This window comes from Kribbella sp. NPDC050459 (assembly GCF_040655315.1).
Taxonomy (GTDB): Bacteria; Actinomycetota; Actinomycetes; order Propionibacteriales; family Kribbellaceae; genus Kribbella.
On sequence record NZ_JBFAJQ010000003.1, the window covers coordinates 168,969 to 223,131 of the forward strand.

The following is a 54,163-nucleotide window of genomic DNA, read 5'->3' on the forward strand; positions in this document are numbered from 1 at the left end:
TCGGAGCCGCATGGCGTGGTCGGTGGCGGCTTGCACCAGCGCCGACCCGATCCCGCGGCCGCGCTGCTCGGGCAGCACGAAGACGCTCTGGATATCCGCCGACATCCGGCTCAACATCCCAGGACGCGGTACGCGAGGGACCAACGCGACCCATGCCATACCGACGATCCCGGCCGCGTCCTCGCGGGCGACGTACGCGACATGCGAGCCGTCGCGCGCGTCCCACCACTGCCCGAGCTCCGCCGCGAACGCATCGACCGCCTGCTGCTCCGGCTCCTCGTCACAGCCGTTCAGCCACAACAACCGCGCGAGCCCCGGTACGTCGTCCGCCTTTGCCTCACTGATCCGCACGACGCCGAGCTTTTCACGAGCTAGCGATCGCGCCCATCGGTTTCCAGCAGGCGCAGCCAGATCTCGCTGATCGTCGGGTACGCCGGCACCGCGTGCCAGAGCCGGTCCAGCGGCACCTCGCCGACGATCGCGATGGTGGCGGCGTGCAGAAGCTCGGCGACATCGGGCCCGACCGCGGTGAAGCCGATCAGGACGTTGCGGTCGTCGTCGACGACCATCCGCGCCTGTCCGCGATAGTCGTCGGCGTGCAGTGCGGCCCCGGAGACCGCGCCGAGGTCGTAGTCGACGACCCGGGTCTTCCGGCCGGCGGCCGCCGCGGCCTCCGCGGAGAGCCCGACAGCGGCGACCTCGGGATCGGTGAAGATCACCTGGGTCGCGGCGTCCACGTCGGCGGTCACCGCATGGCGTCCCCACCTGCCCAGGCCCAGCTGATCGCCGCGGGCACGTGCGGCGATCGCGTCGCCGAGCGCCCGAGCCTGGTATTTGCCGTGATGGGTCAGCAGGACCCGCTGGTTGACGTCGCCCGCGGCGTACAGCCAGCCGTCGCCGACAGGCTCGCCGGTGTCATCCAGGACGGCGAGCGCGTCGTCGACCTGCAACCAGTCGCCTGGCGTGAGCCCGATGCTGTCCAGGCCGACATCGTTCGTGTTGGGCGTCCGCCCGGTGGCGACGAGAACCTCGTCGGCTTCGACGGACGTGCCGTCGGAGAGCGTGAGGTGCGCCGCTCCCGCGGCGTCCCGGCGCACCTCGGTGGCGTCGACCTCCAGGTGCAGTGTCGCTCCGGCCGAGCGCAGAGCGGCGGCCACCTGTTCACCGGCGAACCGCTCGACACCCGGCAGGAGCCGGCTCTGCGATACGAGCGTCACCTGGGCGCCGAGCGCGATGAACGCGGTCGCCATCTCGGAGGCCACGACGCCCCCGCCAACGATCGCCAACCGCTCCGGGACCGACCGTACGGCGGCCGCGTCGCGGCTCGTCCACGGCTTGACGTCCGCCAATCCCTGAATCGGCGGCAGGAACGCGCTGCTGCCAGTGGCGATCACAACCGCCTGGTTCGCGTGCAGCGTTGTCGTCGTACCGTCTGAGTGGGTAACGGCGACGGTACGTGGCCCGGTGACACGTCCGTGGCCGCGGGCCAGCGTGATGCCTGCCTGGTTCAGCCACTCGACCTGGCCGGCGTCGCTCCAGTTCGACGTGAACCGGTCGCGCCTGGCCAGCACGAGGGCCGGGTCCAGGTCACCGTTGACCGTCTGGCCCGCGGCCGGGAGCGCGCGAGCGGCACGCAGCGCGGCGGCGTCGCGGAGCAGGGCTTTGGTGGGCATGCAGGCCCAGTACGAGCATTCGCCGCCGACGAGTTCGTGCTCCACGATCGCGGCGGTGAGGCCTCCCTGGACGACGCGGTCGGCCACGTTCTCGCCGACGGGTCCGGCGCCGATGACGACCACGTCCACCGTGCTGTCCGTCATGTCAGTTCGCCTTCGAGGTGAGGCGGTGCAGGCGGACCGCGGAGATCAGGAAGAACACGCCGCCCAGGATCGCATAGCCCGCGACGGAGGCGAGGGAGGCTTTCGGCCCGCCGGCCATCACGACGAAACTGCCGCCGGCGAGCACCGAGATGCCGCCGCTCAGGATCATCGCCCACTGACCGCCGAGCCGGTACCGCAGGATCGCGACGATCAGCTGCACGACACCCGCGGTGATCGCCCACGCGCCCCACACCCGCAGTACGGCGGGGATGCCGGACGCGGACGCGACGCCCAGCCCGACAGCGGTGAGCAGGCTCAGGGCCATGTTGGCGTAGAGCGGCGCTTTCGGGCGGGTGGCACCCGACGTACGGAAGTCGACCACGGCCGCGGCGACGTCGAACAAGGGATAGATCAGCAGGAGAACGACAGTTCCCGGGTTGATCGTCTTGCCGATCCCCATCATCAGGACCGCCCAGACGACGGCGAAGCCGAAGCGGACGAAGTACAGCGTGCGGAGCGCCTTGAGGCCGGCGTCGGGCTTGGTGGCATAGGAGGTGGACACGGAATCCTCGCAGTACGGGTAGATAGAACGATCGGTCTACTAGAGGTTGTCCGATGACGCACGGTATTGTCAAGACCGATCGTTCTGTCTGCTAATCTCGGCAGCACTGCGAGAGATCGAAGGGGAGCGGATGTCAGAAGCGCGGGCGCGGCTGCTCGGCACGGCCGGCGAGCTGTTCTATGCCGACGGCATCCACGCCGTGGGGATCGACCGGGTCGTCGCCGAGGCGAAGGTGACACGGGCGACGTTGTACCGGCATTTCCCGAGCAAGGACGACCTGATCGTCGCGTACCTGACCCAGGCCGACGCGGCGATCCGTGAACGGGTCGAGACCGCACGGGCCGAGAGCGCCGGCCCCGAGGACGTCATCCGGGCCGTCAGCCGGTTCATCGCCGAGGACATCCAGCGCGACGGGTTCCGCGGGTGCGCGTTCCTGAACGCCGCCGCGGAGTATCCCGACCCCGAGTTCCCGGTCCACCAGGCCGTGCTGAGTCACCGGCAGTGGTTCCTGGACACGATGACCGAGCTGTTCACCGACCTCGGAAAGATCGACGCGGAGCCCGCGGCTCGCCACTTCGTCATGCTCCGCGACGGCGCCATGGCCGCCGGCTGCCTGACCGACCCCAAACCCGTCTGCGACACTTTCCTCCGCGGCGTGGAAGGCCTCCTGACCTACCGCAGCCGCGAACACCCGTCGCCGGCATGACCCAAGAGGACGGAACCTCCGCGCGCGCTCGGGCAGCCGACACGAATGCGGAGTTTCGGGCGGTGAGGATTGCTGGCGGGATCGTGACTCGTCCCGCGTCCGCGCAGACGGCGACGGTGCACGCGTTCCTCGAGCACCTGCGCGCCCAGGGACTGGAGGACGTGGTTCCCGAGCCGTTGTCGAACGACGGTACGACGGAGACGCTGCGCCTGCTCGAAGGGGACGCGGGCGGTGACGCGTGGAAACACCAGCACAATATCGAGGGACTCGAATCGGCCGCGCGGCTGCTGCGCCGGATTCACGACGCGTCGCGTACCTGGGTGCCGCCGGCCGACGCGGTCTTCGGACACCCGGTGCTCGCCGCGCCGCCACAGCCCGGCCAAGTCTTCTGTCACGGCGACCCCGGGCCGTGGAACTTCGTGTGGAGGGATGGACAGGCGAGGGGAGTGTTCGACTGGGATTACCTGCATCCTGGCGATCCCGTCGACGACATCGCGTACGCCCTGTTCTGGTTCGCGCCGACGCGAGCGGACGAGCACTGCCTGGGATGGCACCACTTCCCGGCCGTCCCGGATCGTCGCGAACGCATCCGGCGCTTCCTGGCGGCGTACGGCCCGACACTGCGGTTCGACGTGGTCGACGCCATCGTCAGGCGTGGTCAGGCAACGATCGACCTCGTACTGTCCCTGGCCGCACACGGCATCGAGCCCCAACGCAGCTGGGTTGCCGACGGCATGATCGACGAAGAAGCCGCCGAGCTGCGATGGGTGGCGGACAACAGGGCCTTGCTGACGCCTTCCTCGACAGCGCCCGGCGGTTGATGTTGGATCGGGTGTTCGACCAGTTGTGTACGAGGGAGCGCCAGGTGCCGAAGACCGATTTCGACGAGTTTGCTGCGGCGTACTCCGCGGACAACGAACTCAATCTGCTCAACGGCCACTACGAGCGGCCCGCCATGCTGAACCTTGCCGGTGACGTCGCAGGCCGTCGGATCCTCGATGTCGGCTGCGGTTCAGGACCGCTGTCCGCGGCGCTTCGCGATCGGGGCGCGATCATGTCCGGCTTCGACCTGAGCGCCGAAATGCTCGATCTGGCCCGCGAGAGGCTGGGGGAGGACGCTGACCTGACGGTCGGCGACCTGGCGAAGCCGCTCCCGTACGACGATGCGCAATTCGACGACGTCATGGCATCGCTCGTGCTGCACTACCTGGAAGACTGGACCGGGCCCCTGGCCGAGCTCCGCCGGGTGCTGAAGCCTGGTGGGCGCCTCATCCTTTCGGTGAACCACCCGATCGTGTACACGGCGTTGAACCCCGACGCCAACTACTTCGACATCGCCGAGTTCTCGTACGACGCCGAGCACGCCGGCCGCACGGTCACCTACAGAAACTGGCACCGCCCCCTCCAGGCAATGAACGACGCCTTCACCGCGGCCGGCTTCCGCATCTCTGTCATCAGCGAACCGCCGGTCTCCCCGGACACCCCGCCCGAGCTCCGCCCGCCGCACCAGAACCACCCCGCACGCTTCATCTGCTTCATCTTCTTCGTCCTCGAAGCCTGCTGACGTCGCGTGACACCGGACGAGGCACGGAGCATGCTGGCGGCGCTGGCTCGCGGGCGCGCCCGGTGGCTGGCGGAGACCGTGCCGCGCCTACGGGCCGAGGGAGTCTGGCTGACTGGTTCACTCGGGGCCGGAACGGCCGACGAGTGGAGCGACGTCGACATCATCGTCGTCGGCAGAGACCGCACCCTCGACCACCCGCTGCTCAGCTTCGCGATGCCGGGTAACGGACCCGCCGGCGGTGGGTACGTCGGGGCGATGTACGACGTCGGGCCGCTGCCGCTGTGGGTCGACTGGTACTGGTGGCCGACAGGTGCGCCGGTGCCCCGAGATTCTCGGCTGCTGACCGGCGCCGGCACGGCTGGGAATCTCGATCTGTCGGAGACGCTCGAGCTGGTGGGTCGAGGTACACCAGGGCCCGCACCGGATCCCGATGTGTTCGCCGTGGCCATGCTGCCTTTGGCGGCGAAATACCTCGCGCGTGGCGACCTGGACAAGGCCGCGGCGATGGCGTCGATGCTGAACGCGCCCTCCGATGTCGGGGTCGGCGCCCGGCTGGCCGTCGTACTCTCGCGCGTTGAAGGACACGCCACAGCCTCCGCCGCGGTTCACCGCTACCTCGACGTCGTCAGGGCAATCACTGGACCGGACCTTTGGGAGTAACCGAGCGGCGCGTTTGGCAAGGTGCTCACTCACGCCTCCACCAGGCTGGTTCGTCAAGCGTGTGTCCGGTAGACAGGGTTGGTGAGCACTGCGTCGTCGACCTTTCTGATCGTGGACCTGACCGGCACGTTCGCGTTCGCCCTCAACGGCGCCCTGACCGCGCTCCGGGTCGTTCGCGTGGACATCGTCGGTGTGATCACGCTCGGCATGTGCACCGCGCTGGGCGGCGGCATCATCCGCGACATCCTGCTCGACGCGCTGCCCCCTGCCACCTTCAGCGACTGGCGATACCTGACGGTGGCAGCTGTTGGCGGCCTCGTGGCGTTCGTCTTCGGCCGCCACCTCGACCGGGTCGCCAAACCGATCCTGATCCTCGACGCTGCCGGTCTGAGCCTGTTCGCGGTCAGCGGCGCGCTCAAAGGACTCGAGTTCGGCGTCGGCTTCAGCCAGGCGGTCATCCTCGGCACGATCACCGCGGTAGGAGGCGGGACGCTGCGTGACGTCCTCATCCGTGAGATCCCATCGGTCCTGACCAGCGGCCTCTACGCGATCCCGGCGCTTCTGGGCGCGCTCGTCGTCGTCGCCGCGGACCGCTTGGGGGCAGCGGGCCTGCCCGCAGCGCTCGTCTCCGCGGGCGTGTGCTTCGTCATCCGCATGCTCGGCGTCCGCTACGACCTCAACGCACCGGTGCCGCCGGGCACCAAGCGCGGAGCATGATGGACACATGGACAGTGACACCGCGACCGCAGTCCTGACCACCCTCGACTCGGTCCGGCCCTGGCAAGAGGACTTCTACCGCGACCTGCACGCTCATCCCGAGCTGTCGCACCAGGAGCGGCGGACAGCGGCCAACGTGGCCGCGCGCTTGCGGGAGACGGGCTGCGAGGTGCACGAGAGCGTCGGCGGCACCGGGGTCGTCGGCATCCTGCGCCACGGCGACGGACCCACCGTGATGCTCCGCGCCGACATGGACGCCCTTCCGGTCCGCGAGCAAACCGGCTTGCCCTACGCCAGTACACAGACCGCGGAAGACGGCACCGCGGTGATGCACGCGTGCGGGCACGACGTACACGTCACCTGCCTGCTCGGCGCCATGACCCTGATGGCGCAGGCGCCCGAGACCTGGTCGGGCACGCTCGTCGCGGTGTTCCAGCCGGCTGAGGAAACCGCCGACGGAGCCAGAGGCATGGTCGAGGACCGGTTGGCGGCGCTCGTCGGCACGGCCGACGTGGCGATGGCCCAGCATGTGCTGCCGTTCACCGCCGGCGCCGTCATGACCCGCTCCGGGCCGACGCTGTCCGCCGCGGACAGTATGAAGATCACCGTGCACGGCCGCGGCGCCCACGGCTCCATGCCCCAGGCCGCCGTCGACCCGGTCGTCCTCGCGGCGATGATCGTCGTCCGGCTGCAAACCGTCGTCGCCCGCGAAGTCGCGCCAGGTGACACCGCGGTCCTGACCGTAGGCAGCATCCAGGCCGGTACGAAGAGCAATGTCATCCCCGACCATGCGGTCCTCCAACTCAACGTCCGCACGTACGACGAGAACACCCGGACGACCGTGCTCGGCGCGATCGAGCGGATCGTCCGCGCCGAGTGCAAGGCATCCGGTTCGCCGCGGGATCCCGAGTTCGAGCTCTTCGACCGCTACCCCCTGACCGACAACGACGCCGGCGTCACCGACTGCGTCGTCGCCGCGTTCGCGGACTTCTTCGGTGACCGCGCCGGCCATCTTCCCCAGCAGAGCGCGAGCGAGGACTTCAGCGACATCCCGGCCGCATTCGGCACGCCGTACACCTATTGGGGAATCGGCGGCATCGACCCCGCCACCTACCAGGCCGCCGAACAGGCCGGCCGGGTCGCACAGGACATCCCGGTCAACCACGCCGCGAACTTCGCCCCGGTCCTCCAGCCCACCCTCGACACCGGCACCCAAGCCCTCGTCGTCGCCGCCCTGGCATGGCTGAACCACGACCTGGCCCCCTCAGCGCCCGAGCATCGCTGACAACTTGCGCACCAGCACCTCGGGCGCAGGCCGTCCAGGTGCGGACTACTTGCTTCTTCTAGCAGTTCGCGGCGAACACGGAAGCTCTCCCAGCAAGCAGGATGATGAGCGCGCCGACACACATGAAGAGCGCGTTGGACATGGCCGCGTCCGTCGAGGGCGTTGGCAGCCCTTCACCCAATCTGTCCGTGGCGAAGATCGCCCCGAGATAACCGAGGGTTAGAAGCCGGGACTGCAACGACGTCCATCCGCCCGCCTGCTGCACCAGGCCGAGGGCGACGAGCGTGCCGGCCGCGCCGTTGAGCAGGAAGTTCGACGGCTTTGCACCACTGATAGTGCGTTGCGGAAGATCGAAGGCGCTTGATCCAGCAGATCGCCGACGGCGATAGTCCTCCCGATCGCTGGCCCGCCGACCTGACTTCCCCGACCGGCGCGCGGCATCACATCCGGCCCCTTCCTCTTCGGTTAAGCCGCTCCAGCCGTTCGTCGTCGCGCCGTACCGGGTCTGGGTGCGGTGCCGACAGCGTCGACGTCGCCTCACAGATCCCCATTCCTCCCCTGGAGAGGTTGCTGGTCGATTACCTGCGCGAGCTCAAACCGCACTCCAAGAGTCCTTACGCCATCTGCGACAGCGCCGCGCCGAGGCCGAACGACAACTCCATACCGCCAACCCCGCCACCAGCGTCGGCTGACCATCGGCTGGCATCCGTCACTGCTCAGAGACTTTGGACGTCGGCCTGCTTGGCGCGGACAGCCTCGGCCGCCGCTTTGAGGCTCTCCAGTTCGTTGGCGGTGAGCTCTGTTTCGACAACCTTCTTGACGCCATCCTTACCCAGCTCAGCGGTGACGCCGAGGTAGACGCCTGAGATGCCGAACTCGCCGTCCACCCACGCGCATACCGGCATCACTGCGCCCGAGTCCTCGTGCACAGCCTTGGCCATGCGGGCGGCGGCTGCGGACGGTGCGAAATAGGCCGACCCAGTCTTCAGCAACGCGACGACTTCGGCGCCACCGTTGCGGGTGCGGGTGACGAGTTCTTCGACCTTGTTGGCAGGCAGCACATCGGTGAGCGGCTTGCCGTCGACTGAGCAGGCCGAGGGCACCGGCACCATGGTGTCGCCATGTGAGCCGAGGGTCAGCGTCTTCACCGACGAGACCGGAACTGCCAGCTCATCGGCGACGAAGCTAGTAAATCGGGCGGTGTCGAGCATGCCGGCCTGTCCGATGACCCGGTGCCTCGGGAATTCGGTTGCGAGCTGGGTGAGCGCAGTCATCTCGTCGAGCGGGTTGGAGACAACGATCACTACAGCCGCTGGGGCGTTGCTTGGCGACGTTCTCCGAGACCTGGCGGACAATCTTGGCGTTGGTCTCGATCAGATCCATCCGGCTCATGCCTGGCTTGCGTGGCAGGCCTGCGGTGATGACGACGATGTCGGAACCGCCGATAGCTTCGTAGCCACGACCGTCGCGGCCTGTGGTCCGCCCCGCGACCCTGGTCTCGAAGCCCTCGATCGACCGGGACTGGTTGAGATCCAGCGCCAAGCCCTCGGCCTTTCCGTCGATGATGTCGGTCAGAACAACCGTGTCGAAGACGTCGTACTCGGCCAACCGCTGCGCTGTGGTGGAACCATAGAAACCGGCTCCAATCACGGCGACCTTGCCGGAGCGTGCCATTGAATTCCTTCCGATCTACCTGTCCGGCCACCGCTGGCCGCGGGCGCAGGGGCCGGTCCCGCAAACGTAGGCAGCCGTGATAGCCGCCGCGAATCACGGTGCCGTTGCCCGGCCCATCGGAGCCTACCAACCCCACGATTCGCCTCAAGCCGAGATTATGGAGCCAGGCCCGCCGGCAACCGGATGGGCGGCTCAGGTCCGCGAGCCGCGGACATTGTCGTCTCGCTGCGCACCCGGACTGCCGGCCACGCCACCACGATCACCCGAGTGAGCTTGTCGTCGGGGTAGGCCTTCGGCCACAGGCGGTCGTACGGCAGTCCGCGGCGCCGGGCATGACGAACTGGTCGCGGGAGATGACCTTGCCGGTGGAGCAACAAATGCGTTCTTGCACGCGTCTTTGGCGGCAGTCGAGACTTGATCTCCCGAAACCAGGAGGTAGTTCGATGATGTCTGAGCGTCTCAACGTGACCCGGTGGGGTGACGCCGACCGGCCACCTGCCGTCCTGGTGCACGGATCGCTCACCTGGGGCAGTGAGACCTTCGCGTCTCAGAAGCCGCTTGCCGACCGGTATCACCTGCTATTGCCAGACCGCTACGGCTACGGCGACAGCCCAGACGCGACCGGGGACTACCCGAGCGACTACCGGCAGGACGCCGCCGCCGTCGCGGATCTGCTCGGCGCCGGTGCCCACCTCGTCGGCCACTCGTACGGCGGCGTGGTGGCGCTGCTGGCCGCGACCCGGCAGCCCGACCGGGTCCGCTCGCTCACACTAATCGAGCCCGCAGCGCACCAGGGCGCGATCGAGCACCCGATAGTGGCCGACGCGGTCCGCGAGATGCGGGCGGTGATGGACAAAGCACGCCAGCGAAGTGCCAACGACTACCTCAGACTCGCCTTCCCGGCCGACGAGCCGCGTCCCGGTCCGCCGGACTGGCTACACCGCGCCGCAGGCAGCGCCCTGCACGAGCTGCCCGCCTGGCTAGCACAGCTGCCATTGCAGGAAGTGGCCGATGCCAACTATCCCAAGCTAGTGGTCAGCGGCGCATGGGACGTGGCGGCACCGGAGCACCTGCCCACCACAGCAACTGCGCTCCGGTTGGTGGCGCGAACGGTGGCCGACACGATCGGCGCCGAGTGGCGGCAAGTGCCAGGCGCGGCCCACGACGTCCACAGGGAGCAGCCCACGCTGCTCAACGGCATGCTCGACGACCTGTGGTCGCGGAGTGGAGAACCATCCCCGCCGGGGAAGTAGCCATGCGTCTGCGATCTCGGCGTCTCGCGGTGCGAGTCTGACGACACGAGCTCAGTCAAGTCCAACCCCAGGCATGCGGCAACAGCCAACTTGACAGGTTCAGTGAAGGAACCCGTCCCACTTCAACTCGTAGCGCGAACCGCCCGGCATCCCGTGCGCAGCTGGTGGCTGCTCGACGGCCCGGGTCAGTTCGAGTCCTACCGGGCCGCTGAGTCCAGCTGCCAGCACCATGCCGCCAGTCTGCGCCCACCGGCCACCAGCTACAGCCCACGCGAACGGCGGTTCGGGCTCAGTCTCGTCTCAGCTCACAGCGCCGTTCGGACTACAGTTCGGCGCACGCCAACCCGAATGCTGGCCGGTTCGTGTTGGAGATCAGCTCCGTCCGAGCGCACGCTCCAGCAGGTCCTGGAGCGTGGCCTTCTCCTCCTTGGTCAGTCCGGTCAGCAGAGGCTCGTCTCCACGCAGCGAGACCAGCAGCTTCTCGCGGTACTCGACACCTGCCGCGGTGAGCTCGAGGTGTTTGGCGCGGCGGTCAGTGGGGTGCGGGCGGCGTTCGAGCAGCTGCTCCCTTTCGAGCTGGTCGATGATCGGGAGCGCGTTGGACGGCTCGCAGCCCATCTGGACGGCCAGTTCCTTCAGCGTCATCGGGGCGGTGAGCTCGCGCAGCGCGGAGGCCTGCCCGATCGTCAGCCCGACCTTGCTCACCCGTTCGCGGTGTCGCGCAGCGCTCTGCATATCCAGTTCGTGCACCAGCTTGGCCAACTCCCAGTCGGCGGCGGCCTGTGAGTCCGACATCGTCATGCTCCGATTCTAGCAATCTACTTCAGGATATGATAGTTATGACCTGAACGATAGTTATCATAACTAGTTAGGAGTCATCTCATGAAGCTGTTGAACTTCAAGGCCACGAGCCACCGCACGACGCCGGCAAGCATCGGCACACCAGTCCGCTCCGCGGCGATGGAGTCGCTGATCGAGCAACCGGGACCGATCGAGGTCAAGACGGTCGGCGCGGACTGGCGGGCCAACCTCTCGGGGCTGCTGAACCTGAAAGACCCCAAGGCGGTCAAGGCGGGCCTGACGGACCGCAAGGAGCCGATCCAGATCTACACCCACGTTGTCCGGCACCCCGAGCACGGCTTCTTCCTGGTCGACACCGGCGTCTCGCGGCGACTCGTCGAGGATCCGGCCAGCGTCGGGGTCGGGCTGATGCTGCGCAAGTACGGCGGGATCAGCGACATGCGGCCCACGCAGAGCACGGCCGAGGTCATCGCCGCCGAGCCGAGCCCGTTGAAGGGGGTTTTCATGACCCACCTGCACCTCGACCACGTCTCTGGGTTCCCGGACATCGCCAAGGACGTGCCGATCTACACCGGCGCGGACGAAGCCGAAGCGGGCTTGTTCCTGAACATCGTGGCCCAGGGCACGAACAATCACCTGCTGTCCGGCCGCCCGCCGCTCGAGGAGCTCCAGTTCACCGGAGACCCGGACGGGAAGTTCGCAGGCGTGAACGACGTGTTCGGCGACGGCTCGTTCTTCGCGATCCTGACCCCCGGCCACACCATCGGGCACGTCTCCTACCTCGCCCGCACAGCCACCGGAACCGTCCTTATGACCGGCGACGTGTCCCACACCCGCTGGGGCTGGGAGAACGACGTCGAACCCGGCACGTTCCTGGCCGAACGCGAACCCAGCCGCCAAAGCCTGCTCGCCCTAAAGGCCCTCAGCCGACGCCACCCGGACATGACCGTGAAGCTCGGCCACCAGGCCTAACCCCGACACCAATCCACAAGCACACTCACGAACACGAAAGGCCAGACCCATGCCCACAGTCACCGCGTCCGCCGAGCGCACCATCGACGCTCCCGCGGACAAGGTCTACCAGTACCTGGCAGACATGCACGTACACGCCCAACTGCTGCCACGCCCCTTCTACGACTTCCAAGTCGAGCAAGGCGGCGTCGGCGCAGGCAGCATCGTCGGCTACAAGATCGACTTCGCCGGCGGCGTCCGGCAACTGCGCATGCAAGTCACCGAACCGGAACCGGGCCGAACCCTCGTCCAGACCGACACCAACGACTCCGGCCTCATCATCACGTTCACCGTGACCCCACAAGGCGACCAGGCGCTGGTGAACATCGCCTCCAGCTTCGACGGTGAGACCGGCGTCGCCGGCTTCGTCGAGCGGATCATCGCACCGCGCCGACTGCACCGCGTCTACACCGAAGAACTCGCCCGCCTCGACAGCCACGCCCGCCAGACCGTGCAGTAGCCCTCATCGAGCCACCGCCACAAACCCACCCTGAAGAACACCGAGACCGAACCGGACTGCCATGAACCTCAACCTGACCGACAAAACCGCGATCGTCACCGGCGCGAGCCGGGGCATCGGGCTCGCTACCGTCCGCGCCCTGACCGACGAAGGCGTCCACGTCATCGGGGCCGCCCGCACCATCACACCCGAGCTGAAAGAGACCGGCGCGCGAACGGTCTCGGCTGACCTGACCACGGCCGAAGGAGTCTCGACCGTCATCGACACCGCACTGGCCGAACTGGGCGGCATCGACCTGCTCGTCAACAACGTCGGCGGCGGCGACGAAGCCACCGCCAGCTTCCTCGACGCCGACGACACCCAATGGCAACGGATGTTCGACATCAACATGCTCGCCACCGTCCGCGCCACCCGCGCCGCCCTGCCCAGCCTCATCGAACGCCGCGGCGCGATCGTCAATATCTCCTCCACCCTCGCCCGCATGCCCGCGAGCGCCCCCGCCACCTACAGCACGGCCAAGGCAGCACTCACCGCACTCGGCAAGGCCCTGGCCGAGGAATTCGGCCCCCAAGGCGTCCGCGTGAACACCGTCTCCCCGGGCCTGGTCCGCACCACCGTCTACTCAGACCCGAACGGCCCGGTCGCCTCAATGGCCGCGGCCGCCGGCCAGAGCCTCGGCGACTTCGTCCAGCAGATCGCGGCATCCCAGAACATCACCACCGGGCGCATGAGCGAAGCCGCCGAGGTCGCAGCGCTGATCACATTCCTGCTGTCCCCAGTGGCCGGGAACATCACCGGCGCCGACTACGTCATCGACGGCGGCACGATCAAGACGGTCTGATCACAGACCAGAGCACCAGCCGACAGAAGGAGCACGATCCGCGAGTCGCCCAGCGACACACCGCCCCCGCAGCGCGGCTAGACATGTTGACAACGTTCACGGACCGCGCCAGCTCAACGTCGATCGGACCGACCAAGTCGGCCGGCACTCGTGCCGCGCTCCCGGCATTAGCCGGGCGGGGGCTCACGCCGTCAGCTCCTCGGCAACAGGATCAGGATGTGCGCCGGTCTCAGCTCATGTCGCCGTACGGCGGTCGGTTCGGCGGTTGCAGGGAGATGCCCTCGGCCTGCGCTTTCGAGCGAATCGCATCCTCGATGCGCTCCAGGCGGATGCTCATCACCCCGACCGGCGTGTTCGACTCGGCCGGCTCACGCAGCTGCTGGATCTCCGTCCGCTGTTCATGCCTGGCAGCTGTCCTTGTGCAGGCTCTCGACCGAGAGCTTCGCACGGCCCTGGGACAGCGTCATGTCGAGCGAGAGCATGCAGGAGCGGCAGACGCTGAAGGATCGAGCTTGCCTAGAAGCCCGACAGGCAACTTGGCAGACCATCGCGGATGTGCGCCTATCCGCCGCTTGGTTGTCGACGCGCCAGGCGCGGTCAGGGCCCTGTGCTGCCGTAGGGTTCAAACCGTGTATGAAACCGACGTGCTCGTACTGCGGCCGGGTGCGGGTCCGCGACGCCAGGTCCTCACGTTCACTGTTGTGATCGCTGTGGTCCTCGTCATCGCCGGCGTCCTGGCCGGAGGCCTGCCCGCCTTGATCACCGGTATCAGCCTCGCGCTGCTGCTGGCCATCACCCTGGCGATTTACCTGTCGCGCTCCCGCATCGTCGTCACACCAGCCGAGATTTCGGCCCGCGGCCTGACCTTCCACCGCCGTCGCGACCGCACCCTCGCCGCATCGGTGCTGCGGGCAACGGTGGCCCAGCCCGGCGCCGTCTCCCAGACCATCGTCGTACTCGACGCCGGCCAGCAAGCCCTGCTGGCCATCAACGGCGCCCTCTACGCGCCCTCCGATCTCGACCGCCTGGTCAACCACCTCGGTCTGCCCACCGGCGGATCGGACAAGCCGATCACCATGGTGCAACTGGCCCGCCAGCAACCCGGAACGGTGAGCTGGGCCGGCCGTCACCCGATCGCCTTCCCGCTGCTCTGCGCCCTGGGTTTCGCCGTCATCGCAGTAGTTCTCGGAACCCTCGTCGCGGCTCTGACAAACTGACCCGCGTGGAGCGCGTCTTCCCTGACGGCACCGCCGACGAGCGGGCGGTGCTGACCGGATTCCTCGACTGGCAACGAGCAACCGTGCACCGAAAGGTGGATGGCCTGCCGACCGAACTCGCCGACCGCGCCCTGCTGGACACGTCCCCACGCATGACGGTCGCCGGCGTCGTCTCGCATCTCCGGCAGACCGAGCACGACTGGTTCGCCGGCAGCTTTCCGTCACTTGCCGACGAGCCCTCCGAGCGCGACCAGCACGGAGGCTGGCCCACCGGCGGTCGCGCCATCGCCGACCTGTCGAGCGGCTACGCCACCGAGTGCGCCCAGTCGAGACGCATCGTCGCCCAACTGACTCTCGACACGATGCAGCACTTCACACCACCACAATTCACCCCGGTATCGCTGCGCTGGATCCTCACCCACATGATCGAAGAAACAGCCCGCCACCTAGGCCACCTAGACATCCTGCGCGAGCAACTAGACGGCACCCGAGGCTACTGAACCGCTCGGCCGTCCAACTGCCCGGCCCAGCGGTCGCGTGGTTCGGTCGTACGCCGACGACCTCGACGGTCACCTCGGCCAGCGTTTCGGTCTCCCGGGCCCGGGTCGGTTCACATGATGCCCGCGGCGCTGCCTGGCGATGGCCGGGAAAGGTCGGCAACCGCAGCCGATCAGCAGAGCGGGTCGGCGGAGGCGACACCTAGGACACTGTCCGGGCTGTCCCCGGCATAGCCTCGAAGGTCCGACAACCGCAGTCCCGGCGGCTAAAGCCGATCACCGGAAGGAGCAGACTGACGCGACGCCGAGGACGCTGTCCGGGCTGTCTCGGGCATGGCCTCGAAGGTCCGACAGCCGTGGCCCCAGCGGCCCAAGCCGCTCACCAGAGCCAGTCGGCGGAGGCAACACCCAGGACGCTGTCCCAGCAGTAGCCGCGAAGGATCGGCAGTCGTGGGCCCAGCAGGTGAAGCCGATCAGCAGGCCGTGTCGACGGAGGCAACCCCAGGAGGCTGTCCGGATTGTCCAGCTTCGGATTGTGCGCAACAGCCCACCAGCGCTCGCCAATGTTTCGACACCTGGCGGGCGTCATTTGGGCGGCCAGGTGGTCAGCTGGTTGTGAACCAGGGCCTGATGGGATGGCGGGGAGGGCTGGGGCGCGGGTCGTCGAAGATCGCTCTGCGTGGAGCCTCCGGCTCGGGCGACAGTCCACCAGCGGTCGCCAATGTTTCGACAGCCGGGCGGGCGCCGTTGGTCAGCTGGTTGTGAGCCAGGGGCCGATGGGATGCCGGGGGAGAGCTGAGCGCGGATCGTCGAGGATCGCTAGGGTTTGCGCCGCGTACTCGCGGCTTGCGCGCCAACATCCCTGCGGCGGCTGCAGGCCGTCGGCGAGCCGGGGCGTCATCGCCTCGAGGGCGCCACGCAGGGATTCGATCACCGCCGCACCATGCCGGGCACGCCAGCTCAGTTCAACCTGCGTCACCCGCTCCGCGTAGGCGTCCCGTTCCCGCAGCCCTGCCGGGGTTAGTGCGACGACCTTGCCGCGGCCCGTCTCGGCCGGACTGACAGCGATCATTCCCGCCCGCTCCAGCGCCCGAGCGCCGGGACCACCGGCCGGCCGGTCACCCCAGTCCGTCCGGGCAACTCCCGAACCCGGATCGGGTCGGCACTGAGCGCAGGCAGGAAGTTCGCGGCGACCGCCATCGGCACCGGCGAACTTGCCTCAACCTCGCGTGTAAAGGCCTCCAGCGCAGCCGCAAGCGGATCAGCGATCGAACCTTCCGCGTCCGTGCCCGTGATTGCCGCCAGCGAGCTCCGCAGCTCACCAATCATGACCCGACCGAAGCGTTGCGCCCATCGATCATCCGTCGCCGCGATGATCGGCGGCCAGAACTCCTTGGCGCGACGACAGACAGCCTTCGGGATGACCACCGACGTACCGCGCAGCCGCCGACTGCTCCCGTACCCGTCCCGCGACGGTCGCCGGACCGGCCTACCGACCTCGAGCCGCACCTCGACGTACCCCCACCGCTCCACACCGCCGATCATCGGAAACAGCTCTCTCGCGCTCCAGCCCGTCCGCTCGAGCAGCGCAACGACCGGCGTACCCACGTTGTCGACGTGACGCAGCAACGACCAAAACACGACTGGCAACTTGAACCCTGGGAACCCCGCCCGCGCCAACTGTGCCTCGAACTCGTTGTCTACCTCGATCTGGAACGCCATCAACGCCTGAGCCAGCAAGGTAGACAAAGCCGGCTCCAGCACCCTGTTGTTGCTCATGCGGCGATGCTAGGAGCAGCCACCGACAGCCGGGTTCCAGCTCGCTAGCCCTGGCTCGCGAAGGCGGGAAACAGTGTCGGTGGCGGTTTGGCGGCGTCGGTCCAGCGCTCTGTCATGGCGTCGGCCAGTTCGCAGAACCAGCGCGCCAAGTCCGGCAGGGTGCCGGCACGATCGGTCAGCCGATTCAACACTCCGATCTGCTGCACAAGCTGTGCACGACGGCGCCAACTGTCGTGGGGAGTCTGGTTGGTTCGGGCGATCACCGGAAGGCGGGTCACTCTGCTGGCAAGTGCTGCTGCCGCACCAATTGCGAGCATCTTGTCGTACCCGTGCAGCCCGTCCGCCGCGAGGGCGGCTGCGAGCGCGTTGCGGTAGGTATGGTCTGCGGCTTCGGTGACCGGTTCTGGTAGCACGGACCAGTTCGCGCTGTGGTGCGGGAAGGGGTAGTGCAGGAATGAGGCGTCGACCCCGATGTGCCCGAAACCGGAGCCTTCGAAGTCGACCAACCGGATACCTCGGTCGGTGACCAGGGCGTTGGTCGGGTTGAGGTCGTTGTGTACGAGAGCGGCGTACCGACCTGGCTCCTCGAGTTGTGAACGGACGAAGGCGACGTCGCCCCGCGCGGCTCGCGCGTCCGGAAATCCCAGCTCTGCGCAGGCCTGTTCGACGACGTGCCATCGGCGGGCGCCTCCTGTTCCTGCTCCACCGCCGGTGGTGACGTCGGCGGAGCCGAACTCCGCCAGCGCCAGGTCGTGGTCGATACGACGGCCCAGCGTGGTGGCGTGGAGCCGCCCGATGGTTTGCGCGAAGTCCACCATCGCGGTGGCTGCGCGCTCGGAATCGTTGCCGAGCAGCACTGTCTCCAGGGTTGGCCACGTCCCGAGGTCTGACTGGACTACGACGCCGGCTTGGTCGTCGGTCAGGATCACACGTGCAGCCACGCCGCTGAGGACTGCGGTGCGCAGCCCGGCGGCCTCGCGCCGCAGATAGGCCGGTCCGCCATGCCCTTCGCCCTCCACTCGTCTGGTTTTGACGATGACCGTTCGGCTTGGGCCTTCCGTCGGACCAGCGCCCAGGCCGGACAGGTCACGGTCGAACACCAGCCGAGTGACAGGCGCCCAGTCATGACCGACCTGCTGAGCGTCGGCGATGACGGGTCGCCGCCCACAAATCCGGGCGAGTCCGTCCAGAACGGCCTGTTGTCGCTCGATCGTCAACGGGTAGTGCATACCGGACCTCTCGGGATGTCTTCGGCGGCCCCGAATCGTAGCCGCCGCCTCGGTTCGCCTTGGTCCTCCTGCTGGCGGCGCGGAAGCCAGCCGCATCGCCGTCGCGGGGGAGACGCCCAGAGGTTGTGCTGATGGAGCTGCACCGATGTCAAAATCGGCGAGAGACGGGATCTTTGCATCAGCTGCAATTCCCGTTGGCTACTGGCACCGCGACGTGTCGTTCAGGTACTGCTGGCTCACCGCGCCACGGGTTAGGGTCGCGGATGCGAAAGTTCCTGTCCATGGTTTTTGCGGCGGGGCTGGTGAGTGGTTGCTCCGCCGTTCCCCGCGGCTCGGCACCCACCCCATTGCCTGCAACTGAGAGCGCGCTCGCTCCGAGTCCGACGACTCCGGCTGTGTCGTCAGGGACGAAGGTGCCGGTGCAGCGCGTCGCTCTCGGTTCGTTACGGCTGCAGTCGCGCTGGTGGGAGTGGGCGTCGGTCACGGAGAACGTCAATCCGGTGCTGGACGAGACCGGTGCGCACTGTGGGAACAACCAGCCGGAGGATGTCTGGCTGGTCGCCGGCACGTTCGGCGGCCAGGTTTCTCGCGCGTGCGGCTGGCCTGCTGAACGTCCGTTGGCTGGTCCGGTGGTCAACCTGGTCGACGACGAAGCGGGATGCCAGGCGTTCCTGGCCGACGCGACGGGCAGCGTGACGTTCGACGGACGGCCGGTCCCGATCCAGCGGCTCGGAGCCGAAAACATCCGATTCACCGCTCAGGCAGGCAATCCCAGTGGGTTCGAAGCGGGGCTGCTCAAGGGCGTCGCTTGCGGGCTCTGGTTCGCGGTGCCCCCGGCGGCACCGGGCCGGCACGTGCTGGTGATCCGCGGGTCGAGCGGCGACTTTGCGACGACGGCGACGTACAACCTGACCGTGCGTGGGACGACGGCGTACTGACATCCCATAACCGGCAGGGAGGGGGACTTGGTTAGCCGGAAGTTCCACGGAGCGGAGTGCCTCGATCGCCGGAGCTCAGCGAGCGTGTGCGGCTCCATCACTCATCTACGCAGTCAGGCAGTCAACTCATCCTTCTTAACTGGGCAGGGACGGGAGTTGATGAGCCGGGAGTAGCGGGGGAGCGGGGCGCCGGGGCCGCGGTCGCGCCGCTTGCTTAGATGTGCTCGCGGCTAACCGCCCGGCGTTCGAGGCCACCGCACCCGGCACGGGAGACCCGTTGCTCGTCCACGAGCCGCTGGGCTAGCCATGTTGCCCGCTCAGGCGCTGGCTTAACTGTGTTGTAGGTCCAACGCCCTTTGCTTTGGCTGGCTAGGGGATCCAGCAGTTCCCTGCTTGGACGTCGTTGCGCATCTTCAGGGCAGTCGCGCAGCGCGCGGCGGGTTCATCTGTGCGACATCGAGCAGGCCGTCTGATACCAGGCGCCGCAGAGCCCGAAAAGTGTCGTGTTCGCTGATGCCGGCGGCCTGGGCGATCCCCCCAGCCGGGACCCTCGACGTCACGCTAACCGGCAGCTGGTCGGACACCCCAGACGCAGGAGTCCAACCGAGCTCGGGCCGTTCACACCACCCGGTCCTGTGTGCTTCACTGTCGCACGATCACGCCTCGACGAGGAGGTTCGAGAATGTTGCGCAAGGGCATAGGTCGCGCTGCTGCCATCGCGGCGGCGAGTGTTCTATTCGGGTTCGGGCAAATCGTCGTTCCTGGGGCAGCGCAGCTTCCCGTTGCTCACGCTGATGCGGGCTACTTCGATGATTGCCCATACGACTGGCTTCACTGTGGAACCGGTGAACAGGTCGACCTCACTGCTGACGAAGTTCGCGCACGCACCGACCTTTGTCTGTGGGACAACAACGACGGCAGTCATCCGAACGCTGCAGTGTGCATCAAGCGGGACGGAGACGTGGTCTTCGTGCGGGACACTGACAGCGACGGCAGATCAGCACTCGGGCAGATCGGCTTCACTGTCGACAACATCTATGTCTGCAGGAACGGGCACGGTTCCGGGACATGGGCGCGATGTGACTTCCAGTGGCCGGAGAGCAATGCTCGCCTTCGCACGATGGACTGCGATTTCGACAATGCGCCGATCAGTTTCGGGTCGACCGAATGCACCAGGTCGGAGCGGTACGTCGACTTCCTGGGGTGACCCGGGCCGGCGCCGGGAGCACCCGGGTCTGACCGATGACGTACCCGGTGACGCCATCGGCGATCACGGGCCATCCGGTCCCGCTGGCACGGTGCAGACGGCCCCTGGCATCGACCGAGCACCGAGCGCCGATAACGGACATTATGTCAACTACTAGGCTGCGACCCTGATCCGGCCAGGGGCTGAGAGCCCGGTGTTTGTACCTTGCTCGCGACCACCATGTAGTTCTCGGCCTCAAGGTCGAACGTGCTCACTTCCGTCCGGAGTCCGACCCGGTGCAGCTCGACTTCGAGTTCCTCGTACTGGTAGGGCCAGCAGGACAGCAGTTCCGAGCGGACAAGAACCAACCCAGTCGCATCAACTTGCGCGATCGCAATCTCGATGTGGTGCTCATCCTCCCACTGCGGCGCAATCTCCCAGCGGTAGACCACGACGGCATCGCGACCGTTCCGGCGGACGAGTCGGTCACTGATGTCCAGCCGAGAACCTCTGGCCCTCACGAGTTCCCAGGTGCGGGATGTGAGCACCAAGCGCCCGCCAGGGCGCAGGAGCCGTGACATCGACTCCAGAGCAGCACCCCTGCCTGTCGCGCCCGCGGCATGGTGAAGCGAGTTGCCAACGCAGAACACCATGTCGAACGTGCCGTCCTCGAAATGGTCGGGCAACTCTTCCCAGCTGGCCTGCACGGCCCGGACGGATGCCCCGAACTCCTCGGACAACTCTGCAGTCCGTCGAACCATCGCTTCGCTGGCGTCAGTTGCGACAACCTGTATGCCACGACCGGCGAGGCCAACCGCCAACTGTCCGGTTCCGCACGAGCAGTCGAGGACGTGAGCGTTCGACGGCAGGAGACTGAGGACGTCATCGAACGACGCAGCGAACTCGGCCGGAGGCAACTTTGCCTCCGAGATCAGCCATTCGTACACCTCGGCAAGCACGTCGTAATCCGTCACAACCATTACCTCCGTCACGCGGCAGACTCCCGGTGGGACGTCAGTCCATCAGCGGAGCAAGCCGGGCACCAATGGTTTTCGCAAGGACAACCCGTCCACGCATCCCGCGGATAGCGCGAGCTGATCGGGAAATATCAATACATCCGAATTGCATCAGATGGATCAGGTACGTAGTCGCGGAACCACTGCCCCGCGCAACGGCACCGACAGGGCTGGACCGGGCGTCTCCGGGGATGAGTGCACCACCCCGGGCACAAACCTCATCTGTCGCGTTCGGCGCTGACGATCAGGAAGTTCGGCAGTGCGACGTAGGACTCGATCGCCTCGATTCCGCTGTCCCGTGCGACCTGTGGATCGAGTCTCGGTTCGCACAGTTCAGTCAGGCGGCACCCGAGACCGACGAGTTCGTTGATGTAGGCAGACACCGGGCGGTGGAAGTCGGGTGCATGGCCCTCTGGCATCTCGTACTCATCCAGGTACCGATCAAGTTGGTAATGACCGTGATCCCGCCACGTTGGGTAGAGATTCTCAAACGCCGGATGGGTGATCGAGAACACGAACCGACCGCCCGGCTTCAGTGCGCCGACGCACGCCGCCATCGCCGACTGCCAGGCGGGTATGGCGAGCAGCACCATGCTGCAGACCACGGCATCGAACGGCTGACCGACCTCCGGCAACGTCGAGAGATCAGCCTGCACGAACCTGATGCCCTGACGCCGCTCCTGCTCGATCTTCTGAGCGCGCGCCAGCAGCGCGGCAGCCGGCTCCACACCAACGACCTCAGCTCCGCCCGCGGCCAACAGCCGGCTCAAATAGCCTTCGCCACTGCCTGCATCGAGGACTTTCCGACCATCGACAGGCCCCAGCATCCGGAGCAGGTTCCCATTCATCAAGTGGCGCTTGGGAAAGTCGCCCTGATCGTCGTACGCCTCAATCGCGTCAATCGGCATCGCCGCCCACGCTGCGATCGCCTCTGAGTTACTGATCGTGGACATGTGGACACACCTCTCCAATGACAGATCGGAGCGGTCCCCCTGGGTGGTCATAGTTGGGGGCCGCTGTGGATGTGGATGTGTAGGTGTTTGGAGTCCTGGTAGGTGCCGAGGTTGGTGAGGACTGCGGCTGCGCCTGTGGTTTGGACTGTGTGGGCGGCGATTGACTGGACGACTTCGAGTAGCCGGCGGGCTGAGGGCTCGTCGGATGGGGTCAGTGTGATCAGCGATGCGATGTGTTTCTTCGGTACTGCGACGATGTGGTTCGTCCAGAATGGCCGGGTGTGGTGGAACGCCAGGACCAGGTCGTCCTCGTGTACGACGTTGAGGCGGCTAGGGTCTGGGATTGCTACGTCGCAGTAGAAGTCGTCGCCGTTGTACCGCGGGGCTGGTTCCATCGTTGGAGGATATCGAGTGTTGACCGAGCGGATGGTTGGCGAGCTTCGGCGGCGGGTGTCCGGGTTGGTCGATGAGCACGAGGTGCCTGGGCTTGCTGTCGGTGTCTGTGACGCGGATTCGGTGCTGTGGTCCGCTGGGTTCGGGAGTACCCGACGCGGCGGTGACTTGCCGGTTGACAGCGGGACGATGTTCGGCGTGCTGTCGTGCTCGAAGATGTACACCGCGACGGCTGTTCTGCTGGCGGTACAGGAAGGGCTGGTCGATCTTGATGTGCCTGTCCCCCGGTATTTGCCGGAATTTCGCGTCAACAGTTCGTTCGAGCAGGATCCTGAGCGTCGCATCACGCTGCGGCACTTACTCGGCCACACCGCCGGATTCACCCACGAAGCACCGGTCGGATCGAATTATCTGGTCGGCAGAGAATCGTTCGAGGAGCATTGTCGCAGCATTTATGACACCTGGCTGCGGTTTCCTGTGGGTGAACGGTATGAGTATTCGAATCTTGGTATAGATCTCGCCGGATATATCCTCCAGCGAGTGACTGGATTACCTTTCCATGAGTTCGTACGACGGGCGTTGTTCGACCCGCTCGCGCTGCAGCGGACAACCTTCGACTCGAAGGTGATCGGGAGTGCTGAGCGCCGGGCGATAGGGCATTCCAAAGGGTATGGGCGCTTGCCGGTTCGTGTTCCGATGGTGGCGGCAGGTGGTCTCTACACGACGGTCGACGACGCCTGTCGGTATCTCCAGTTCCACCTCTGCGGTGGTGAGTCGCTCCTCTCCCCCGACCTTCTGCAGGAAATGTACACCGGTCATGAATATGGTCTGGGAACGGCTCTGATGCAAGCGAACGGCATTCCTGTGCGCGGCCACGGCGGCGGAGGTTTCGGGTTCCTGTCCGATATGTACTGGGCATCGGAAGAGAAACTGGGTGTGGTCGTCCTGACGAATTCCACCGATCATCCACTTCAATGGAAGTTGACCGCCGAGATCTTCACCCGAATTCTCGCGACGGGCGAGGTCGACGGCCCCTGGAACCGTGCCTACGCCATCCATGTGGGTGGAGTCCGTGACGGAACAGCCTGGTTGCGGAAGGCGAACGGCGAACTCTTCTTCGACCACTGGGCCGGCGTGACCGTCGGGCTGCAGGAGCACCAACCGGGCCTGTACATCTCCACGACCGGTGAGGTCCTGGACCTCACCCGCACGCCTCCGACGTACGCGAACGTCCGTCTCCACGCGCTCAGAGACCGATAACTCGGTGTCGTAAAGATCGCGGTCCTGCTAGAAACGCAGCCATGGCTGATCGCGGCATTGTTGTGGTTGGGGCCGGCATCGTCGGTGCGTCGCTGGCGTACCACCTGGCTGGTCATGGGCGACAGGTGACGCTGATCGACGCGGGTCTGCCCGGATCCGGCGCCACCCGTGCGTCGTTCGCCTGGATCGGACGGCCGGTCAGCAGCGACCTTCCCTCGGCGCCACTGCGGTATCTCGCGCTGGACGAATATCACCGGCTCGAGGCAGAACTCCCCCAGTTGGCGATCCGCTGGACAGGCTCGCTCAGCTGGGACGGCTTCGACGAGGCCCCGGGCCCGAGCACCGACGACGCCGCGGCGCTCGAACCGAACCTCGTCACTCCCCCGGCCGAGGCCGTCCATCACCCGGAGGACGGCGCGCTCGACCCCGTCGCGGCGATCGATCTCCTGATCGCAGCCGCGCGCGGCCGAGGCGCACGACTCCTGCCCGGCACACCAGCGACCGCCCTCGTCCAAGAAGACGGCACCGTGAGCGGCGTCCAAACAACGGCAGGTCTCATCGACGCAGACACGGTCGTCCTCTCCGCCGGCACAGGAGCGGTCGCACTGTGCTCCGGCGTCGGCGTCACCTTGCCGGTCGAACCGTCGGCCGCCATCCTCGTCCGGTTGCGCGCCAACCCTGGCATCGTCCGAGCGATCGTCGCGACGCCGGACATGGAGGCCCGCCAGCTCGACGACGGAACGATCCTGGCCCCCACGGCGTACAGCGGCGAGGCGGATCAGGACGCGCTGCACGCGACCGCCCAGCGCGTCCGCGACCGGTTCGCGTCGTCGTTCGCGGGGGCCGACGACACGGAGGTCGTCTCCGTCGAGGTCGGCTGGCGCCCGATGCCCGTCGACGGTGAGCCCATCATCGGCCGCCCAGCCGGGACGCAGGGCCTGTACGTCGCGGTGATGCACTCGGCGATCACGCTGGCCGCCGCCGTCGGCCGCCTGGCCGCGGACGAGATCCTCACCGGAACGCCGGCGCCCGAGCTCGCAGGCTGCCGGCCCGACCGGTTCCGCTGACCGCACGCAACGACTTTGTGAATCCGATCGCAAATGGGTATCCGCGGATGCCCTGGTGCTGAAAGGATCGCCGCATGGCGGCCGTTCGCGAGTGGTTGGACAGGACACCCGAGACGTGGAGCCCGCCGGCGCCCGCCGACCTGACGAGCCCGTACCGCTTCCTCTTCTGGCTGACTCGCTCGCAAGCGCGCCGCATCGCGGTAGGTGCGGCCCTCGGCACCCTCTGGACGGTCGGCCTGGCCGTCCCTCCGTGGGTCTTGTCGCGTGTCGTCGACCAAGGACTTGTCGCCCGCGACACGGAAGCGCTCGTCGGTTGGTCGATGCTCCTCCTGGCCGTAGCTGTCCTGAACGCGCTCCTGGGCATCGCTCGGCACCGGACGATGACCAAGGTCCGCATGGACGCGTCGTTTCGCTCGGTTCGGGCGACGGTGTGGCACACGTCCCGCCTGGGCGCGTCGCTGGCGCGGCACGTGAGCGCGGGCGAGGTGGTGACGGTCGGCATCGCGGACGTGTACGTCGTTGCACAGGCGCTGACCGTCACCGGCCCGGGCGTCGGCGCGGTTGTCGCGTACGCCGTCGTGGCCGTCGTACTGTTCACCATCTCCCCGCTGCTCGCCGTGGTTGTCCTCGCCGGAGTCCCGCTCCTCGCGGTCGCGGTCGGCCCGCTCCTGCACCGCATCGAACGCACAGGCGGCGAGTACCGCAGCCACCAAGGCCGGCTCACGACCCGGCTGGTCGACGCGTTGGCGGGACTGCGCGTCCTCAACGGCCTCGGCGGGAAGACTTTCGTCGCCGAGCGTTACCAAGAGCAGTCACAGCGCCTGGTACGGCGTGGCTACCGCGTCGCCGGACCTTTGAGCTGGGTAGGAGCACTGTCGACAGGCTTGCCGGCGTTGTTCCTGGCCACCGTGGTGTGGTTGTCGGCGCGGCTGGCGGCCACCGGAGCCATCACGATCGGCGACGTGGTCGCCGTCTACGGGTACGTCGCCGTGCTGGTCGTTCCGGTGGGCTTCTTCATCGAAGGTAGCAGCGATATCACTCGCGCCCGAGTGGCGGGTCAGCGCATCATCGACCTGCTCAACCTCCCAGTTGCTCACGACAACGACCGCACCCCGGAGGCCATCCCTGCCGAACCGGGCCCGTTGGTCGACCCCGACTCCGGGGTGGTCATCCGCCCGGGACTGTTGACGGCGCTGGTCGCGGCTCGGCCCGCCGAGACGCGCGCCGTGATCGAGCGGCTTGGGCAGATCGGCATGCACCCGCCAGGTACGACGTGGGCGGATGTGCGGCTCGCGGACGTCGCCCGGGAGGAGCTCAGGCACCGGCTGGTTCTCGCGGACAACGACGCGGAGGTCTTCACCGGCACAGTTCGTGACATCGTCTCGGGACGCCTGGAACCCGATGACGACCGCATCCGTACGGCGCTCCACACAGCCGTCGCCGAGGACGTCGTCGAAGCGTTGCCCGGTGGTCTGGACGCGGAGATCGCCGCCGGCGGCAGTGACCTGTCCGGCGGGCAACGGCAGCGCATCCGACTCGCCCGCGCCGTCTACGCCCGCCCTGACATCCTGCTCGCCGTCGAGCCGACCTCAGCGGTCGACGCCAACACCGAAGCGGCCATGATCGACCGGCTCCGTCACGCCAGACAGGACAGAACCACGGTCATCACGACATCGTCGCCGCTCGTGCTCGACCGTGCTGACGAGGTCGTCGTCCTGGTCGACGGCAAGGTGTCATCTGTCGGCACACACACGGAGCTGCTACGTACCGATCTCTGCTATCGCGACCTGGTGTCCCGCGCCCAGAACGGGGCTGCCGATGAGTAAGCAGATGCCGATCGCGACGCCTCGCGAAGTACGTGCGGCGGCGCGGCGTGACCTGGGCGCGGACCGTAAGGCCATCGCCGGAGTCGTCCTCGTCAACGCGCTCGCCTCGGCAGCGGGTCTGGTCGGTCCATGGCTGCTCGGCCGGATCATCGACACGATCCAGGCCGGATCCGGTGACGTGCTCGACACAGTCGACCGGCTCGCGTTGGGCGCGCTGCTGTTCACCGTCGTACAGACCGTCCTGGGGTGGTGGGCTCTCAAGCTCGGCTACCGGTACGGCGAACGCACCGCGGCCCGCGTACGCGAACGGTTCCTGAAGCGGACGCTGGGGCTGCCGCCACGCGCGGCGGATCATCTCCCGGCCGGGGACCTGATCGCGCGCGGAAGCACCGACGCGTCCCTGGTCGCGATGACGTTGCGCTCGGCGGTCCCCGAGGTGCTCGTGGCCATCGTCCATGCCCTGTTCCTCGTCGTCGCGGTCCTCGTGCTGGACCTGTGGCTCGGGCTGTGCGGGCTCGTGTGCCTGGTCGGCGTCGGAGCAGCCGTGCGGTGGTACCTGCGTCGTGCCAGGCCGGCCTACCTTGCCGTTGCGAGCACGGGAGCGGAGATGGCCGACGTGATCGCCGGCACCGCGAAGGGCGCCCGTACGGTCGAGCTGCTCGGCTTGGAACATCGCCGAACCGAGGCGACGGAAGGTGTCATCGCCGAAGCACGGACCGCGCGTCTGTGGGCACTCTGGCTGCGAACAGTGCTGTTCCCGTGGGCCGAAATCTCGCTCGCGCTACCGGTCGTCGGGGTCCTGCTGGTCGGCGGCGCGCTCTCCATGAACGACCTGGTCAGCCTCGGAATCGTCGTCACCGCAACGGTCTATCTCCGGCAACTCGTCGGCCCCCTCGACACCTTGATGCTCTGGATCGAGCAGCTCCAGGGCGCCGCGGCCTCGTACGCCCGCGTCGAAGGCCTGGCCGACATTCCCGAGGAGTCCGGCTCCGCCACGCAGAGCGGGAGCAGCGGCGACCGGATCCAGGTCAGCGACGTGCACTACAGCTACACCGGAGCGCGCGACGTACTCCACGGCATCGAACTTGCGGTGGAACCCGGCGAGCGCCTCGCTGTCGTCGGCACGTCCGGAGCGGGAAAGTCGACGCTCGCCCGTCTTCTCGCCGGCCTGGATCGCCCGGACACGGGTTCCGTCACGATCGGCGGCGTACCGGTGGCCGACCTGCCGCCCGATCAGCTCCGCGAACACGTCGTCCTGATCACCCAGGACCACCACGTCTTCCACGACACCGTGCGTGACAACCTGCTGATCGCCAAGCCGGACGCGACCGACGACGAGCTGTACGCCGCGCTGGACGCGGTCGGAGCCACGTGGTCGAAGGAGCTGCCGGACGGGCTGGACACCGAAGTCGGCCAGGACTTCACGCTCGACGACGCCGGCGCCCAGCAGCTCTCGCTCGCACGCGTCGTCCTCGCCGATCCGCACACCCTGATCCTCGACGAGGCCACCGCGCTCCTCGATCCCAGGACCGCGCGCCGGACCGAGCAGTCGCTGGCCGCTGTGCTCCGCGGCCGCACCGTGATCGCGATCGCCCACCGCCTGCAGACCGCGCACGACGCGGACCGGATCGCTGTCATGGAGGCCGGTGAGCTCGTCGAGCTGGGCACCCACGACGAACTGGTCAGCGCGGACCGCGTCTATGGCAGGCTCTGGCGGACCTGGCGCACCGACGGTCCCGGCGGGTCGGCGTAGGGAAAATCGGCGGGTTGTGTCGGAATGGCCTCGTGCGGTTCGTTGGGTGGGTGTAAGCAGCTCGGCAGACTGAACTGGAGATCGTGATGCAGTACTTGGTTTCTGTGATCGACGACAAGGACAACCCCGGCAGCACCGACCGGCAGCCCGCGATCAGCGTGTTCAACGACCGGCTGATCGCCGAGGGCTACTGGGTGTTCGCGGGCGGACTCGCCGACACCACCGCAGCCACGGTCATCGACAACCGGGGCGAGCAGCCGGTGTTCACCGACGGGCCGTTCGTGGAGTCGAAGGAGTACCTGGCCGGCGTCTGGGTCTGGGAGGCCCCGGATCTCGACGTGGCCCTCAAGCTCGCCGCCGAGGCGTCGAAGGTCTGCGACCGGAAGATCGAGGTGCGGCCATTCCAGTGACCGACGTCGAAGCGGCGATCACCCGCGCGCACCACCAGGAATGGGCGCGGGTGGTTGCCTCGCTGACCAAGCGGTTCGGGGACCTTGACATCGCCGAGGAAGCCGCGGCCGAGGCGTTCGCGACCGCCGTCGAGCGGTGGCCCGCGGACGGCGTACCGCCCAACCCCGGCGCCTGGCTGACCACGACCGCCAACCGCAAGGCGATCGACCGGATCCGGCGCGAGAGCAAACGTGACGACAAGCAGAAGGAGGCTCAGATGTCGTACGACGACCAGCCCGAGCCTCTCGGTGCGATCGACGACGAGCGGCTCCGGCTGATCTTCACCTGCTGTCACCCGGCGCTGGCGATGGAGACCCGCGTGGCGCTGACGCTGCGGATGGTGGGCGGGCTGACCGTGCCCGAGATCGCCCGCGCGTTCCTGGTGCAGGAGACAGCGATGGGTCAGCGGATCACTCGTGCGAAGGCGAAGATCAAGGCGGCGCGGATCCCGTACCGGGTGCCGGCCGCGGAGGATCTCCCGGGCCGCGTGTCCGGCGTACTCGCCGTGCTCTTCCTGGTCTTCAACGAGGGCTACCTGGCGACCGGACCGGACACGGATCCCGTCCGCCACGAGCTGACCGCGGAGGCGATCCGTCTCACCCGCCTGATCCGGGCGCTGCTGCCCGGCGACGGCGAGGTGGCCGGTCTGCTCGCGCTGATGCTCCTCACCGAGGCTCGCCGTACTGCCCGGGTCTCGGGCTCCGGCGAACTGATCCCGCTCGACGAGCAGGACCGCGGCGCCTGGGACACGACACTCGTTGCCGAGGGCCACCACCTGGTGCGCGAACGCCTCGCGACCGGACTGCCGCCGGGCCGCTACCAGATCCTCGCGGCGGTGAACGCCGTCCACACCTCGGCCCGCGACGCCCGCGACACCGACTGGTCGCAGATCGTCGCGCTGTACGACCAGCTCGTCCGGATCGATCACTCGCCGATCGTCGCGCTGAACCGCGCGATCGCGGTGGCCGAGCTCGACGGTCCGGAGGTCGCGCTGGCGGTGGTCGACCGGCTCGGGGACAAGCTGCCCGCATACCACCTGTACCACGCGACGCGCGCCGAGCTGCTCCGCCGGACGGGCCGCAGCAAGGAGTCCCGGGCGGCGTACGACGAAGCCATCACGCTCGCTGCCAACACCGCCGAAGTCGCCTACCTGACCCGGCGCCGCGATCAGCTCGCAGGCTGACGCCCGAACCGAGCCAGACAGTGCCAGACGTACTTGACCGACTGCGCGGGATGGACACCTGACCGCGCCGCGGCGCCGAGCAGGTCAGGCGTCAGTTCGGGGCCGAATGAGGAGGCGAGCTCGACGATCTCCGGTCCGCGGTACGCCGGGTCGAAGGCGCTCGGCACAGCGCGGAAGCCCGGGTGGTACTCGATCGGGCAGCCGAGCCCGCGGGCGGCGTCCTCGACGGGTGTAGCCCTGAACGACGGGTCCAGGACGACGGCGTCGACGTCGCTCGCCAGCAGCACCGGTCCGTGGATCTGGGCCTCCACGTAGTCGTTCAGGTCGTCGCTGCCGGCCTCGTCGGCGAGCCGGCACAGGCGCGGCAGGGTGTGGCGGTCGCCGAAGTCGGCCGGGTTGCGGGCGGAGTCCGGGAAGCAGAACGTTGCGCGCTCGATCGCCTCGGGTTTCAGCCGGAGGTATGACGAGCCGAAGCGAACTGCTCCGCCGTAGATGTCGGCCCGGCGGTTCCAGACGCCGTACACCGGGCGGTCGGTCGCCGGGCCTTCGTCGTACCGGCCGGAGAACAAGCGGCTCTCCCATCGCCACCGGTCTCCCCCGCGGAACGCCGTCAGTCCTCCGTTCGAGATTCCGGTCGTGAACTGCGACCGGTAGATCCCGTCCGCGGCCATCGACTCGATCACCGTTCGCGCGCCGTGCGGCCAGTTCGGGTGGAAGTGGATGGTCAGCATCAGGACGGGCCCGTCTCGTCGCCGGTGGCGTTGACGGTGATGAAGCGGAGTGCGGTGTCATGGCGGCCGGTGGTCAGCCAGTGAGCGAAGGCGACCCGGGCTGTCGGTGGCATGTCGAGCGTAGTCGGGTCCGTCGTCAGCTCGAACCATCGGAGATCGCCTTCGGTGCACTCGGTCGGCACCGGCGCCGTGGGGCGCAGGTCGGCGGTGAAGTAGTACGTCGTACGCACCTCGTCGCCGGTGTCGCGGACCGCGACGTACCGCAGCGCAAGGCCGGTGAGGTGGTTGGCCGTGACGCCGATCTCCTCGTCGAGTTCCCGGAGCGCGGCCGCGGTCGGGTTCGTGAGTTCGCCGGGTTCGAGGTGGCCGCCGATGCCGACCCAGGAGTCGGCGATCGCGCGGGAGCCGCGGCGGTAGAGGAGCAGCACGCTCCCCTCCCGCACGAGGTACACCGACGTCAGGTGCCGAGCCGAACGGAGCGCCACGTCAGACGTTGACGTCGAAGCCCAGGTCCACGTCGGACGCAGCCTGCCCGCCGCGGATGCCCCAGTTGGAGGTCGGGTGGTCGCGGACGAGGATCGTGACGTGGTCGGCCGGGATGCCGAACGGCTTCAGGTTGCCGATGATCTCGGTGTAGAGCGTGCGCTTCGCGTCGAGCGAGCGGCCGGCGAAGCAGTCGACGGTGACGAGCGTGAAGAACTCGGGCTCGGTCAGCCGCGGGGAGCAGGCGAAGCGGTGCGGCGCGTGGACGAGCAGGCGGACGTCCTTGTCCTGCGGCGGGATCCGGAACGCGGTGACGATCGCTGCGTGCACCGCCTCGATCAGGCCGGCCTCATCGGCTGCGGAGTACTCACGACGGACTTCGATCTGCGCGCTCGGCATGGGCAGGCGTCCTTCCAGAAGGGTCGACTCCCCAGACCTCACCACGAAGCGCCGACTCCGGCGACCGATTTTGTCGGTTTTGTCGGTTTTGTCGGTGCCGTCGGCCACACTCGCACCCCATGAGCACAAGGGTGCCGCGCGGGGCCGCGGTTGTCGTCCAGGCAGGCAAGGTGCTGGTGGTGAAGCGCTACCTGCGGTTCGAGACGTCGGCCGAGTGCGTGATGTGTGAGTACGCCGACGCTCCTGGACCTCAGTGCGACGGTCATCGGTACGCCGTGCTGCCCGGCGGGCACGTGGAGCCGGGCGAGTCGGCCGCGGTCGCTGCGCTGCGTGAGCTCGAGGAGGAGACGACGCTGACCGGCGCGGTCGACCGGTTGTTGTGGACCGGCTCGCACAACGGGCGGCCCGCGTACTACTTCCTGATGACCGGCGTGAGCGGCGTACCGGAATTGTCTGGTGACGAAGCCGCCGAGCATTGCGCGACGAACCACTTCGCCCTGAAATGGGCCGACGCGACGGATCTGGAGGACATCTATCCGGCCGAGCTGTATCAGCAGCTGACGCGGCTACTTCAGGTGAGCGACGACGCGGGTTAGGCCGAGGAGGTCGCCCTGATCTGCGTGCAGCATCTGCTCGTCCGGTTCGTAGCCGCGGCCGACTTTGGCGCAGGTCTGCAGCCAGTGCAACCAGTCCGCCCAGCCGTCGGGCGCGAAGTCGCCGGTGTCGACGGTGACGAGGTCGGTGCGCTCCCAGAGGCTTCGCCACCAGTCAGGCGGCAGCCAGGTGCACAGGTCCGGTCCCCAGCGGTTCGCGAGGTACGGCGGTGGCGTGAAGTCCGGAGCGGTGCGGATACCGGGACTGATGAAGCCGATGGCTCCACCCGGGCGGACGAACTCGGACAGGTACGCGAGGTAGTCCACGCCGGTGCCGAAGTAGTGGTACGACCCGACGCTCACGACCGCGTCGAAGAATCCCCGCGCGAACGGCAGCTTCCGAGCGTCCGACTGGATCGGGTGCACCCGTCCGGCGAGTCCCGCGTCGTCAACGCGTCGCCAGTTCTCGGTCGGGTCGACCCAGAGGTCCGCGGCCCATACGTCGACGTCGTACTCGCGGGCCAGGAAGATCGACGACAGCGCCGTACCGCAGCCGAGGTCGAGCACCCGCATCCCGGGACGCAGCGGCATCACCTGCAGCAGGCTCTCGCTGCACCACAGCGGGTGCGGACCCATCAGGTTGTCGACGACCCACTGCTGGTCGTAGGCGTTCGAGCGGGGATAACGGTCAAGGGTGAGCGCTTCGCGCAGGAGTTCGCTGGACATGCGGTGACGATGCCAGCGTGCTCCGCCGGCTCACAACGGGATTTCGGCGATCATTCGATGCCCCTGCGCCTCGAAGGCTTCGTCGCCGACCTGGTGTGCCCAGACCGCGGTACTGACCGCCTCGCGCAGCCGTGTCCGCTGCCAGGCCTCCGGGTCGCGCGGATCGGATCCGTAGCCGGCGAGGAATGCCGGCTCCAGCGACGGGTCGGAGCGGAACTGCTGCGCGGCCAGCCGGGCGAAGTCGGTGTACGCGGGGCGCAGGTCCGCGCGGCCGAAGTCGATGACGCGGACGGTGCCGTCATCGACGAGCCAGTTGCGCGGCTGCCAGTCGCCGTGGGTCGGCACCAGAGTCGCCGGCGGGGTGGGCCAGGCCCGGATCGTGGAGCGGATGCGTTCGGCGAGGTCCGGTGCGATGCGGTGCGGTTTGCCGAGATCGAGGAGTGTGCCCTCGTTCTCACGGGATTCGTAGGCGGCGTCCGGTACGCCGTACTGCCGGTGAAATGCGGCCAGCAATTCACCGGCCTGCCGATAGATATCAGGTGACCATTCGGACGGTGTGCCTTCGACAAGTTCGCCGGGCAGGAATCGGGTGACGAGGAGCTTGGCGGACTCGTCCGCGTGGACCAGCTCGGCCGCTCTCCCCCGGGTGGTCCACGGCCGCAACCAGTTGCGGTGGGCACGGAGTTCGCGGGTGAGGTGGTGGTCGGCGTCGTCGCCGGCTTTCGCGATGTAGCGCTCCCCGCCGTCTTCCAGCTCCAGGACGAGGGTGCCGATGACACCCCAGCTGTGGTCGCGCACGATCACGGCGGACGGCAGCCACCGGTCGAGAAGTTGTTGCTGTCGCTCGGTGAGGCCCACGCGCAGAGACTAGCGCAGAAAAGTGCCCGAAAAGGTGGACGAATATCCCCGACGGATTTATCCTGGCCGAATGCAGAATTCACAGGAAAATGCACCTTCACCAATTAACTTATCATCAGGAATTGCGGAAAGCAAGTCCGGCGAATTCTGGTCGTTCGGGGACCTGGCGGTCCGGCGGATCGGGTTCGGCGCCAAGCGGCTGGCGGGAGCCGGCGGCGCCGACATGCAGGACCGCGCGGTCGCGCTGCTGCGGCGGGTCGTCGAGCTCGGGGTGAACCACATCGACACCGCGGCGTTCTATCCGAGTCACGGACAGGCCGGCCAGACGCGGTTCGAGAGTCTGGGCTGGGCGAACGAGGTGATCCGCCGCGCGCTCGCGCCGTACCGGGAGGACCTGCTGATCGCCACCAAGGTCGGGCCGACGAAGCACGGGCTGGCGCGGCCGGACGAGTTGCGGGAGCTCGTGGAGGAGGATCTGCGGACCCTCGGCGTGGATTCGCTGGACCTGGTCTACCTGCGGCAGCTGGGGCTGGATTCGATCGCGGAGCATTTCGGGGCCCTGGCCGAGCTGCAGGCGAAAGGCATGATCCGGCACCTCGGCGTGTCGAACGTGCGGGTCGCGCATTTGCACGAGGCGCGAGAGATCGCGCCGGTGGTCGCGGTGCAGAACAGGTACAGCGTTGGTTTCGGGCGGGTGAACGACGAGATCCTGGAGCTGTGCGGTGAGCTCGGGATCGCGTTCGTGCCGTTCTTCGCGGTCACCGCGGAGTCCCGGGAGGCCGGCGGGGTCGCCGGGTCCGACGCGGTGCAGGAGATCGCGGACCGCCGCGGGTCGACCGTCGCGCAGGTGCGCCTGGCGTGGACGCTGAGCCGCGGCGACCACGTGCTCGCGATCCCGGGGACGTCCAGCCCGCATCACCTGGAGGAGAACCTGCGAGCCGCGGACCTCACCCTCTCCCCGGAGGATCTCGCGGTCCTGGACTCGGTCGTCGACTGACACCGCCGGCTCGGGCGTCAGTCGTAGTACCGGCGGACGCTCGAGCCGATCCGGGTCACGTCGGTGCCGTAGATGTGCAGTGAGATCGCGGTCTCGGCGAACGTGTTGTGGACCCGGTGGATGTCGCCCGGCGGCGCGAACGCGCTCACCTCGCCGACGTGGTTGTCGCTCGCGCCGATCAGCCGCAGGTCCGCGTCGAACAGTTCCTCGTGCTCGACACCTTCGAGCACCCCGACCACGCACCAGGTGACGTGGTCGTGGATCCGGGTCAGCTGCCCGGGCCGCCACACCACGGCGATGACGGAGAACGAGCCGTCGGGTTCGACGTGGAGCGTGTGGCTCTGGTGGCCGTCGGGTGATCCGAGGCGCTGTTCGGCGGTCAGGATGTCCGGGCCCGGAAAGTGCTGCCGGAGCGCGGCGCCGACGTCCTGGGCAGTCCGGTTCCAGTCGGCGTGCCGGCCGATGGCGTTTCGCACGCCGCTGAGAAGGTCTGTGAGTTCGGAGGTGGTGGCTGTTGTCGTCATGTCTTGAGCCTGCGCCGGGTCAACCCATAACGTCTAATGCCAACCTTCGTGCTCACTGATAGATGGAATTGATACATGCTCGATGTCACGAGGCTGCGGGTGATCGACGCGGTCGCACGTCACGGCTCGGTGACCGCGGCCGCGCGCGAGCTGCACTACTCCCAGCCGTCCGTCACGCACCACCTGGCGCGTCTCGAGGCCGAGACCGGCGCGCAGCTCCTGCAACGCGTCGGTCGCGGGATCCGGCTGACCGAGGCCGGCAGGCTGCTCGCCGACCGGGCCGCGGAGATCATCGGCCGGATCGACGCCGTCGACGCGGAACTGTCGGCGCACGTCGGCCTGAGCGCCGGCCGGATCCGGCTCGCCGGGTTCTCGTCGGCGATCGGCGCGCTCGTCCCGGCAGCCGTCGCCGGGCTGGCCGCGAAGCATCCCGGGCTGGAGGTGAACCTCGTCGACACGCATCCGCCGGAGGCGTTCGAGCTGCTCCGCACCGGGAAGGTCGACGCGGCCATCGTGTTCCGGTACGACGAGACCGCACCCGAGCCGCGCGGCGTCCGGCTGCATCACCTGGTCGACGACCCGCTGTACGTGCTCGCGAACGGCCCGGCCACGATCGCCGAGCTGCGCGACAGCACCTGGATCGCCGGCTGCGACCGGTGCCGCAGCCACCTGATCGCGCTGTGCGCCGCGGAAGGCTACGAGCCGCGGATCGGGTACACGTCGGACGACATGGTCGTGATGCAGTCGCTCGTCGCGGCCGGGCTCGGGGTGACGACGATGCCGGGACTCGCGCTGCGCACCCACCGGTCCGCCGGCATCACGGCCACCGAACTGCAGGGCTCCCGCCGCCAGGTGTACGTCGCGACCTACGGCGAACCGCCCGATCCGCCGCCGGTCGCCGCCCTCGTCGGTGCTCTCCAGGAGTCGGCCCGGCGGTGACGTACGATCGCGCGATCCGGACGAAAGGACCGACGCGGATGCTGAAGACCGTGTTGTTCGACCTCGACGGGACCTTGGTCGAGGAGCGGGCGGCGGCTGCCGCGGCGGTGGTGGAGTGGGCCGCGGAGTACGGCGTGACGGGTCCCGACGTCGTGGCGCGGTGGACTGCGGTGTCGGAGAAGCACTACCGACGCTTCCAGCGCCGGGAGCTCACCTTTCCCGAGCAGCGGCGGCGCCGGGTGCGGGAGTTCCTCGCGGTCGACGTGAGCGACGCCGAAGCGGACGCGATGTTCGAGGGCTACGTCTGGCGCTACGAGGCGGGATGGACGGTGTACGCCGACGCCGCACCGGGACTGCGCGCGGTCCGCGCCGACGGGCTGCGCGCGGTGGTGCTGACGAACGGCAACGGGGATCACCAGCGGATGAAGCTCGACCGGTTGGGGCTGACCGACGAGATCGACGACCTGATCTCGGGTGACACGCTGCCGGTGGGCAAACCCGACCCGCGGGCGTTCGCGCACGCGCTGGCGCGGCTCGCAGCAGAACCGCAGGACGTGGTGATGGTCGGCGACTCGCTCGAGAACGACATCCGGGGCGCACAGTCCGTGGGGATCCCGGCCGTGCTCGTCGACCGGCACGACGCGCAGCCAGGCGCCGACGTACCGCGGGTGCGGGAGCTGACTCAGGTCCTAGACGTCGTCAGAAGGTGACCTCTTCGGTCTTCTGGACGGCGGCGGTGCGGCCCGGGGCCCGGTGCTCCTGCCAGTAGAGGTTCGTGTGGGCGATGACCTTGTCCGGCGTGGGCGCGCCGTACTCGCTGAGGTCCTCGGTGGTGTGGGCGTCGCCGACCAGCGTCACGTCGTACCCACGGACCATCGCGCCGTGGATCGTGGAGCGGATGCACTCGTCGGTCTGCGCGCCGCTGACGACCAGGTGACCGATGCCGGCGCGGGCCAGGACGTCCTCGAGGTCGGTGGCCTCGAAGCTGTCGGCATACGTCTTGTGGATGAGCGGCTCCGAGCCGTCGCGGGACAGCTCGGGGACGAGCTGCCACTCGTCGCTGTCCTTGGCCAGGTTGTCGCTGGAGTGCTGGACCCAGACGACCGGGACGCCCCCGGCGCGCGCCTTGCCGACGAGGGTGCTGATGTTGGTGACGACCCGGTCGCGCTCGTGCGCCTCCGCGACGACACCGTTCTGGACATCGACCACCAGCAAGGCCGTGTGCGGCCGGTCGGACAGCGTGGACATCTCGGCTCCTCCCTACGAATCGTGTACGGCGAACGCTAGACCCGCCCGCCGACAGTCGTTCATCGTGCCGCCGGTTCGCTCGCGGTGTGCAGGCGGTCGGCGAGCGCGCGGCAGGCGGCCCGGAGCTCCGGGCCGCCGATGATGCGGAACGGCGCGTGGATCGCGGACAGCTGCGCCGCGTACCAGTCGGGTTCGTCGGTGCTGGCGAGCAGCTGGGTGCGGTTCTCGTCGATCGCTTCCAGGCGGCCCATGCTGCGCCGGATCCACTCCGCGGCCTGGTCGAGCGGCGCGTCGATCTCGACCTCGATCGCGTAGCGCCACCCCATCGCCAGGTGTTCCTCGACGGCGGCGAGCGGATCGAGGCCGGCGGGTGCGACGAACTCGGCCGGCTGCGGCTCGACCTTGGTGATCTTGTCGACGCGGAGCACGCGCTGGGCCTCCTTGCCGTGCGACCAGCACAGCAGGTACCAACGGCCGCGGCGTACGACGACCGCCCACGGGTCGACGTCCATCGGCCACTCGTCCTCGTGGCGGCGGTAGTGGATCGTCACGCGCCGCGAGTCCGCGCTGTGCGAGACGAGCGCGGCGGTGATCTCCGGATCGGGCGTGCGCGCACCGGGATCCGGTCCGCGGGCGCTGACCCGGCGGATCGCGTCGGTCGACCGGGCCACGGCCTCGGGCAGCACCCGGACGATCTTCCCGAGCGCGTCCTCGACCGGATCCGCGGCGCCGCGCGGCCCTTCGAGCACCGCCATTACCAGGCCGAGCGCCTCGGTGGGCGTGAACATCAGCGGCGGCAGCCGCAACCCGCGTCCGACCCGGTAGCCGCCGTACGGTCCGCGGACCGACTCGATCGGGATATCGGCCTCGCGCAGGATCGCGACGTACCGGCGGGCCGCGCGCTCCGAGACCCCGAGCTTGTCCCCCAACTGCTCGGCGGTGATGCCGGGACTGTTCTGGATCAGCTCGAGGACCATCAGGGTCCGCGCCGTCGGGCTCACGTCGTACGCCATCAGTCACCATTCCGGAAGAAGGCCGTCCGGATCTGAGCGTAGCCCGTTTTAACTGCTCAGACGGTGAGCGGTTTTTCTGCGACGATCGGGGCATGCGGGCGGATCGGTTGGTGGCGGTGCTGTTGCTGATGCAGGCCCGGGGCCGGGTGACCGCGGCCGACGTGGCGGCGGAGCTGGAGATTTCGGTCGCGACGGCCCGGCGTGATCTCGAGGCGCTGTCGACGGCCGGCATCCCGGTCTATCCACAGCCGGGACGCAACGGCGGCTGGCAGCTGATCGGCGGTGCACGCACCGATCTGAGCGGGCTGACGGCGACCGAGGCGCAGGCTTTGTTCCTGCTGGTCGGCCCCGCGGCGTCGATCGCCCCGGACGCGAAGGCGGCGCTGCGCAAGCTCGTTCGCGCGCTGCCGGACACGTTCCGCGAGCACGCGCAGGCGGCGGCCGAGGCCGTGGTGATCGACCCGGCACATTGGGGCGAGCACGTGAAGGAGCGGCCCGAACTGGTACGCCGCCTGCAGGACGCCGTCGTACGCCGGGAACGCGTCCGGCTGCGCTACTCGGGGCGCGGCCGCGACACGTCGGAGCGGGTGGTGGATCCGCTCGGGCTCGTCGACAAGGACGACGTCTGGTACCTGATCGCGTGGACGGAGAAGGGTCAGCGGACCTTCCGCATCGACCGGGTGGCGGAGGCCGAGCCGACCGGTGCTTCGTTCGAGCGGCCGCCCGGCTTCGACCTGTCGACGGCGTGGGCGGAGATCGTCGAGCGGATGGAGGAACGACGATCGGGGCTGACGGCAACGGTTCTGATGGACGAGCGGTTCGTGTGGGTGATGCAGGACCGGCTCGGCCGCAACTGCGAGGTCGACGGGACCGACGGCGATCGCGTGCGGGTCAGGGTCACCGCGCCGACGCCGCTGATGATCGCGCAGCACCTGGCCGGCTGGGGCGGTTCGATCGAGGTGGTGGGCCCGCCGTCGGTACAGGCGGAGCTCGCGCGACTTGGCCGGGAATTGACGCAGCGCTACGCCGCGGTGGACCAGCTGCATGAGTAAGGTGCGATGGTTCAAAGTGTCCCGATCAAGCCTCAGGAAATATCCGTGACCACATCCCCTCCCCAGCCGCCGCAGAACCCTTACGCAGGTCAGCCGGCCGGCTACGGTCCGCCACCCCAGCAGCAGCAGTTTCCGCAGTACACCGACCCGGGCCAGCAGCCCCAGCAACCCCAGCAACCCGGTCAGGAACAGTACGGCGGCCAGCAGTACCAGCAGCCGTACGGCGGTGAGCAGTACGCAGGCCAGCAGTACCAGCAGGACGCCGGTCAGCAGTACCCGCCGCAGCAGGGTCAGTACCCCGGCCAGCAGTACCAGCAGGACCAGTCGTTCCCGCAGCAGGGCTACGCGCCGCAGGGCCAGATGACCTGCCGGTTCTGCGGCGGCTACCCGGCGGCCGACGCGACCGTCCGCGGCCACCAGGGCATGATCATCCTGATGCGCTGGCTGAAGCTGACCGGCCCGTTCTGCCGTACCTGCGGGATCGCGTCGGTGCGCGACATGACGTCGAAGAGCCTCTGGCAGGGCTGGTGGGGCATCGGTTCGGCGATCATCAACCCGTTCATCATGCTGATGAACATCGGCCCGATGCAGAAGTTCAAGGCTCTCCCCGAGCCCACGCCGGGCCCCGGCCGTCCGATGGACCCGGGCAAGCCGCTGTTCCAGCGCCCGGCGATCGCCATGCTGATCCTGCCGATCGCGCTGATCGCCGCGATCGTGTTCGCGAACCTGAACTCGACCGAGGCCAAGGCCAAGATCGGCGCCTGCGTGGTGAACAAGGGCACGTCGGTCAACCCGGACGTCAAGGTCGTCGACTGCGCTTCGTCGGAGGCCGAGTACAAGATCGTCGACAAGATCGACGACTCGACCGACGACGGCCAGTGCGGCGAGAACGCCGAGGCGTCTTACCGCTACCAGAACGGTTCCACCAAGTACGTGCTCTGCCTGACGCCGGTCAAGTAGTCGCTGCGGGGTCCCGGCAACGGGACCCCGTGTCAGCTGTAGTAGCCGTCAACCGGCACGCGGGCCTCGTCGTACAAAGCCGGGCCTTCCAACGGGACAGCCGGGAAGCCGCCGGTCGTCTTGAGGCCGTCGAGTTGTTCCCCCGACAGCGCGAACACGACCCTGCCCAGGCCGGAGCGCGCAAGGGCGCCCGAGCACATCGGGCAGGGCTGGCAGCTCGTGTACATCGTCGTGCCGGCCGCGACCTCGGGCGTCAGGTGCTGAGCCGCCCAGACCGCCAGCTTCAGCTCCGGATGGAAGCTGATGTTCCCCTCGCTGATCGTGGTGTTGTGGTCCTCGGCGAGGACCGACCCGTCGGGTCCGACCAGCAGCGAGCCGAACGGCGGGTCGCCCGCCTCGCGCGACGCGGCGGCGAGGGCGATCGCGCGGCGCAGGAAGTTCTCTTCTTCAGGGGTCACAGCGTCTCCAGTCATAGGGATGGTCACCGGTGCGCCGCGATCGTCGCCAGCGCCTGCCAGGCCGCTTCCGGCCGCTCGGTCTCGGTGGGGTCGCCGACGAACGGGTCGAGCACGACGCTCTGCGCACCGAGCTCCCGCAGGACGGCGAGGTCCTGCACGACTTGATCGGTCGAGCCTTCGCCGGCCACCCGCTCGTCGTCGCGCAGCGGCTTGTCGGTGAGCCGGAGCAGGATCCGCGGCGCGAACGCCGGCGCCGGCCGGTCGAGCGACGCCGCGGTCGTCCGCAGCCGGTCGAGTCCGACCCGCAGGTCGCCGATCGTCTGCCGCAACGGATGCCATGCGTCGCCGTACCGGACGGTCCGTCGCAACGCCGCCGGGCTCGAGCCGCCGACCCAGATCGGGATGGTCCCGTCGCCGTAGTCGGCGGTGTCGGCCCACGCCCGGCGCACCTCGGCGAGGATCTCGTCGGTCCGGCGGCCGCGCCGCGCGTGCTCCGCGCCGAGCGCCTCGAACTCGCCGCGCGCCCAGCCCGCCCCGACGCCGAGCACCAGCCGGCCGCCGCTCAACGCGTGCAGGTTCGCCGCCATCCTTGCCACCAGCAACGGGTGCCGGTACGGCGCGATCAGCACCGTCGTCCCCAGCCGGACCCGGGACGTGATCCCGGCCAGCCAGCTGAGCGTGGTGAACGGCTCGTAGAACGGCGCCGGGTACTGCTCCGCGACGTCGGGCGTGATCACCACGTGGTCCGACACCATCAGCAGGTCGTAGCCGAGACCCTCCACGACGCCGGCCCAGTCCCGCAGCCGCGCCGGGTTCGTCCCCGGGCCGAAGTTCGGCACATTCACTCCAAGTTCCACGCCCTCAGGCTATCCAGGCGAGTGGCCGCTGCTGAAGAGATTCCTCCCGGCGTACGGCACCATCTGCCGGGGAATCGACGGTAGATTGACCGTATGACCGAGACTCTCGATCCGATCGACTGGACGATCCTGAACGAGCTGCAGGACGACGCCCGGCTGTCGCTCACCGAGCTCGGCCGGCGGGTCAACCTGAGCGCGTCGGCCACCACCGAGCGGGTGCGCCGGCTCGAGTCGATCGGCGTCATCACCGGCTACCGCGCGGAGGTCGACCTGACGAAGGTCGGCTACCCGGTGCTGGCCGTCGTACGGCTGAAGTACCCGGGCAACAAGCACGAGCCGCTGCGCCGGCTGCTGGCCGAGCGCCGCGAGATCCTGGAATGCCTGCGGACCACCGGCGACGACTGCTACACGCTGAAGGTCGCGGCCGCGTCGATGCCGCACCTGGAGGAGCTCGTCAACGAGCTGACCGACTTCGGCAGTACGACGACCAACCTGGTCTACTCGCAGACGCAGCGCTACCGCGGACCGCACAAGCCGGTGAGCGACCAGGCGTGAAGCGGGCCACGCGGATTGCCGGTTGGCGGCTCGAACGTCATACAGTGGCCAGGTGAGGTTGCTCGTCACTGGGGCCACCGGTCTCCTGGGGCGTCAACTGCTGCGTGCCGCCGGCCACGAGGTCGTGCCGGCGTACCACTCGCAGACCGTGCCGGGCGGGGTGAAGCTCGACGTACGGCGCCGGGACGAGGTGCGGGCGGTGATCCGCGATGTCCGGCCGGACGGGATCATCCACACCGCGTACAAGCAGGACGACTGGGCGACGACGACCGACGGGGCGGTGAACGTCGCGCTGGCAGCGGGCGGTGCGCGGCTCGTGTTCGTGTCGAGCGATGCCGTGTTCGGACCGCGGGCCGCCGCCTTCGAGGAGTATGAGCTGCCGTGCCCGACGACGCCGTACGGCGCGGCCAAGGCGGCGGCCGAGACGGCGATCCAGGCGATCCTGCCCAAGGCCGTCATCGCGCGTACGTCGCTCATCATCGGATCCGACGGCCTGTCGGAGGAGGAGCTACGGGTACGCCGGTTGGCGGCCGGCGAGCCCGGCGCGTTCTACACCGCCAACATCCGCTGTCCGGTCCACGTCGCGGATCTGGCGGCGGCGCTGCTCGAACTGCTCTCCTCGGACGTCGCCGGGGTCGCACACGTCGCGGGGCCGGAGGCGCTGAGCCGGCTCGAACTCGGGCGCCGGATCGCGATCCGCGACGGCCTGGATCCGGGCACGCTGCCCTCGGTCCCGGGTGAGCCGTCCGACATCCGGCTCGACAGCCGGCGGACCCAGGAACTACTTCACACCCGCCTCCGGCCGGCCACCGAGTTCCTGAGTCCGGCGAGCCGTCTCAGTCGTTGACGGTCGTGGTGACCGGTGTGCCGAGCTCGACCGTGCGGCTGACCGTGCACAGCCGGTCGTGGGACATCTTCACCGCGCGCGGCAGGGCCTCGCGGGCCTTGTCGCCGTCCTCACCCTCGGGGAAGTCGATGGTGAACTCGACCGCGAGGTTCTCCATCCGGTTGCCCTCCTCGGGGTCCCGGATCTTGTCACCGCGGACCACCGCGCTGAACTCGGTCGGCTCGGACCGGCGGCTGACCACGATGTCGACGTCGATCGCCGAGCAGGTCCCGATCGCAGCCAGCAGCAGTTCGACCGGCGTGAAGTCGGTGTCGGCCCCGCCGGAGCCGACCCGGATGCTCCCGCCGCGGGCGTTCCGCACCTCGTAGCTGCTGTTCACCAGGCGCTCGAAGGTCACCTGCCGGAGTGTGTCTGCCATATGTCGCCGTCCCGTCGCATTCTGTTGCTTGTGGCAACTTCAGAGGTTCTCGAGGGCCTCGCGGACCGGGGTGTCCCCGGCGACGAGCTCGAGCGTCCGGCCGATCGCGGCCGGAGTGTCACAGAGACCGGCCAGCACCAGCGCCACGTCGTCGCGGGTGATCCGGCCGTTGCCGGTCTTGTCGGCGAGGTACACCGTGCCGGTGCCGGGGTCGTCGGTCAGGCCGCCCGGCCGCAGGACCGTCCAGTCCAGGTCGCGCGCCCGGAGGTCCTCCTCGGCGGCCCACTTGGCCTTCAGGTAGATCGTGAACGTCGAGTCGTCGGTGAGTGACTCGGCGCGGTCGGCGCCCATCGAGCCCACCTGGAGGTGCCGCCGGACGCCGGCCTGCTCGGCAGCGTCGGCGAACAGCGCGGCCGCGCCGCGGTCGACGGTGTCCTTGCGCGCGTTGCCGCTGCCGGGCCCGGCGCCGGCCGCGAAGATCGCCACGTCCGCGCCGGACAGCACCTCGGCCACGGCGCCGGCGTCGGCCTGTTCGAGGTCCAGGACGGCGGCCTGCCCGCCGGCGGCGGCGATGTCGGCCTCGTGATCCGGGTTCCGCACCACGCCGACGACCTGGTGCCCGTCGGCGCTCAGCAACCGCGTCAACCGCAGGGCGATCTGACCGTGTCCACCAGCAATCACGACTCGCATACCTGCACACTATCTCTGTGCCACACGCGGCAGCTGTTGACGGGACGAAGATCGCCTATCAGGTTCGTGGCGAGGGGCAACCACTTGTCCTGCTGGCCGGTCAGTCGAACAACCACACGTGGTGGGATCCGATCCTTGCCGATTTCGGAGGACGGCGGCTGATCACCCTGGATTGGCGCGGGACGGGTGACAGCGACAAGCCCGACGAGCCGTACAGCACGCGCGGGTTCGCGCAGGACGTGATCGCCGTACTCGACGCCCTCGGCCTGGACCGCGCAGACATCTACGGGACCTCGATGGGCGGCCGTGTCGCGCAGTGGCTCGCCATCGATGCGCCGGATCGGGTCGGCAAGCTGGTTCTCGGCTGCACGTCACCAGGCGCCGAGCACGGGTACGAACGCAGCCAGGAGATCCGTAAGGCGCTGGCCGACCCGGCGCGCAGCGACCGTGTCCTGCTCGAGCTCATGTACACACCGGAGTGGCTCGCCCACAACCCCGGCCCGTACTACGTGCTCGGTGACACGGGCATGCCGCCGTACGCCAAAGGCCGTCATCTGGTGGCCAGCAACCGGCATGACGCGTGGGACGGGCTGCCGAGCATCACGGCGCCCACGCTGATCCTGCACGGCACGTACGACGTCTTCAGCCCGGTCGCGAACGCGCAACTGCTCGCCAACCGGATCCCGGGCGCACGGGCCGAGCTGATCCCTGGCGCGCGGCACGCCTACTTCCACGAGTCCCGGTCGGTGGCGAGTCCCGCCGTTCTAGCCTTCCTCGCCGCGCAGGACCGGGCGTAGCGCGTCGAGCACCGCGGCGTCCTCGATCGTCGACGGGACCGGCTCGTCGCGGCCGTCCGCGATCCCGCGCATCGTCCGGCGCAGGATCTTGCCCGAGCGGGTCTTCGGCAGCGCGTCGACCACCGACACGTCCCGGAACGCGGCGACCGGCCCGATCTCCCGGCGTACGGCGGCCACGAGCTCGTCGCGCAGCACGTCCTCGGGCACCGTCGCACCGGCCTTCAGCACGACGAACGCGCGCGGCAGCTGACCCTTCAGCGGGTCGTGCACGCCGATCACCGCGCACTCGGCCACCGCCGGGTTCGCCGCCACGACGGCCTCGATCGAACCGGTCGACAACCGGTGGCCGGCTACGTTGATGACGTCGTCGGTGCGGCCCATCACGAAGATGTAGCCGTCGTCGTCGATGAACCCGCCGTCGCCGGTCAGGTAGTAGCCGTCGTACTCCTTCAGGTAGCTGTCGATGTAGCGCTGGTCGTCGCCCCACAGCGTCGGCAGCGCGCCGGGCGGCAGTGGCAGCTTGATCGCGATCGCGCCTTCCTCGTGCGGCAGCAGCTCCTTGCCGTAGGCGTCGAGGATCTGCACGTTCCAGCCCGGCATCGGCACGGTCGCCGATCCCGGCTTGGTCGGCAGCGGCTCCAGCCCGCGCGGGTTCGCGGCGATCGGCCAGCCGGTCTCGGTCTGCCACCAGTGGTCGACCACCGGTACGCCGAGGTGCTGGTGCGCCCAGTGGTACGTCTCCGGGTCGAGCCGCTCCCCCGCCAGGAACAGCGTCCGGAACCCGTCGATCGGGTACTTCGCCAGCTCGGCGGCCTCCGGGTCGACCTTCTTGATCGCCCGGAAGGCGGTCGGCGCGGTGAACAGCGCCTTCGCTCCGTGCTCGGAGATGACCCGCCAGAACGCGCCCGCGTCCGGCGTACCGACGGGCTTGCCTTCGTACAGGATCGTGGTCGCGCCGACCAGTAGCGGTGCGTAGACGATGTACGAGTGCCCGACGACCCAGCCGACGTCGGAGGCGGTCCACCACACGTCGCCCGGGCCGATGTCGTACACGTTGCGCATCGTCCAGGCCAGTGCGACCGCGTGACCGCCGTTGTCGCGGACGACACCTTTCGGCCTGCCCGTCGTACCGGAGGTGTAGAGGATGTAGAGCGGGTCGGTGGCCGCGACCTGCACAGGCCCGGTCGGCTGGGCCTTTGCGGTGAGCGCGGTCCAGTCGATGTCGCGCTCACCGAGCTCGGCCGGGGCCTGCTCGCGCTGGAACACGATCGTGTGCTCCGGCTGGTGGGAGGAGATCGTCAGCGCTTGGTCGATGATCGGCTTGTACTCGACCACCCGGGTCGGCTCGATGCCGCACGACGCCGCGACGATCACGCGAGGGCCGGCGTCCTCGATCCGGGCCGCCAGCTCGCGTGGCGCGAAGCCGCCGAACACCACCGAGTGGATCGCACCGAGGCGAGCGCAGGCCAGCATCGCGACGACTGCTTCCGGGATCATCGGCATGTAGACGATCACGCGGTCGCCCTTGCCGACCCCGAGCGACGCGAGCGCGCCGGCGAACTCCGCCACCTCGTCCCGCAGCTGCGCGTAGGTGTACGTGCGGCCGCTCCCGGTGACGGGCGAGTCGTAGATCAGGGCGGTCCGCTGTCCGTCACCGGCCTCGACGTGCCGGTCGAGGGCGTTGTACGACGTGTTCAGCTCGCCGTCGGGAAACCAGCGGAAGATGGGGGCGTGGGCGGCGTCGATCGCGCGGGTCGGCGGCCGCGTCCAGGTGATCGCCTCCGCGGCTTGGAGCCAGAATCCGTGCGGGTCGTCCAGGCTCCGCCGGTAGCTCTCCTCGTACGCGCCCATCCCAGCCATTGCCTGGCCTCCCAACCGTCGGCTGGTTCCCATCGTGGCAGGGTTGGGGCATGACAGTAAGCCTCGACGACGTCCAGCGTGCCGCGGCACGGATCGCCGGGCGGGTACGGCGTACCCCGGTGATCCCGGTGGCGCCCGGCCTCACGTTCAAGCTCGAACTGCTCCAGCACACCGGCTCGTTCAAGCCGCGCGGCGCGTTCAACCGCCTGCTGACCGCGAAGGACAGCGGCGAGCTGACCGGCCGGGGCATCGTCGCGGCCTCCGGCGGCAACCACGGGCTGGCCGCGGCGTACGCGGCCCGCGAACTCGGCGTACCTGCCCGGATCTTCGTGCCGGAAACGACGCCGGCCGCGAAGCTCGGCAAGTTGCGCACGCTCGAGGCGGACATCGTGCAGGTCGGATCCGAGTACGCCGAGGCGTACCAGGCGGCGCTCGCCGAGCGGGAGGAGACGGGCGCACTGCTGGTGCACGCCTACGACCAGCCCGAGATCGTCGCCGGCCAGGGCACCGTCGGCCTCGAACTGCTCGAGCAGGCCGGCGGCTTCGACACGGTCCTGGTCGCCGTCGGCGGCGGTGGCCTGATCGCCGGCATCGCCACCGCGATCGGCGCCAACGCCCAGGTCATCGGCGTCGAGCCGGCGCAAGCACCCACGATGCACCGCGCCCTGCGTGCAGGGCAGCCCGCGGATGGATCGGTCGGCGGGGTCGCGGCCGACTCGCTCGGAGCCCGCCGCTTGGGCGATCTCGCGTTCGAGGCGGTTCAGGACCATCACGTGCAGTCCGTCCTGGTGGAAGACGACGCGATCATTGCCGCCCGCAAAGAGCTCTGGCACACGTACCACCTGGCAACCGAGCACGGCGGCGCCACGGCGTACGCGGCCTTGACCTCAGGTGCCTACGAACCAGCGGCCGACGAGCGGGTCGTCGTCGTGGTCTGCGGGGCCAACACGGACCCGAGCACGCTTATTTGACGCGCTGCTGCTTGTCGTCCGCCAGCACCCAGGCCGCGAGCACCCCGGCGATACCGCCGAACAGGTGGCCCTGCCAGGAGATCCCGTCCTGCGGCAGCAGCCCGCCGAGCAGCGCGCTGCCCCACACCATCACGACGAGGATGCCCAGCAGCACCTGACCGAGCCGCCGGTTGAACAGTCCGCGGAGGATCAGGTACGACGCGTACCCGAAGACCAGGCCGCTGGCGCCGATCGTGATCGTGTTCGGCGGTGAGATCAGCCAGGTGCCGAAGCCGCCGATCACGGTGACGATCGCGGTCACCGCGAACAGCCGGGCCGCGCCGCTGACCGCGATCAGCGCGCCGAGGGTGACCAGCGGCAGCGTGTTCGAGATCAGGTGCCCGAACCCGAGGTGCAGGAACGGCGCGGTGAGGATGCCGACCAGGCCGCGCGGCTCACGGGAGATGATCCCGTACTGGTCCAGAGCGCCGTTCATCGCCGTGTCGACGACCTCGGACAGCCACATCAGCCCCACCAGCGCCACGAGCAACTTCAGCCCGCTACCGATCTTGGCGGTGTCCACACTCCGCCCAGATCGCTTCGCCGGGGTCTGAAAGCTCATGTCTCTACGATGCCGTACTCCCCCAAGTCTCAGCCCGAGACAGGCGCGGCGACAGCGGACAGTGATATCTGTGATACTGCGAGTGGCACTCGTCGGAGTGAGGGGGAACGATGCCGATCGCTGTCTATGTCCTTGGGCTGAGCATCTTCGCGCAGGGCACGTCCGAGCTGATGCTCGCCGGACTGCTGCCCGAACTCGCGAGCGACCTGCACGTCTCCATCCCCCGGGCCGGGTTGCTGATCTCGGCGTTCGCGCTCGGCATGCTCGTCGGCGCGCCGGTCCTCGCGGTCGCCACGCTCACCTGGTCCCGCCGTACGGCGTTGCTCGTCTTCCTCGGGGTCTTCGCGCTCACCCACGTCGCCGGCGCGCTGACCTCGAGCTACGCGGTGCTGCTCGCGACCCGCATCGCCGGCGCGTTCGTGTACGCCGGGTTCTGGTCCGTCGCCGCGGTGACCGTCGTGAACCTCGTACCGGCGACCAGCCGCGCCCGCGCGATGAGCGTCGTGACAGGCGGCCTGACGATCGCGACCATCGTCGGGCTCCCGCTGGGCACTGTCCTGGGTCAGCATCTGGGGTGGCAATCCGCGTTCTGGACCGTCGCCGGCCTGTGCGTCCTCGCGATGTCCGGCGTGCTGGCCACCGTCCCGGCCGACCGGCTCGATCCCGCGACCGCACCCCGGCTCGCCGACGAACTCCGGGTCCTGCGCAACGCACGACTCTGGCTGGCCTTCGCCACGACAGCCCTGGTGACCGCCACGATCCTCGTCGTCTTCAGCTACCTGGCGCCGCTGCTCACCCGGACCACCGGCCTGCCGGACGGCGCGGTCCCCGCCGTCCTCGCCCTGTACGGCCTCGGCTCCTTCATCGGGATCACCATCGGCGGCCGATTCGCCGATGCGCTGCCGTTCCACACGTTGTTCATCAGCATCACAGGGCTGATCCTGCTGTCCGCCGTACTGGCGCTGGCCGCCGGCGTCCCGGCCGCGGCCATCACGGTGACCGCGCTGCTCGGCGGCTTCGGATTCGCCGCCAACCCGGCGCTGAACGCCCGGGTGTTCGGCCTGGCCGGTGACGCGCCGACGCTCGCGACCGCGACCAACTTCTCCGCGTTCAACGTGGGCATCACGGCCGGGCCGTGGCTCGGCGGCCTGGCCATCGACGCCGGTGCGGGCTACCCCGCACTCGGCTGGATCGCGGTCGCCACCGGAGCCCTGGCCCTGGTGACCGTGGTGGTCGCGGCGAACCTGCCGGTCAGTTCACCGGCCCCTGTTGATCGAGGTGCGACGGGTCGAAATCGGCGTGCCGGTTGAACACGTACTTGTTGAGCAGCCACGTGAGTGCCCACAACCCGACGCCGACCAGCATCAGCCAACCGGCGATCTTGTAGTCAGCCGACGCCCGCCCCGACAACGGGCTCGCCAGGTAGACGCACAGCACGGCGCCCAGCACTGGCAGCGCGGTCGGCGCATGGAAGCGCTTGTGCTCGACCGGGTCCCGGCGCAACACCAGCACCGCGACATTCACGATCGCGAAGACGCACAGCAGCAGGAACGCCGTCGTCCCGCCGAGCGCCGCGAGGTCGGCGTACCCGATCAGGGCGAAGGAGAGCAGCGTGGTGAACAGGATCGCGATGTACGGCGTCCGGCGGCGGCGCAGCACCCGGCCGAGCGGACCGGGCAGCACCTGCTCGTGCGACATCCCGTACAGCAGCCGGCTGGCCATCAGCATGTTGATCAGCGCCGAGTTCGCGACCGCGAACATCGTGATCCACGCGAACACTTCGAGCGGGAACCCGGGCGCACCGGCCTGGACGACCTTCAGCAGCGGCGTGGCGCCCTTGTTCAGCTCGTCCGGCGAGACCAGCGCGACCGCTGAGATCGCGACCAGCACGTAGATCACACCGGTGATGCACAGGCCGATCAGCATCATCCGCGGGAAGATCCGGACCGGGTCCTTGGTCTCCTCGGCCATGTTCACCGAGTCCTCGAACCCGACCATCGCGAAGAACGCCAGCGCGGTCGCGGCGGTCACCGCGCCGAACCCCGACTCACCCTCGGGGACGTGGAACTCGGTCAGCCGGGAGGTGTCTCCGTCGCCGCCGATCAGCGCCCAGGCGCCGATCCCGATCACGATCAGCAGACCGCTGAGCTCGACGCAGGTCAGGACCACGTTCGCCTTCACGCTCTCGCCGACGCCGCGCAGGTTCACCAGCGCGATCAGGGTCATGAACGCGAGCGCGGTGATCATCAGCAGCGCCCCGCGGTCGGGGTCGATGTGCGCCGCGGAGAAGAAGTTCGCCGCGAACGCCTTCGACGCACTGGACGCCGAGGTCAGGCCCGAGCACATCACCGCGAACGTCAGCAGGAAGGTCAGGAAATGGATGCCGAACGCCTTGTGCGTGTAGACCGCGGCGCCGCCGGCCTTGGGGTACTTCGTGACGAGCTCCAGGTAGCTGGTCGCGGTCAGCAGCGCGACCACGAACGCGCACAGGAACGGCAGCCACACCGCGCCGCCGACCTCGCCGGCCACCTTGCCGGTCAGCGCGTAGACGCCGGTGCCGAGGATGTCGCCGACCACGAACAACAGCAGGAGCCCGGGCCCCATCACCCGCTTCAGCTCGGGACGCTCGCCGGCCTTCGGCTCGGCGGCAGCGGTACCGTCACTCATTGTGCCTCCCTGGATCCGGTGCGTCAGTGGACCATATCCGGGGGTGCAGGGCGAGGCCATGACCGGAAGGTGACCGGCGGCCTGACAGCATGTGGCCCGTGATGCACCTTCGTCTCATCGTCCCATCGGACCGCAGCGAGCGCGTCCTGGACACGCTCGTCGCCGATCCGCGGGTCACCAGCATCGTCCGGCTGCCCGGCGCCGCGCACCGGCCGAAGGGCGATGTCGTCGAGTGCGACGTGACCCGCGAGGCCACATCGGATGTCCTGGCCTTCCTCAAGTCCGAGGGCCTGTACGACGACGGCGCGGTCGCGGTCAGCGCGGTCGACGCGGCGCCGTCGCGGAACGCCCAGGCCGCGGAGAAGGCGGCGCCCGGCGCACCCGACGACGCGGTGATCTGGGACGCCGTCGTCGACCAGGCCTACAACGAGGCCGGCGGGTCCTGGTCGTACTACGTGTTCCTCACGCTGGCGACGATGATCGCGTCGGTCGCCGTGATCACCGACTCTTCGATCCTCGTCGTCGGCGCCATGGTCGTCGGCCCCGAGTTCGGTGTCGTCGCCGCGCTCGCGGTCGGCCTGTTCCTGCGCAAGAAGGGCCTGACCCGGCGGTCCCTGGCACTCCTGGTCAAGGGCTTCGTCATCGCGATCGCCATCACGGTGGTAGCCGCCTTGCTGGCGCGGGCCGTCGGCTGGGTCGACACCGCCGACGTGACAGCGGACCGGCCGCTGACCGGCTTCATCTGGCGACCCGACCGCTGGTCGGCCGTCGTCGCCGTCCTGGCCGGGTGCGCCGGCGTCCTGTCGCAGACCGCCGGCCGGGGCAACGCACTGGTCGGCGTCTTCATCTCGGTGACGACCGTCCCGGCCGCCGGTGACCTCGCCCTGTCGATCGCGCTCTGGGCGCCGCACCAGATCGGCGGATCGGCGGCGCAGCTCGGTATCAACCTCGCCGGGATGACGGCCGCCGGAGTGGTCACGCTGATGCTGCAACAGATGATCTGGCGCAGCTACCTGCGGGTGAAGCGAAGGTCGGGCGCGCGCGTTGAGGCTTGACCGAACGTCCCCTGTTCGATCCGCGCGCGCCCGGCACCGTCAGACATACCCCACCTGAGGGGTCCGTGCACCTGGCAGCACCGGACAGTGCGCTGACCTATCCCAGACATGGCGCGAAGTCGCCAAACCGGTCGAGGCCGTCCAACCGACGAGATAGCCTGTTCGAATGCTGGAGTCGGTTGGGGTGGACGAACCCGATGAGGAGGCCTACCGGGCGCTGCTGTCGGCCCCGGGCTGCGACATCCGTGAGCTCGCCGGGCGCCTCGGCCGGGACGAGCAGGACGTCGTCGCCACCGTCGGCCGCCTCGAGAAGCTCGGTCTGCTGACGAGTACCTCCGACGACCCGGTGCGGCTGCTCCCGACCCGTCCGGACGTCGCGGTCGACGCGCTGGTCGCCGTACGGCGGGCCGAGCTGGACCGTGTCCGCGCCGAGGCCCGGGTGCTGCTGTCCGAGCTGAGCACCCAGGAGCAGTACCGGCCGGAGAATCTGGTCGAGGTGATCGTCGGGCAGGAGGCGATCGCCGCCCGGTTCGCACAGCTTCTCAACGGCACCGGTCATCAGCTCCTGGTGCTGGACCGGCCGCCGTACGCCGCTCAGGCCGACGAATCGGACAGCGCCGTGCGAGGACTCCTCGGCGAGGGCGTCGTCGTGCACGGCATCTACTCCCCGGACTCGCTCGACATCCCGGGCGGTGTCGACGAGGCGTACAGCGCGGCAGACGCCGGTGAGACGTCACGCGTGCATCCGCAGGTGCCGATGAAGCTGGCCGTGTTCGACCGGAAGATCGCCCTACTGCCTCTCTCAGTTGACCAACTGGTCGACAGCGCGCTGGTCGTGCATCCGTGTGCGCTGCTGGACGCGCTGATCGAGATGTTCTGGCTGCTCTGGGACCAGGCCGTGCCGGTGGTCCCAGCCGCGAAGGCCGACCCGACCGACGCCCGGCTGATGACGCTGCTTGCCGCCGGGTTCAAGGACGACGCGATCGCGCGGCAGCTCGCGTTGAGCAGCCGCACGGTCGGCCGGCGGGTGGCCGAGTTGATGGAGACGCTGGGCGCGCGGACCCGTTTCCAGGCCGGCATCCACGCCCAGCGCCGCCACCTCCTCGAGGACTAGCCCGAGGATCAGCAGGTGCCGAGCATCTGCGTGAGGGCCGTCTTCTCCGCGGACTGCAACGACAGGCCGTAGGTGTACTTCACCCAGATCCACTCGCGCGCGTAGATGCAGTGCACCGACGTGTTGGTCGGCTTCCACTCCGACGGGTCCGAGTCACCCTTCGAGCGGTTGCTGGACGCCGAGACCGCGATCAGCTGCGCGATCGTCAGGTCGTTCGCGAACTGCTGCCGCCGGGCGGTCGTCCAGGCGTTCGCACCGGATTTCCAGGCCTCGGCCAGCGGCACGATGTGGTCGATGTCGACCGACGAGGAATCGGTCACCCACACTGCGTCGTACACGCTGTACCACTTCCCGGCGGTCGGGTGACAGCTGCTGTCGACAGTGACGCCGGTACCGTCGCGCTTCAGCACCTGCTCGCGGGTGTCGCAGGTCCCGGACTGGATGATCCAGTGCGGGAAGAGGTCCCGGCTGTAGCCGCTCGTCGAGCCTTCCGTCTTCACGGTGAGACTGGCGAGTTGACTGGCCGCGGTGCTCGCCGACGGCGGGGTCGGCGGGTAGGCCAGCGCCGGCTGGACGCCGACAGCCCAGGCGGTGGTTGCCACCACGAGGGTGAGCACAAGTGTGATGATGCGTCGCATCGGTCAGGCCTCCG

At 68.7% G+C, this 54,163-nt stretch carries 63 protein-coding genes (1 of these 63 running past the window's edge); 33 read left to right on the plus strand and 30 right to left on the minus strand.

Features of this window, described 5'->3' with window-relative positions:
* The 3 genes in view from AB0I12_RS11950 to AB0I12_RS11960 are tightly spaced (at most 20 nt apart) and all read right to left on the minus strand, a layout consistent with a single transcriptional unit that may run on beyond the window.
* Nucleotides 1-351: the 5' portion of a GNAT family N-acetyltransferase gene (locus tag AB0I12_RS11950; RefSeq protein ID WP_359928176.1), read on the minus strand. 111 nt of this gene lie to the left of the window's left edge; the window shows 351 of its 462 coding nt (coding positions 1-351); the start codon lies at nt 349-351; the stop codon falls past the left edge of the window.
* A 20-nt stretch (nt 352-371) separates the two neighbouring features.
* Nucleotides 372-1,817 carry an NAD(P)/FAD-dependent oxidoreductase gene (locus AB0I12_RS11955; RefSeq protein WP_359928179.1) on the minus strand — a complete coding sequence of 482 codons (1,446 nt, stop codon included), beginning with the start codon at nt 1,815-1,817 and terminating at the stop codon, nt 372-374.
* Between the two features lies 1 nt (nt 1,818).
* Complete coding sequence (locus AB0I12_RS11960) at nt 1,819-2,379, minus strand: hypothetical protein (RefSeq protein WP_359928182.1); 561 nt, start codon at nt 2,377-2,379, stop codon at nt 1,819-1,821.
* 130 nt (nt 2,380-2,509) lie between these two features.
* Here AB0I12_RS11960 and AB0I12_RS11965 point away from each other — a divergent pair, with 130 nt between their 5' ends.
* From AB0I12_RS11965 to AB0I12_RS11990, 6 genes are all read left to right on the plus strand, one after another.
* Complete coding sequence (locus AB0I12_RS11965) at nt 2,510-3,085, plus strand: TetR/AcrR family transcriptional regulator (protein ID WP_359928185.1); 576 nt, start codon at nt 2,510-2,512, stop codon at nt 3,083-3,085.
* A 62-nt stretch (nt 3,086-3,147) separates the two neighbouring features.
* Nucleotides 3,148-3,906 (plus strand): phosphotransferase, encoded by a 759-nt coding sequence (locus AB0I12_RS11970; RefSeq protein WP_359928187.1) that lies wholly within the window; start codon nt 3,148-3,150, stop codon nt 3,904-3,906.
* Between the two features lie 44 nt (nt 3,907-3,950).
* A complete protein-coding gene (locus tag AB0I12_RS11975; protein WP_359928190.1) occupies nt 3,951-4,649 on the plus strand; it encodes a class I SAM-dependent methyltransferase in 699 nt (232 codons plus the stop codon).
* Between the two features lie 6 nt (nt 4,650-4,655).
* Nucleotides 4,656-5,309 (plus strand): nucleotidyltransferase domain-containing protein, encoded by a 654-nt coding sequence (locus tag AB0I12_RS11980; RefSeq protein WP_359928193.1) that lies wholly within the window; start codon nt 4,656-4,658, stop codon nt 5,307-5,309.
* Between the two features lie 81 nt (nt 5,310-5,390).
* Nucleotides 5,391-6,026 (plus strand): trimeric intracellular cation channel family protein, encoded by a 636-nt coding sequence (locus tag AB0I12_RS11985; RefSeq protein WP_359928196.1) that lies wholly within the window; start codon nt 5,391-5,393, stop codon nt 6,024-6,026.
* A 7-nt stretch (nt 6,027-6,033) separates the two neighbouring features.
* Complete coding sequence (locus AB0I12_RS11990) at nt 6,034-7,311, plus strand: amidohydrolase (protein ID WP_359928199.1); 1,278 nt, start codon at nt 6,034-6,036, stop codon at nt 7,309-7,311.
* 58 nt (nt 7,312-7,369) lie between these two features.
* Here AB0I12_RS11990 and AB0I12_RS11995 read toward each other — a convergent pair whose 3' ends face one another.
* The 3 genes from AB0I12_RS11995 to AB0I12_RS12005 all read right to left on the minus strand — a co-directional run bounded on the left by AB0I12_RS11995 (nt 7,370) and on the right by AB0I12_RS12005 (nt 8,985).
* On the minus strand, nt 7,370-7,852 hold the full coding sequence (locus tag AB0I12_RS11995; RefSeq protein WP_359928202.1) for a hypothetical protein: 483 nt from the start codon (nt 7,850-7,852) through the stop codon (nt 7,370-7,372).
* A gap of 175 nt (nt 7,853-8,027) precedes the next feature.
* Nucleotides 8,028-8,522 (minus strand): hypothetical protein, encoded by a 495-nt coding sequence (locus tag AB0I12_RS12000; RefSeq protein WP_359928205.1) that lies wholly within the window; start codon nt 8,520-8,522, stop codon nt 8,028-8,030.
* Entirely contained in the window at nt 8,497-8,985 is a 489-nt protein-coding gene (locus AB0I12_RS12005) for a hypothetical protein (protein WP_359928208.1), read from the minus strand. The genes AB0I12_RS12000 and AB0I12_RS12005 overlap by 26 nt, the downstream gene beginning before the upstream one ends.
* Before the next feature lie 443 nt (nt 8,986-9,428).
* Between AB0I12_RS12005 and AB0I12_RS12010 the strand changes: the two genes are divergently transcribed.
* A complete protein-coding gene (locus tag AB0I12_RS12010; RefSeq protein WP_359928211.1) occupies nt 9,429-10,238 on the plus strand; it encodes an alpha/beta hydrolase in 810 nt (269 codons plus the stop codon).
* A 99-nt stretch (nt 10,239-10,337) separates the two neighbouring features.
* On the opposite strand, the gene AB0I12_RS12015 is transcribed toward AB0I12_RS12010, so the two are convergent.
* Complete coding sequence (locus AB0I12_RS12015; RefSeq protein WP_359928214.1) at nt 10,338-10,469, minus strand: hypothetical protein; 132 nt, start codon at nt 10,467-10,469, stop codon at nt 10,338-10,340.
* A 141-nt stretch (nt 10,470-10,610) separates the two neighbouring features.
* Nucleotides 10,611-11,039, minus strand: coding sequence for a MarR family transcriptional regulator (locus AB0I12_RS12020; RefSeq protein WP_359928217.1), 429 nt, complete (start codon nt 11,037-11,039; stop codon nt 10,611-10,613).
* Nucleotides 11,040-11,120: 81 nt separating this feature from the next.
* Between AB0I12_RS12020 and AB0I12_RS12025 the strand changes: the two genes are divergently transcribed.
* From AB0I12_RS12025 to AB0I12_RS12045, 5 genes are all read left to right on the plus strand, one after another.
* Nucleotides 11,121-12,011 carry an MBL fold metallo-hydrolase gene (locus AB0I12_RS12025; RefSeq protein ID WP_359928220.1) on the plus strand — a complete coding sequence of 297 codons (891 nt, stop codon included), beginning with the start codon at nt 11,121-11,123 and terminating at the stop codon, nt 12,009-12,011.
* 49 nt (nt 12,012-12,060) lie between these two features.
* Nucleotides 12,061-12,510 (plus strand): SRPBCC family protein, encoded by a 450-nt coding sequence (locus AB0I12_RS12030; protein ID WP_359928223.1) that lies wholly within the window; start codon nt 12,061-12,063, stop codon nt 12,508-12,510.
* Nucleotides 12,511-12,571: 61 nt separating this feature from the next.
* Complete coding sequence (locus AB0I12_RS12035; protein ID WP_359928226.1) at nt 12,572-13,351, plus strand: oxidoreductase; 780 nt, start codon at nt 12,572-12,574, stop codon at nt 13,349-13,351.
* Between the two features lie 701 nt (nt 13,352-14,052).
* On the plus strand, nt 14,053-14,568 hold the full coding sequence (locus tag AB0I12_RS12040; RefSeq protein ID WP_359928228.1) for a hypothetical protein: 516 nt from the start codon (nt 14,053-14,055) through the stop codon (nt 14,566-14,568).
* Between the two features lie 5 nt (nt 14,569-14,573).
* Nucleotides 14,574-15,068, plus strand: coding sequence for a DinB family protein (locus tag AB0I12_RS12045; protein WP_359928231.1), 495 nt, complete (start codon nt 14,574-14,576; stop codon nt 15,066-15,068).
* 748 nt (nt 15,069-15,816) lie between these two features.
* Here AB0I12_RS12045 and AB0I12_RS12050 read toward each other — a convergent pair.
* Genes AB0I12_RS12050 through AB0I12_RS12060 form a run of 3 tightly spaced genes read right to left on the minus strand, consistent with a single transcriptional unit; the run spans nt 15,817 to nt 18,061 of the window.
* Nucleotides 15,817-16,137 (minus strand): hypothetical protein, encoded by a 321-nt coding sequence (locus tag AB0I12_RS12050; protein WP_359928233.1) that lies wholly within the window; start codon nt 16,135-16,137, stop codon nt 15,817-15,819.
* Entirely contained in the window at nt 16,134-16,844 is a 711-nt protein-coding gene (locus tag AB0I12_RS12055; RefSeq protein ID WP_359928236.1) for a hypothetical protein, read from the minus strand. Before AB0I12_RS12055 ends, AB0I12_RS12050 begins: the two co-directional genes overlap by 4 nt.
* Before the next feature lie 44 nt (nt 16,845-16,888).
* Nucleotides 16,889-18,061, minus strand: a complete 1,173-nt coding sequence (locus AB0I12_RS12060; protein ID WP_359928239.1) for a phosphotransferase — start codon at nt 18,059-18,061, stop codon at nt 16,889-16,891.
* A 431-nt stretch (nt 18,062-18,492) separates the two neighbouring features.
* On the opposite strand from AB0I12_RS12060, the gene AB0I12_RS12065 reads away from it, so the two are divergent.
* Nucleotides 18,493-19,011 (plus strand): hypothetical protein, encoded by a 519-nt coding sequence (locus AB0I12_RS12065; RefSeq protein ID WP_359928242.1) that lies wholly within the window; start codon nt 18,493-18,495, stop codon nt 19,009-19,011.
* Between the two features lie 682 nt (nt 19,012-19,693).
* Nucleotides 19,694-20,218, plus strand: coding sequence for a hypothetical protein (locus AB0I12_RS12070; protein ID WP_359928244.1), 525 nt, complete (start codon nt 19,694-19,696; stop codon nt 20,216-20,218).
* 146 nt (nt 20,219-20,364) lie between these two features.
* On the opposite strand, the gene AB0I12_RS12075 is transcribed toward AB0I12_RS12070, so the two are convergent.
* The 3 genes from AB0I12_RS12075 to AB0I12_RS12085 all read right to left on the minus strand — a co-directional run bounded on the left by AB0I12_RS12075 (nt 20,365) and on the right by AB0I12_RS12085 (nt 22,561).
* Nucleotides 20,365-21,171, minus strand: coding sequence for a class I SAM-dependent methyltransferase (locus AB0I12_RS12075; RefSeq protein ID WP_359928246.1), 807 nt, complete (start codon nt 21,169-21,171; stop codon nt 20,365-20,367).
* A 260-nt stretch (nt 21,172-21,431) separates the two neighbouring features.
* Nucleotides 21,432-22,166 carry a class I SAM-dependent methyltransferase gene (locus AB0I12_RS12080; protein WP_359928249.1) on the minus strand — a complete coding sequence of 245 codons (735 nt, stop codon included), beginning with the start codon at nt 22,164-22,166 and terminating at the stop codon, nt 21,432-21,434.
* A 47-nt stretch (nt 22,167-22,213) separates the two neighbouring features.
* A complete protein-coding gene (locus tag AB0I12_RS12085) occupies nt 22,214-22,561 on the minus strand; it encodes an HIT domain-containing protein (RefSeq protein ID WP_359928252.1) in 348 nt (115 codons plus the stop codon).
* A 16-nt stretch (nt 22,562-22,577) separates the two neighbouring features.
* Here AB0I12_RS12085 and AB0I12_RS12090 point away from each other — a divergent pair, with 16 nt between their 5' ends.
* The 6 genes from AB0I12_RS12090 (at nt 22,578) to AB0I12_RS12115 (ending at nt 30,098) form a co-directional block, all read left to right on the plus strand.
* Nucleotides 22,578-23,819 (plus strand): serine hydrolase domain-containing protein, encoded by a 1,242-nt coding sequence (locus AB0I12_RS12090; protein ID WP_359928255.1) that lies wholly within the window; start codon nt 22,578-22,580, stop codon nt 23,817-23,819.
* 41 nt (nt 23,820-23,860) lie between these two features.
* Entirely contained in the window at nt 23,861-24,886 is a 1,026-nt protein-coding gene (locus AB0I12_RS12095) for an FAD-binding oxidoreductase (RefSeq protein WP_359928257.1), read from the plus strand.
* A gap of 74 nt (nt 24,887-24,960) precedes the next feature.
* The gene (locus AB0I12_RS12100; protein WP_359928260.1) at nt 24,961-26,712 is read left to right on the plus strand and encodes an ABC transporter ATP-binding protein; all 1,752 of its coding nucleotides are present in this window, start codon (nt 24,961-24,963) and stop codon (nt 26,710-26,712) included.
* On the plus strand, nt 26,705-28,465 hold the full coding sequence (locus tag AB0I12_RS12105) for an ABC transporter ATP-binding protein (protein ID WP_359928262.1): 1,761 nt from the start codon (nt 26,705-26,707) through the stop codon (nt 28,463-28,465). Before AB0I12_RS12100 ends, AB0I12_RS12105 begins: the two co-directional genes overlap by 8 nt.
* Nucleotides 28,466-28,551: 86 nt before the next feature.
* The gene (locus AB0I12_RS12110; protein ID WP_359928265.1) at nt 28,552-28,875 is read left to right on the plus strand and encodes a YciI family protein; all 324 of its coding nucleotides are present in this window, start codon (nt 28,552-28,554) and stop codon (nt 28,873-28,875) included.
* Entirely contained in the window at nt 28,872-30,098 is a 1,227-nt protein-coding gene (locus tag AB0I12_RS12115; RefSeq protein ID WP_359928268.1) for a DUF6596 domain-containing protein, read from the plus strand. Before AB0I12_RS12110 ends, AB0I12_RS12115 begins: the two co-directional genes overlap by 4 nt.
* Here AB0I12_RS12115 and AB0I12_RS12120 read toward each other — a convergent pair.
* Genes AB0I12_RS12120 through AB0I12_RS12130 form a run of 3 tightly spaced genes read right to left on the minus strand, consistent with a single transcriptional unit; the run spans nt 30,083 to nt 31,819 of the window.
* On the minus strand, nt 30,083-30,829 hold the full coding sequence (locus AB0I12_RS12120; RefSeq protein ID WP_359928271.1) for a DUF3626 domain-containing protein: 747 nt from the start codon (nt 30,827-30,829) through the stop codon (nt 30,083-30,085). The two genes, AB0I12_RS12115 and AB0I12_RS12120, sit on opposite strands and share 16 nt — an antisense overlap.
* A complete protein-coding gene (locus AB0I12_RS12125; protein ID WP_359928274.1) occupies nt 30,829-31,314 on the minus strand; it encodes an NUDIX domain-containing protein in 486 nt (161 codons plus the stop codon). Before AB0I12_RS12125 ends, AB0I12_RS12120 begins: the two co-directional genes overlap by 1 nt.
* A gap of 1 nt (nt 31,315) precedes the next feature.
* Nucleotides 31,316-31,819 (minus strand): tautomerase family protein, encoded by a 504-nt coding sequence (locus AB0I12_RS12130; protein WP_359928277.1) that lies wholly within the window; start codon nt 31,817-31,819, stop codon nt 31,316-31,318.
* A gap of 11 nt (nt 31,820-31,830) precedes the next feature.
* Between AB0I12_RS12130 and AB0I12_RS12135 the strand changes: the two genes are divergently transcribed.
* A complete protein-coding gene (locus AB0I12_RS12135) occupies nt 31,831-32,307 on the plus strand; it encodes an NUDIX domain-containing protein (protein WP_359928280.1) in 477 nt (158 codons plus the stop codon).
* On the opposite strand, the gene AB0I12_RS12140 is transcribed toward AB0I12_RS12135, so the two are convergent.
* A complete protein-coding gene (locus AB0I12_RS12140; RefSeq protein WP_359928283.1) occupies nt 32,278-33,030 on the minus strand; it encodes a methyltransferase domain-containing protein in 753 nt (250 codons plus the stop codon). The two genes, AB0I12_RS12135 and AB0I12_RS12140, sit on opposite strands and share 30 nt — an antisense overlap.
* A gap of 30 nt (nt 33,031-33,060) precedes the next feature.
* Nucleotides 33,061-33,888 (minus strand): aminoglycoside phosphotransferase family protein, encoded by an 828-nt coding sequence (locus AB0I12_RS12145; RefSeq protein ID WP_359928285.1) that lies wholly within the window; start codon nt 33,886-33,888, stop codon nt 33,061-33,063.
* 70 nt (nt 33,889-33,958) lie between these two features.
* Here AB0I12_RS12145 and AB0I12_RS12150 point away from each other — a divergent pair, with 70 nt between their 5' ends.
* Complete coding sequence (locus tag AB0I12_RS12150; protein WP_359928287.1) at nt 33,959-34,885, plus strand: aldo/keto reductase; 927 nt, start codon at nt 33,959-33,961, stop codon at nt 34,883-34,885.
* Nucleotides 34,886-34,902: 17 nt separating this feature from the next.
* Here AB0I12_RS12150 and AB0I12_RS12155 read toward each other — a convergent pair whose 3' ends face one another.
* On the minus strand, nt 34,903-35,409 hold the full coding sequence (locus AB0I12_RS12155) for a cysteine dioxygenase family protein (RefSeq protein ID WP_359928290.1): 507 nt from the start codon (nt 35,407-35,409) through the stop codon (nt 34,903-34,905).
* Nucleotides 35,410-35,484: 75 nt separating this feature from the next.
* On the opposite strand from AB0I12_RS12155, the gene AB0I12_RS12160 reads away from it, so the two are divergent.
* Together AB0I12_RS12160 and AB0I12_RS12165 are read left to right on the plus strand one after the other, a co-directional pair.
* The gene (locus AB0I12_RS12160; RefSeq protein ID WP_359928293.1) at nt 35,485-36,348 is read left to right on the plus strand and encodes a LysR family transcriptional regulator; all 864 of its coding nucleotides are present in this window, start codon (nt 35,485-35,487) and stop codon (nt 36,346-36,348) included.
* Between the two features lie 38 nt (nt 36,349-36,386).
* Nucleotides 36,387-37,058, plus strand: coding sequence for an HAD family hydrolase (locus tag AB0I12_RS12165; RefSeq protein ID WP_359928296.1), 672 nt, complete (start codon nt 36,387-36,389; stop codon nt 37,056-37,058).
* Here the strand turns inward: AB0I12_RS12165 and AB0I12_RS12170 are convergent.
* Nucleotides 37,048-37,596, minus strand: a complete 549-nt coding sequence (locus AB0I12_RS12170; protein ID WP_359928299.1) for an isochorismatase family protein — start codon at nt 37,594-37,596, stop codon at nt 37,048-37,050. The genes AB0I12_RS12165 and AB0I12_RS12170 overlap by 11 nt on opposite strands.
* 59 nt (nt 37,597-37,655) lie before the next feature.
* Nucleotides 37,656-38,609, minus strand: a complete 954-nt coding sequence (locus AB0I12_RS12175; RefSeq protein ID WP_359928301.1) for a WYL domain-containing protein — start codon at nt 38,607-38,609, stop codon at nt 37,656-37,658.
* A 92-nt stretch (nt 38,610-38,701) separates the two neighbouring features.
* Between AB0I12_RS12175 and AB0I12_RS12180 the strand changes: the two genes are divergently transcribed.
* Both AB0I12_RS12180 and AB0I12_RS12185 read left to right on the plus strand, forming a co-directional pair.
* The gene (locus tag AB0I12_RS12180) at nt 38,702-39,661 is read left to right on the plus strand and encodes a WYL domain-containing protein (RefSeq protein ID WP_359928304.1); all 960 of its coding nucleotides are present in this window, start codon (nt 38,702-38,704) and stop codon (nt 39,659-39,661) included.
* A 45-nt stretch (nt 39,662-39,706) separates the two neighbouring features.
* Nucleotides 39,707-40,621, plus strand: coding sequence for a toxin-antitoxin system, toxin component (locus tag AB0I12_RS12185; protein ID WP_359928307.1), 915 nt, complete (start codon nt 39,707-39,709; stop codon nt 40,619-40,621).
* A 32-nt stretch (nt 40,622-40,653) separates the two neighbouring features.
* Here AB0I12_RS12185 and AB0I12_RS12190 read toward each other — a convergent pair whose 3' ends face one another.
* Nucleotides 40,654-41,079 carry a nucleoside deaminase gene (locus AB0I12_RS12190; RefSeq protein ID WP_359928310.1) on the minus strand — a complete coding sequence of 142 codons (426 nt, stop codon included), beginning with the start codon at nt 41,077-41,079 and terminating at the stop codon, nt 40,654-40,656.
* A gap of 23 nt (nt 41,080-41,102) precedes the next feature.
* Complete coding sequence (locus AB0I12_RS12195) at nt 41,103-41,936, minus strand: LLM class flavin-dependent oxidoreductase (RefSeq protein WP_359928313.1); 834 nt, start codon at nt 41,934-41,936, stop codon at nt 41,103-41,105.
* Between the two features lie 93 nt (nt 41,937-42,029).
* Between AB0I12_RS12195 and AB0I12_RS12200 the strand changes: the two genes are divergently transcribed.
* Complete coding sequence (locus tag AB0I12_RS12200) at nt 42,030-42,491, plus strand: Lrp/AsnC family transcriptional regulator (protein ID WP_359928316.1); 462 nt, start codon at nt 42,030-42,032, stop codon at nt 42,489-42,491.
* A 52-nt stretch (nt 42,492-42,543) separates the two neighbouring features.
* Entirely contained in the window at nt 42,544-43,338 is a 795-nt protein-coding gene (locus tag AB0I12_RS12205; protein ID WP_359928319.1) for a sugar nucleotide-binding protein, read from the plus strand.
* Here the strand turns inward: AB0I12_RS12205 and AB0I12_RS12210 are convergent.
* Together AB0I12_RS12210 and AB0I12_RS12215 are read right to left on the minus strand one after the other, a co-directional pair.
* Complete coding sequence (locus tag AB0I12_RS12210; RefSeq protein ID WP_359928321.1) at nt 43,328-43,735, minus strand: OsmC family protein; 408 nt, start codon at nt 43,733-43,735, stop codon at nt 43,328-43,330. The genes AB0I12_RS12205 and AB0I12_RS12210 overlap by 11 nt on opposite strands.
* Before the next feature lie 60 nt (nt 43,736-43,795).
* Nucleotides 43,796-44,446 carry an SDR family oxidoreductase gene (locus tag AB0I12_RS12215; protein ID WP_359928324.1) on the minus strand — a complete coding sequence of 217 codons (651 nt, stop codon included), beginning with the start codon at nt 44,444-44,446 and terminating at the stop codon, nt 43,796-43,798.
* Between the two features lie 17 nt (nt 44,447-44,463).
* Between AB0I12_RS12215 and AB0I12_RS12220 the strand changes: the two genes are divergently transcribed.
* Nucleotides 44,464-45,243, plus strand: coding sequence for an alpha/beta fold hydrolase (locus tag AB0I12_RS12220; RefSeq protein WP_359928327.1), 780 nt, complete (start codon nt 44,464-44,466; stop codon nt 45,241-45,243).
* On the opposite strand, the gene AB0I12_RS12225 is transcribed toward AB0I12_RS12220, so the two are convergent.
* On the minus strand, nt 45,211-47,103 hold the full coding sequence (locus AB0I12_RS12225) for a propionyl-CoA synthetase (protein WP_359928330.1): 1,893 nt from the start codon (nt 47,101-47,103) through the stop codon (nt 45,211-45,213). The two genes, AB0I12_RS12220 and AB0I12_RS12225, sit on opposite strands and share 33 nt — an antisense overlap.
* Nucleotides 47,104-47,153: 50 nt before the next feature.
* On the opposite strand from AB0I12_RS12225, the gene AB0I12_RS12230 reads away from it, so the two are divergent.
* Entirely contained in the window at nt 47,154-48,074 is a 921-nt protein-coding gene (locus AB0I12_RS12230; RefSeq protein WP_359928333.1) for a threonine/serine dehydratase, read from the plus strand.
* On the opposite strand, the gene AB0I12_RS12235 is transcribed toward AB0I12_RS12230, so the two are convergent.
* On the minus strand, nt 48,067-48,675 hold the full coding sequence (locus AB0I12_RS12235) for a rhomboid family intramembrane serine protease (RefSeq protein WP_355700561.1): 609 nt from the start codon (nt 48,673-48,675) through the stop codon (nt 48,067-48,069). The two genes, AB0I12_RS12230 and AB0I12_RS12235, sit on opposite strands and share 8 nt — an antisense overlap.
* A gap of 110 nt (nt 48,676-48,785) precedes the next feature.
* Between AB0I12_RS12235 and AB0I12_RS12240 the strand changes: the two genes are divergently transcribed.
* On the plus strand, nt 48,786-49,985 hold the full coding sequence (locus AB0I12_RS12240) for a Cmx/CmrA family chloramphenicol efflux MFS transporter (protein ID WP_359928337.1): 1,200 nt from the start codon (nt 48,786-48,788) through the stop codon (nt 49,983-49,985).
* Here the strand turns inward: AB0I12_RS12240 and AB0I12_RS12245 are convergent.
* A complete protein-coding gene (locus AB0I12_RS12245) occupies nt 49,927-51,342 on the minus strand; it encodes an APC family permease (RefSeq protein WP_359928340.1) in 1,416 nt (471 codons plus the stop codon). The two genes, AB0I12_RS12240 and AB0I12_RS12245, sit on opposite strands and share 59 nt — an antisense overlap.
* 101 nt (nt 51,343-51,443) lie before the next feature.
* Here AB0I12_RS12245 and AB0I12_RS12250 point away from each other — a divergent pair, with 101 nt between their 5' ends.
* Both AB0I12_RS12250 and AB0I12_RS12255 read left to right on the plus strand, forming a co-directional pair.
* Nucleotides 51,444-52,397 (plus strand): DUF389 domain-containing protein, encoded by a 954-nt coding sequence (locus AB0I12_RS12250; RefSeq protein WP_359929752.1) that lies wholly within the window; start codon nt 51,444-51,446, stop codon nt 52,395-52,397.
* Between the two features lie 166 nt (nt 52,398-52,563).
* Complete coding sequence (locus tag AB0I12_RS12255; RefSeq protein WP_359928342.1) at nt 52,564-53,511, plus strand: LuxR C-terminal-related transcriptional regulator; 948 nt, start codon at nt 52,564-52,566, stop codon at nt 53,509-53,511.
* An 8-nt stretch (nt 53,512-53,519) separates the two neighbouring features.
* On the opposite strand, the gene AB0I12_RS12260 is transcribed toward AB0I12_RS12255, so the two are convergent.
* Complete coding sequence (locus AB0I12_RS12260) at nt 53,520-54,149, minus strand: HNH endonuclease family protein (RefSeq protein WP_359928345.1); 630 nt, start codon at nt 54,147-54,149, stop codon at nt 53,520-53,522.
* Nucleotides 54,150-54,163: the final 14 nt, after the last annotated feature.

Excerpts from the sequence above, each read along its gene's own strand:
- AB0I12_RS12000 (WP_359928205.1), bottom strand. The coding sequence starts at position 8,522 with ATGCTCGACACCGCCCGATTTACTAGCTTCGTCGCCGATGAGCTGGCA.
- AB0I12_RS12095 (WP_359928257.1), top strand. The coding sequence starts at position 23,861 with ATGGCTGATCGCGGCATTGTTGTGGTTGGGGCCGGCATCGTCGGTGCG.
- AB0I12_RS12255 (WP_359928342.1), top strand. The coding sequence starts at position 52,564 with ATGCTGGAGTCGGTTGGGGTGGACGAACCCGATGAGGAGGCCTACCGG.
- AB0I12_RS12135 (WP_359928280.1), top strand. The coding sequence starts at position 31,831 with ATGAGCACAAGGGTGCCGCGCGGGGCCGCGGTTGTCGTCCAGGCAGGC.
- AB0I12_RS12170 (WP_359928299.1), bottom strand. The coding sequence starts at position 37,596 with ATGTCCACGCTGTCCGACCGGCCGCACACGGCCTTGCTGGTGGTCGAT.
- AB0I12_RS12055 (WP_359928236.1), bottom strand. The coding sequence starts at position 16,844 with ATGAGCAACAACAGGGTGCTGGAGCCGGCTTTGTCTACCTTGCTGGCT.
- AB0I12_RS12180 (WP_359928304.1), top strand. The coding sequence starts at position 38,702 with ATGCGGGCGGATCGGTTGGTGGCGGTGCTGTTGCTGATGCAGGCCCGG.
- AB0I12_RS12050 (WP_359928233.1), bottom strand. The coding sequence starts at position 16,137 with ATGATCGCTGTCAGTCCGGCCGAGACGGGCCGCGGCAAGGTCGTCGCA.
- AB0I12_RS12015 (WP_359928214.1), bottom strand. The coding sequence starts at position 10,469 with ATGGTGCTGGCAGCTGGACTCAGCGGCCCGGTAGGACTCGAACTGACC.
- AB0I12_RS11990 (WP_359928199.1), top strand. The coding sequence starts at position 6,034 with ATGGACAGTGACACCGCGACCGCAGTCCTGACCACCCTCGACTCGGTC.
- AB0I12_RS12200 (WP_359928316.1), top strand. The coding sequence starts at position 42,030 with ATGACCGAGACTCTCGATCCGATCGACTGGACGATCCTGAACGAGCTG.
- AB0I12_RS12035 (WP_359928226.1), top strand. The coding sequence starts at position 12,572 with ATGAACCTCAACCTGACCGACAAAACCGCGATCGTCACCGGCGCGAGC.
- AB0I12_RS12030 (WP_359928223.1), top strand. The coding sequence starts at position 12,061 with ATGCCCACAGTCACCGCGTCCGCCGAGCGCACCATCGACGCTCCCGCG.
- AB0I12_RS12225 (WP_359928330.1), bottom strand. The coding sequence starts at position 47,103 with ATGGCTGGGATGGGCGCGTACGAGGAGAGCTACCGGCGGAGCCTGGAC.
- AB0I12_RS12070 (WP_359928244.1), top strand. The coding sequence starts at position 19,694 with ATGTTGCGCAAGGGCATAGGTCGCGCTGCTGCCATCGCGGCGGCGAGT.
- AB0I12_RS12005 (WP_359928208.1), bottom strand. The coding sequence starts at position 8,985 with ATGGCACGCTCCGGCAAGGTCGCCGTGATTGGAGCCGGTTTCTATGGT.
- AB0I12_RS12230 (WP_359928333.1), top strand. The coding sequence starts at position 47,154 with ATGACAGTAAGCCTCGACGACGTCCAGCGTGCCGCGGCACGGATCGCC.
- AB0I12_RS12260 (WP_359928345.1), bottom strand. The coding sequence starts at position 54,149 with ATGCGACGCATCATCACACTTGTGCTCACCCTCGTGGTGGCAACCACC.
- AB0I12_RS12155 (WP_359928290.1), bottom strand. The coding sequence starts at position 35,409 with ATGACGACAACAGCCACCACCTCCGAACTCACAGACCTTCTCAGCGGC.
- AB0I12_RS12025 (WP_359928220.1), top strand. The coding sequence starts at position 11,121 with ATGAAGCTGTTGAACTTCAAGGCCACGAGCCACCGCACGACGCCGGCA.
- AB0I12_RS12120 (WP_359928271.1), bottom strand. The coding sequence starts at position 30,829 with ATGCTGACCATCCACTTCCACCCGAACTGGCCGCACGGCGCGCGAACG.
- AB0I12_RS12215 (WP_359928324.1), bottom strand. The coding sequence starts at position 44,446 with ATGCGAGTCGTGATTGCTGGTGGACACGGTCAGATCGCCCTGCGGTTG.
- AB0I12_RS12250 (WP_359929752.1), top strand. The coding sequence starts at position 51,444 with ATGCACCTTCGTCTCATCGTCCCATCGGACCGCAGCGAGCGCGTCCTG.
- AB0I12_RS12245 (WP_359928340.1), bottom strand. The coding sequence starts at position 51,342 with ATGAGTGACGGTACCGCTGCCGCCGAGCCGAAGGCCGGCGAGCGTCCC.
- AB0I12_RS11955 (WP_359928179.1), bottom strand. The coding sequence starts at position 1,817 with ATGACGGACAGCACGGTGGACGTGGTCGTCATCGGCGCCGGACCCGTC.
- AB0I12_RS12165 (WP_359928296.1), top strand. The coding sequence starts at position 36,387 with ATGCTGAAGACCGTGTTGTTCGACCTCGACGGGACCTTGGTCGAGGAG.
- AB0I12_RS12110 (WP_359928265.1), top strand. The coding sequence starts at position 28,552 with ATGCAGTACTTGGTTTCTGTGATCGACGACAAGGACAACCCCGGCAGC.
- AB0I12_RS12175 (WP_359928301.1), bottom strand. The coding sequence starts at position 38,609 with ATGGCGTACGACGTGAGCCCGACGGCGCGGACCCTGATGGTCCTCGAG.
- AB0I12_RS12140 (WP_359928283.1), bottom strand. The coding sequence starts at position 33,030 with ATGTCCAGCGAACTCCTGCGCGAAGCGCTCACCCTTGACCGTTATCCC.
- AB0I12_RS12100 (WP_359928260.1), top strand. The coding sequence starts at position 24,961 with ATGGCGGCCGTTCGCGAGTGGTTGGACAGGACACCCGAGACGTGGAGC.
- AB0I12_RS12080 (WP_359928249.1), bottom strand. The coding sequence starts at position 22,166 with ATGTCCACGATCAGTAACTCAGAGGCGATCGCAGCGTGGGCGGCGATG.
- AB0I12_RS12235 (WP_355700561.1), bottom strand. The coding sequence starts at position 48,675 with ATGAGCTTTCAGACCCCGGCGAAGCGATCTGGGCGGAGTGTGGACACC.
- AB0I12_RS12010 (WP_359928211.1), top strand. The coding sequence starts at position 9,429 with ATGATGTCTGAGCGTCTCAACGTGACCCGGTGGGGTGACGCCGACCGG.
- AB0I12_RS12020 (WP_359928217.1), bottom strand. The coding sequence starts at position 11,039 with ATGACGATGTCGGACTCACAGGCCGCCGCCGACTGGGAGTTGGCCAAG.
- AB0I12_RS12150 (WP_359928287.1), top strand. The coding sequence starts at position 33,959 with ATGCAGAATTCACAGGAAAATGCACCTTCACCAATTAACTTATCATCA.
- AB0I12_RS12085 (WP_359928252.1), bottom strand. The coding sequence starts at position 22,561 with ATGGAACCAGCCCCGCGGTACAACGGCGACGACTTCTACTGCGACGTA.
- AB0I12_RS12240 (WP_359928337.1), top strand. The coding sequence starts at position 48,786 with ATGCCGATCGCTGTCTATGTCCTTGGGCTGAGCATCTTCGCGCAGGGC.
- AB0I12_RS11965 (WP_359928185.1), top strand. The coding sequence starts at position 2,510 with ATGTCAGAAGCGCGGGCGCGGCTGCTCGGCACGGCCGGCGAGCTGTTC.
- AB0I12_RS12105 (WP_359928262.1), top strand. The coding sequence starts at position 26,705 with ATGAGTAAGCAGATGCCGATCGCGACGCCTCGCGAAGTACGTGCGGCG.
- AB0I12_RS12160 (WP_359928293.1), top strand. The coding sequence starts at position 35,485 with ATGCTCGATGTCACGAGGCTGCGGGTGATCGACGCGGTCGCACGTCAC.